The sequence below is a fragment of the Tabrizicola sp. genome (assembly GCF_016792905.1).
GTDB lineage: Bacteria > Pseudomonadota > Alphaproteobacteria > Rhodobacterales > Rhodobacteraceae > Tabrizicola.
Genome location: NZ_JAEULP010000068.1, coordinates 1 through 57671, shown reverse-complemented (window position 1 = coordinate 57671; position 57671 = coordinate 1). Strand labels below are relative to the sequence as shown.

The 57671-nt window shown below is 66.5% G+C and carries 54 protein-coding genes (1 of these 54 running past the window's edge); 43 read left to right on the top strand and 11 right to left on the bottom strand.

The genetic code is table 11. From position 1 onward, the window contains the following. The 6 genes from JNL31_RS14445 to JNL31_RS14420 all read left to right on the top strand — a co-directional run. Positions 1-1250: the 3' portion of an aldehyde dehydrogenase family protein gene (locus JNL31_RS14445; RefSeq protein ID WP_294974589.1), read on the top strand. 181 nt of this gene lie to the left of the window's left edge; only the last 1250 of its 1431 coding nucleotides appear in the window; its start codon lies off the left edge, out of view; the stop codon is at positions 1248-1250. Between the two features lie 140 nt (positions 1251-1390). Continuing rightward, a complete protein-coding gene (locus tag JNL31_RS14440; protein WP_294974558.1) occupies positions 1391-3058 on the top strand; it encodes a thiamine pyrophosphate-dependent enzyme in 1668 nt (555 codons plus the stop codon). After that, positions 3055-5133: a hydantoinase/oxoprolinase family protein gene (locus tag JNL31_RS14435; protein ID WP_294974555.1), complete on the top strand. Its 2079-nt coding sequence runs from the start codon at positions 3055-3057 to the stop codon at positions 5131-5133. The genes JNL31_RS14440 and JNL31_RS14435 overlap by 4 nt, the downstream gene beginning before the upstream one ends. Next, a complete protein-coding gene (locus JNL31_RS14430; RefSeq protein ID WP_294974553.1) occupies positions 5133-6767 on the top strand; it encodes a hydantoinase B/oxoprolinase family protein in 1635 nt (544 codons plus the stop codon). Before JNL31_RS14435 ends, JNL31_RS14430 begins: the two co-directional genes overlap by 1 nt. Next, entirely contained in the window at positions 6764-7975 is a 1212-nt protein-coding gene (locus JNL31_RS14425) for a pyridoxal phosphate-dependent aminotransferase (RefSeq protein WP_294974551.1), read from the top strand. The genes JNL31_RS14430 and JNL31_RS14425 overlap by 4 nt, the downstream gene beginning before the upstream one ends. Continuing rightward, on the top strand, positions 7972-8787 hold the full coding sequence (locus JNL31_RS14420; protein WP_294974548.1) for an NAD(P)-dependent oxidoreductase: 816 nt from the start codon (positions 7972-7974) through the stop codon (positions 8785-8787). The genes JNL31_RS14425 and JNL31_RS14420 overlap by 4 nt, the downstream gene beginning before the upstream one ends. A 55-nt stretch (positions 8788-8842) precedes the next feature. Here the strand turns inward: JNL31_RS14420 and JNL31_RS14415 are convergent, their stop codons facing one another. Next, positions 8843-10060 (bottom strand): FAD-binding oxidoreductase, encoded by a 1218-nt coding sequence (locus JNL31_RS14415; RefSeq protein ID WP_294974547.1) that lies wholly within the window; start codon positions 10058-10060, stop codon positions 8843-8845. A gap of 85 nt (positions 10061-10145) precedes the next feature. Here JNL31_RS14415 and JNL31_RS14410 point away from each other — a divergent pair, with 85 nt between their 5' ends. The 13 genes from JNL31_RS14410 (at position 10146) to JNL31_RS14350 (ending at position 21901) form a co-directional block, all read left to right on the top strand. Further along, on the top strand, positions 10146-10955 hold the full coding sequence (locus tag JNL31_RS14410; RefSeq protein WP_294974544.1) for a shikimate dehydrogenase: 810 nt from the start codon (positions 10146-10148) through the stop codon (positions 10953-10955). After that, positions 10948-11724: an SDR family oxidoreductase gene (locus JNL31_RS14405; RefSeq protein WP_294974541.1), complete on the top strand. Its 777-nt coding sequence runs from the start codon at positions 10948-10950 to the stop codon at positions 11722-11724. Before JNL31_RS14410 ends, JNL31_RS14405 begins: the two co-directional genes overlap by 8 nt. A gap of 1 nt (position 11725) precedes the next feature. After that, entirely contained in the window at positions 11726-12070 is a 345-nt protein-coding gene (locus JNL31_RS14400) for a RidA family protein (RefSeq protein ID WP_294974538.1), read from the top strand. A gap of 33 nt (positions 12071-12103) precedes the next feature. Further along, positions 12104-12829, top strand: a complete 726-nt coding sequence (locus tag JNL31_RS14395) for a FadR/GntR family transcriptional regulator (RefSeq protein ID WP_294974535.1) — start codon at positions 12104-12106, stop codon at positions 12827-12829. A gap of 178 nt (positions 12830-13007) precedes the next feature. Then, entirely contained in the window at positions 13008-13721 is a 714-nt protein-coding gene (locus tag JNL31_RS14390; protein WP_294974532.1) for an SDR family oxidoreductase, read from the top strand. 7 nt (positions 13722-13728) lie between these two features. Continuing rightward, positions 13729-14472, top strand: coding sequence for an SDR family oxidoreductase (locus JNL31_RS14385; RefSeq protein ID WP_294974530.1), 744 nt, complete (start codon positions 13729-13731; stop codon positions 14470-14472). A gap of 114 nt (positions 14473-14586) precedes the next feature. Further along, positions 14587-15618 (top strand): amino acid ABC transporter substrate-binding protein, encoded by a 1032-nt coding sequence (locus tag JNL31_RS14380; protein ID WP_294974529.1) that lies wholly within the window; start codon positions 14587-14589, stop codon positions 15616-15618. A gap of 63 nt (positions 15619-15681) precedes the next feature. Further along, positions 15682-16860, top strand: a complete 1179-nt coding sequence (locus JNL31_RS14375; RefSeq protein ID WP_294974526.1) for an ABC transporter permease subunit — start codon at positions 15682-15684, stop codon at positions 16858-16860. Beyond that, positions 16857-17930: an amino acid ABC transporter permease gene (locus JNL31_RS14370; RefSeq protein ID WP_294974524.1), complete on the top strand. Its 1074-nt coding sequence runs from the start codon at positions 16857-16859 to the stop codon at positions 17928-17930. Before JNL31_RS14375 ends, JNL31_RS14370 begins: the two co-directional genes overlap by 4 nt. A 4-nt stretch (positions 17931-17934) precedes the next feature. Next, positions 17935-18681 (top strand): amino acid ABC transporter ATP-binding protein, encoded by a 747-nt coding sequence (locus JNL31_RS14365; RefSeq protein WP_294974523.1) that lies wholly within the window; start codon positions 17935-17937, stop codon positions 18679-18681. A 54-nt stretch (positions 18682-18735) separates the two neighbouring features. Beyond that, positions 18736-19086, top strand: a complete 351-nt coding sequence (locus tag JNL31_RS14360; RefSeq protein WP_294974520.1) for an SDR family oxidoreductase — start codon at positions 18736-18738, stop codon at positions 19084-19086. Between the two features lie 20 nt (positions 19087-19106). Further along, positions 19107-20864, top strand: coding sequence for an aconitase X (locus JNL31_RS14355; protein ID WP_294974518.1), 1758 nt, complete (start codon positions 19107-19109; stop codon positions 20862-20864). 215 nt (positions 20865-21079) lie between these two features. Then, positions 21080-21901 (top strand): hypothetical protein, encoded by an 822-nt coding sequence (locus JNL31_RS14350; protein WP_294974515.1) that lies wholly within the window; start codon positions 21080-21082, stop codon positions 21899-21901. Between the two features lie 13 nt (positions 21902-21914). On the opposite strand, the gene JNL31_RS14345 is transcribed toward JNL31_RS14350, so the two are convergent. Beyond that, on the bottom strand, positions 21915-23945 hold the full coding sequence (locus JNL31_RS14345; RefSeq protein ID WP_294974513.1) for an NADH:flavin oxidoreductase: 2031 nt from the start codon (positions 23943-23945) through the stop codon (positions 21915-21917). A gap of 82 nt (positions 23946-24027) precedes the next feature. Here JNL31_RS14345 and JNL31_RS14340 point away from each other — a divergent pair, with 82 nt between their 5' ends. Then, positions 24028-24942 (top strand): LysR substrate-binding domain-containing protein, encoded by a 915-nt coding sequence (locus JNL31_RS14340; protein ID WP_294974510.1) that lies wholly within the window; start codon positions 24028-24030, stop codon positions 24940-24942. A 3-nt stretch (positions 24943-24945) separates the two neighbouring features. Here JNL31_RS14340 and JNL31_RS14335 read toward each other — a convergent pair whose 3' ends face one another. Then, the gene (locus tag JNL31_RS14335) at positions 24946-26484 is read right to left on the bottom strand and encodes a trimethylamine methyltransferase family protein (protein ID WP_294974507.1); all 1539 of its coding nucleotides are present in this window, start codon (positions 26482-26484) and stop codon (positions 24946-24948) included. A 136-nt stretch (positions 26485-26620) separates the two neighbouring features. Between JNL31_RS14335 and JNL31_RS14330 the strand changes: the two genes are divergently transcribed. Then, positions 26621-27541: a LysR substrate-binding domain-containing protein gene (locus JNL31_RS14330; RefSeq protein ID WP_294974505.1), complete on the top strand. Its 921-nt coding sequence runs from the start codon at positions 26621-26623 to the stop codon at positions 27539-27541. Positions 27542-27553: 12 nt separating this feature from the next. Here the strand turns inward: JNL31_RS14330 and JNL31_RS14325 are convergent, their stop codons facing one another. The 3 genes from JNL31_RS14325 to JNL31_RS14315 form a co-directional block, all read right to left on the bottom strand. Then, the gene (locus JNL31_RS14325; protein WP_294974502.1) at positions 27554-28567 is read right to left on the bottom strand and encodes a glycine betaine/L-proline ABC transporter ATP-binding protein; all 1014 of its coding nucleotides are present in this window, start codon (positions 28565-28567) and stop codon (positions 27554-27556) included. After that, entirely contained in the window at positions 28560-29447 is an 888-nt protein-coding gene (locus JNL31_RS14320; protein ID WP_294974499.1) for a proline/glycine betaine ABC transporter permease, read from the bottom strand. Before JNL31_RS14320 ends, JNL31_RS14325 begins: the two co-directional genes overlap by 8 nt. Positions 29448-29516: 69 nt before the next feature. Next, complete coding sequence (locus JNL31_RS14315) at positions 29517-30503, bottom strand: glycine betaine ABC transporter substrate-binding protein (RefSeq protein ID WP_294974496.1); 987 nt, start codon at positions 30501-30503, stop codon at positions 29517-29519. A 365-nt stretch (positions 30504-30868) separates the two neighbouring features. On the opposite strand from JNL31_RS14315, the gene JNL31_RS14310 reads away from it, so the two are divergent. The 4 genes from JNL31_RS14310 to JNL31_RS14295 all read left to right on the top strand — a co-directional run bounded on the left by JNL31_RS14310 (position 30869) and on the right by JNL31_RS14295 (position 34869). Beyond that, positions 30869-32470, top strand: a complete 1602-nt coding sequence (locus JNL31_RS14310) for a site-specific DNA-methyltransferase (RefSeq protein WP_294974493.1) — start codon at positions 30869-30871, stop codon at positions 32468-32470. A 341-nt stretch (positions 32471-32811) separates the two neighbouring features. Further along, positions 32812-32976, top strand: coding sequence for a hypothetical protein (locus tag JNL31_RS14305; protein ID WP_294974491.1), 165 nt, complete (start codon positions 32812-32814; stop codon positions 32974-32976). Between the two features lie 110 nt (positions 32977-33086). Then, entirely contained in the window at positions 33087-33623 is a 537-nt protein-coding gene (locus JNL31_RS14300; RefSeq protein WP_294974487.1) for a class I SAM-dependent methyltransferase, read from the top strand. A gap of 64 nt (positions 33624-33687) precedes the next feature. Beyond that, entirely contained in the window at positions 33688-34869 is a 1182-nt protein-coding gene (locus JNL31_RS14295) for a hypothetical protein (RefSeq protein WP_294974486.1), read from the top strand. A gap of 78 nt (positions 34870-34947) precedes the next feature. Here JNL31_RS14295 and JNL31_RS14290 read toward each other — a convergent pair whose 3' ends face one another. Next, positions 34948-36276, bottom strand: a complete 1329-nt coding sequence (locus tag JNL31_RS14290; RefSeq protein ID WP_294974484.1) for an aminotransferase class III-fold pyridoxal phosphate-dependent enzyme — start codon at positions 36274-36276, stop codon at positions 34948-34950. 274 nt (positions 36277-36550) lie between these two features. Here JNL31_RS14290 and sucC point away from each other — a divergent pair, with 274 nt between their 5' ends. The 13 genes from sucC (at position 36551) to lpdA (ending at position 50112) form a co-directional block, all read left to right on the top strand. Then, the gene (sucC, locus tag JNL31_RS14285) at positions 36551-37744 is read left to right on the top strand and encodes an ADP-forming succinate--CoA ligase subunit beta (protein WP_294974481.1); all 1194 of its coding nucleotides are present in this window, start codon (positions 36551-36553) and stop codon (positions 37742-37744) included. Positions 37745-37783: 39 nt separating this feature from the next. Next, positions 37784-38812, top strand: coding sequence for a hypothetical protein (locus JNL31_RS14280; RefSeq protein ID WP_294974479.1), 1029 nt, complete (start codon positions 37784-37786; stop codon positions 38810-38812). A gap of 21 nt (positions 38813-38833) precedes the next feature. Beyond that, the gene (gene sucD / locus JNL31_RS14275) at positions 38834-39718 is read left to right on the top strand and encodes a succinate--CoA ligase subunit alpha (RefSeq protein WP_294974476.1); all 885 of its coding nucleotides are present in this window, start codon (positions 38834-38836) and stop codon (positions 39716-39718) included. 55 nt (positions 39719-39773) lie between these two features. Next, positions 39774-40556: a hypothetical protein gene (locus JNL31_RS14270; protein WP_294974474.1), complete on the top strand. Its 783-nt coding sequence runs from the start codon at positions 39774-39776 to the stop codon at positions 40554-40556. 195 nt (positions 40557-40751) lie between these two features. Then, on the top strand, positions 40752-41909 hold the full coding sequence (locus tag JNL31_RS14265) for a glycosyltransferase family 2 protein (RefSeq protein WP_294974471.1): 1158 nt from the start codon (positions 40752-40754) through the stop codon (positions 41907-41909). Continuing rightward, the gene (locus tag JNL31_RS14260) at positions 41906-44875 is read left to right on the top strand and encodes a 2-oxoglutarate dehydrogenase E1 component (RefSeq protein ID WP_294974468.1); all 2970 of its coding nucleotides are present in this window, start codon (positions 41906-41908) and stop codon (positions 44873-44875) included. Before JNL31_RS14265 ends, JNL31_RS14260 begins: the two co-directional genes overlap by 4 nt. Before the next feature lie 20 nt (positions 44876-44895). After that, positions 44896-46155, top strand: coding sequence for a 2-oxoglutarate dehydrogenase complex dihydrolipoyllysine-residue succinyltransferase (gene odhB / locus JNL31_RS14255; protein WP_294974466.1), 1260 nt, complete (start codon positions 44896-44898; stop codon positions 46153-46155). Between the two features lie 66 nt (positions 46156-46221). Further along, entirely contained in the window at positions 46222-46410 is a 189-nt protein-coding gene (locus tag JNL31_RS14250; protein WP_294974463.1) for a hypothetical protein, read from the top strand. Between the two features lie 203 nt (positions 46411-46613). Then, a complete protein-coding gene (locus JNL31_RS14245) occupies positions 46614-46853 on the top strand; it encodes a hypothetical protein (protein ID WP_294974461.1) in 240 nt (79 codons plus the stop codon). Further along, positions 46850-47353 (top strand): hypothetical protein, encoded by a 504-nt coding sequence (locus JNL31_RS14240; RefSeq protein ID WP_294974458.1) that lies wholly within the window; start codon positions 46850-46852, stop codon positions 47351-47353. Before JNL31_RS14245 ends, JNL31_RS14240 begins: the two co-directional genes overlap by 4 nt. Next, positions 47350-48300, top strand: a complete 951-nt coding sequence (locus tag JNL31_RS14235; protein WP_294974455.1) for a glycosyltransferase family 2 protein — start codon at positions 47350-47352, stop codon at positions 48298-48300. The genes JNL31_RS14240 and JNL31_RS14235 overlap by 4 nt, the downstream gene beginning before the upstream one ends. Then, positions 48297-48692, top strand: a complete 396-nt coding sequence (locus JNL31_RS14230) for an MAPEG family protein (protein WP_294974452.1) — start codon at positions 48297-48299, stop codon at positions 48690-48692. The genes JNL31_RS14235 and JNL31_RS14230 overlap by 4 nt, the downstream gene beginning before the upstream one ends. A gap of 31 nt (positions 48693-48723) precedes the next feature. Then, positions 48724-50112 (top strand): dihydrolipoyl dehydrogenase, encoded by a 1389-nt coding sequence (gene lpdA, locus JNL31_RS14225; RefSeq protein WP_294974450.1) that lies wholly within the window; start codon positions 48724-48726, stop codon positions 50110-50112. Positions 50113-50187: 75 nt separating this feature from the next. On the opposite strand, the gene JNL31_RS14220 is transcribed toward lpdA, so the two are convergent. Next, positions 50188-50910 (bottom strand): serine/threonine protein phosphatase, encoded by a 723-nt coding sequence (locus JNL31_RS14220; RefSeq protein WP_294974447.1) that lies wholly within the window; start codon positions 50908-50910, stop codon positions 50188-50190. Between the two features lie 17 nt (positions 50911-50927). After that, positions 50928-51866, bottom strand: a complete 939-nt coding sequence (hemC, locus tag JNL31_RS14215; RefSeq protein ID WP_294974444.1) for a hydroxymethylbilane synthase — start codon at positions 51864-51866, stop codon at positions 50928-50930. Between the two features lie 93 nt (positions 51867-51959). On the opposite strand from hemC, the gene hemE reads away from it, so the two are divergent. From hemE to JNL31_RS14200, 3 genes are all read left to right on the top strand, one after another. Then, positions 51960-52988, top strand: a complete 1029-nt coding sequence (gene hemE, locus JNL31_RS14210) for a uroporphyrinogen decarboxylase (RefSeq protein ID WP_294974440.1) — start codon at positions 51960-51962, stop codon at positions 52986-52988. 79 nt (positions 52989-53067) lie between these two features. Then, entirely contained in the window at positions 53068-54360 is a 1293-nt protein-coding gene (locus tag JNL31_RS14205; protein ID WP_294974438.1) for a class I SAM-dependent methyltransferase, read from the top strand. Between the two features lie 144 nt (positions 54361-54504). Next, positions 54505-55404 (top strand): DMT family transporter, encoded by a 900-nt coding sequence (locus JNL31_RS14200; RefSeq protein WP_294974435.1) that lies wholly within the window; start codon positions 54505-54507, stop codon positions 55402-55404. 37 nt (positions 55405-55441) lie between these two features. Here the strand turns inward: JNL31_RS14200 and JNL31_RS14195 are convergent, their stop codons facing one another. Continuing rightward, positions 55442-56170, bottom strand: coding sequence for an acyl-CoA dehydrogenase family protein (locus JNL31_RS14195; RefSeq protein ID WP_294974432.1), 729 nt, complete (start codon positions 56168-56170; stop codon positions 55442-55444). Beyond that, positions 56064-56618 (bottom strand): acyl-CoA dehydrogenase family protein, encoded by a 555-nt coding sequence (locus JNL31_RS14190; protein ID WP_294974430.1) that lies wholly within the window; start codon positions 56616-56618, stop codon positions 56064-56066. Before JNL31_RS14190 ends, JNL31_RS14195 begins: the two co-directional genes overlap by 107 nt. Before the next feature lie 126 nt (positions 56619-56744). Between JNL31_RS14190 and JNL31_RS14185 the strand changes: the two genes are divergently transcribed. After that, positions 56745-57437, top strand: a complete 693-nt coding sequence (locus JNL31_RS14185; RefSeq protein WP_294974428.1) for a helix-turn-helix domain-containing protein — start codon at positions 56745-56747, stop codon at positions 57435-57437. An 86-nt stretch (positions 57438-57523) separates the two neighbouring features. After that, the coding region (locus JNL31_RS14180; RefSeq protein ID WP_294974586.1) for a helix-turn-helix domain-containing protein at positions 57524-57671 on the top strand (148 nt) is incomplete at its 3' end.

The following is a 57671-nucleotide window of genomic DNA, read 5'->3' as shown; positions in this document are numbered from 1 at the left end:
CGCAGATCAGGTCGGACGTGCTGCGTCGGGTGGGCGATCGTCTGCTTGACCGGGTCGAGGAGATGGGCCGCCTTCTGGCGCGGGAAGAGGGCAAGACCCTAGCCGAGGCGAGGGGCGAGGCCTTGCGCGCTGCGCAGCTTTTCCATTTCTACTCGGGTGAAGCGCTTCGCAATCCCGGGGAGAAACTGCCGTCGTTGCGCGATGGCGTCGAAGCCGAAGTGACGCGCGAACCGCTGGGCGTCGTCGGCCTGATCACGCCCTGGAACTTTCCGATCGCGATACCGGCATGGAAGACAGCTCCAGCTCTTGCCGCCGGCAACGCGGTCGTGCTGAAACCGGCAGACCTGACGCCCAGCTGCGCACATCTGCTGGCCCAGGTGCTGGAAGCTGCAGGCTGCCCGCCGGGGGTGTTCAACCTGGTCATGGGGCGCGGATCCGAGATCGGCGCGGCGCTGACCGGGCATCCCGATGTGGCGGCGATATCCTTTACCGGATCCGAACGGGTCGGGCGCGGCATTGCGCTGGACTGCGCGCGCGGCATGAAGAAGGTGCAGCTGGAAATGGGCGGCAAGAACCCGATGGTGGTGACGGCCAAGGCCGATCTGGACCTTGCGGTTGCCGCCTGCCTGAACGGCGCATTCTTTTCCACCGGCCAGCGTTGCACCGCCTCGTCGCGGCTGATCGTCGAGGCGCCGGTCCACGATGCCTTTGTCGAAAAGCTGACGGCGGCGATGACGGCGTTGCGAATCGGAGACCCGCTGGATGCGGCGACCCAGATCGGCCCCGTGGTGTCGGAAAGCCAACTGGCGGGCAATCTGGACTATGTGCGGCTTGCGGGCGACGAGGGTTGCGAGGTCATCGGCGGCCAGCGCCTGAACCGGCCCGGCACGTTCCAAAGCCCCGCGCTGTTTCTTGGCGCGGCGAACGACATGCGCGTTGCGCGCGAGGAAATCTTTGGCCCCTGCGCCGCCGTCATCAAGGCCGCCGACTTCGAGGAAGCGGTGGCCGTGGCCAATGACACCCAATTTGGGCTTTCCTCTGGCATCTGCACCGGGTCGCTGCGCGAAGCGACCGAGTTCCGCCGCCGGTCGAAAGCGGGAATGGTGATGGTGAACCTGCCGACCGCAGGGGTCGATTATCACGTTCCCTTTGGCGGGCGCGGCGCTTCCAGCCTGGGCGGGCGCGAACAGGGCCGCATGGCGATGGACTTTTACACCTCGGTCAAGACCGCCTATACCTATGCGGGCTGATCGGACCACCCCGGAAACAGGAAAGAAGAAATTTCTAATTACGGGTGGAAGTTTGTTTTCACCGAAGGCGCTGCTTGACAATATGACCGGCAAGGCTTCCTGCGCGCAGGCGCTGGGATGGGTCGAAAAAGGATGATCTGATGAAGCGGAACGGCGGGCAGATTCTGGTCGAAAGCCTGGTGGCGCTGGGGGCGACCAAGGCGTTTGGGGTGCCGGGCGAAAGCTATCTGGCCGTGCTGGATGCGCTGCACGACACCAAGGGCCGCCTTGATTTCATCAATTGCCGGAACGAAGGGGGCGCGGCCTTCATGGCCGCCGCCTGGGGCAAGCTGACCGCGCAGCCGGGGCTGTGCATGGTCACGCGCGGGCCGGGTGTGACCAATGCCTCGATCGGGGTGCATACCGCGATGCAGGACAGCGCGCCGATGATCCTGTTCGTGGGCCAGGTCGGCACCGACATGAAGGGCCGCGAGGCGTTTCAGGAGATCGACTATCGCGCCGTCTTTGGCACCATGGCGAAATGGGCGGTCGAGATCGACGACACCGACCGCATCCCCGAAATCCTCGCCCGCGCCTGGACGACGGCGATCACGGGCCGCCCCGGCCCGGTGGTGATTGCCCTGCCCGAGGACATGCTGACCCGACTGACCGAGGCCCTGCCGCTGACCGGGCCGACCCGCGTGGCCGAGCCCGCCCCCGATGCCGTCACGATGGCCGAGGTGCAGGCGATGCTGGGCGCGGCCGAGCGCCCGCTGATCCTGATGGGCGGCTGCAACTGGACCGAAGCCGGACAGGCGGCCTTGCAGGGCTTTGCCGAGGCCAGCGACATTCCGGTCATCGCCGCCTTCCGCTATCAGGACCAGTTCGACAATTTCTCGCCCGCCTATGCCGGCGAGGCCGGGGTCGGGATGCCCGCCCCCGTGCGCCGCCTGATCACCGAGGCGGATGTGATCATGGCGATCAACCTCCGCTTTGGCGAGATGACGACGGATGGTTACACTCTGCTGTCGGTGCCCGTGCCGGTGCAAAAGCTGATCCATGTCCATGCGTCAGACCGCGAGATCGGCAAGGTCTATCAGCCGACGCTTGGCATTCAGGCCGGGCCGAACGCCTTTGCCGCCGCGCTGTCGCCGGTCAGGGGCGGCTGGGCTGCATGGCGCGCCAGGGCGCGGGCCGATTGGGAGGCGGGGTTCGACCTGGCCCCCCTGCCCTCGCCCGTCGATATGGGCGTGGCCATGGCGCATCTGCGCGAAGTGCTGCCCGAGGATGCGATCCTGACCAACGGCGCGGGCAATTTCACCGTCTGGCCGAACAAGTTCTACAAGTTCGGGCCCAAGGCGCGGCTGCTGGCGCCGCAGTCGGGCGCCATGGGCTATGGCCTGCCCGCCGCTGTGGCCGCGAAGGTCGCCGATCCGGCCCGCACGGTCGTCTGCTTTGCGGGCGACGGCGATTTCCAGATGAACTGTCAGGAACTGGCCACCGCGCTGCAATATGGCGCGCAGCCGATCATCCTGCTGTTGAACAACGGCATCTACGGCACGATCCGCGCCCATCAGGAACGCACCTATCCCACCCGGGTTTCCGGCACCGACATGGTGAACCCCGATTTCGTGGCCCTGTCGCGCGCCTATGGCTTCCATTCGGAACGGGTGGAGCGGACCGAGGATTTCGCGGCGGCTTTCGCCCGCGCCATGGCTTCGGGCACTGGCGCGGTGCTGGACCTGAACATCTCTCCCGAGGCGCTGACCCCGCGCCAGACACTCAGCCAGATGCGCGAAGCCGCGCTGAAAGCAAAGGAAACCGCATGACCATTCGACTTGGCGCCGACATCGGCGGCACCTTCACCGATATTGCGCTGGACTGCCGGGGCCGGATGTTCTCGACCAAGGTGCTGACCAACTATGCCGCGCCGGAACAGGCCATTCTGGACGGCATGGATATGGTGCTGGACCAGGCCGGGATCGGCTATGGCGATCTGGAGATCGTCATCCACGGCACCACGCTGGCGACCAATGCGCTGATCGAGCGGCGCGGCGCAAAGACCGCCTTCATCACCACCGAAGGCTTCCGCGACGTGATCGAGATGCGGACCGAAAGCCGGTTCGATCAGTATGACCTGAACCTGACGCTGCCGACGCCCTTGGTGCCGCGCGAGGACCGTTTCACCGTCGCGGGCCGGATCGGCGCGCAGGGGCAGGAACTCGCGCCCTTGGACGAGGCCGCGCTGCACACGCTGGCCGACCGCATCGCGGCGGGCGGCTATGGCGCGGTCGCCATCGGCTTCATCCACTCTTACCTCAACCCCGCGCATGAACGCCGGGCGCGCGACATCATCGCGGCATCGGTCGATCTGCCGATCTCGATCTCGTCCGAAGTCTCGCCGCAGATGCGCGAGTTCGAGCGGTTCAACACCGTCTGCGCCAATGCCTATGTGCGGCCCCAGATGGCGAGCTATCTCGACCGGCTGCAAGTGCGGCTGAAGGAAAAGGGTGCGGGCTGCCCGGTGTTCATGATCCACTCGGGCGGGGGTCTGGTCTCGGTCGATACTGCCGCCGAGTTTCCGGTGCGGCTGGTGGAATCCGGCCCGGCGGGCGGGGCGATCTTTGCCGCCGACGTGGCGCGGAAGTTCGGCCTTGATAAGGTCGTCAGCTATGACATGGGCGGCACCACGGCCAAGATCTGCCTGATCGAGGATTTCGCCCCCAAGACCGCCCGCACCTTCGAAGTTGCCCGCACCACGCGCTTTGCCAAGGGATCGGGGATGCCAATCTCCATCCCGGTGATCGAGATGATCGAGATCGGCGCGGGCGGCGGCTCCATCGCCTGGGTCGATGCCATGGGCCGCATCCAGACCGGCCCGGAATCGGCGGGGTCGGAACCGGGGCCCGCCTGTTATCAGCGCGGCGGCAAGCGCCCGGCGATCACCGATGCCGATCTGGTTCTGGGCAAGCTTGACCCCGACAACTTCGCGGGGGGCGCGATCAAGCTGTCACTCGCCAATGCCGAGGCCGCGATTGACCGTGACGTGGGCAGCCGCCTTTCCCTGAACACCGAAGCCGCCGCCTTTGGCATTGGCGAGGTGGTGGATGAAAACATGGCCAACGCCGCCCGCGTTCATGCGGTGGAAAACGGCAAGGACATTTCCGACAACATGATGGTGGCCTTTGGCGGCGCCGCCCCCCTGCACGCCGCGCGGCTGTGCGAAAAGCTGGGCATCGACCGCTGCCTTGTGCCGCCCGGCGCGGGCGTGGGCTCGGCCATCGGGTTCCTCAAGGCGCCCTTCGGCTATGAATCCCTTGCCTCGCGCATCATCGGCCTGTCCAGCTTCGATGCCACTGCCGTCAACCTGCTGATCGCCGATCTGAAGGCCACCGCCGAGAGCTTCGTGCGCCAGGGCACCGACGGCGCGATCCATGCCGAGATCGTGGCCTTCATGCGCTATCGCGGGCAGGGCTGGGAAATTCCGGTGCCGCTGCCCGACCGCGCCTTTACCGATGCCGATGTGGCGCTGATCCGCGAGGGGTTCCTCACGGCCTATGCCCGCTTCTTCGGACGCGCCATCGACGGGCTGTCGGGGCTGGAGATCGAGATCGTCACAATTTCCGTCAAGGCGGCGGACAAGCGCCCCGCCCCGGAGCCGGCCACGCTGACCCATGGCTCCCGCAGCGTGGCCGCGCCCCAATTCCGCGCGGTGTTCGACCCGTCCTCGGCCCGCGCGCTGAAAACCGGCATCGTGGCCCGCGAAAGCCTTGCCGCTGGTGACCGGGTTTCCGGCCCCACCGTGGTGGTCGAACGTGAAACCTCGACCGTCGTCACCGCCCCCTTCGATGTCGTCATGCAATCCGACGGCTCGCTTCTGATGCTGAAGAAGGAGATCGTCTGATGTCCGCCGCAACCCGCGACCAGACCCGTGAAATCCACATGCAGGTCATGTGGAACCGCCTGATTTCCGTGGTGGAAGAACAGGCGATGACCCTGCTGCGCACCGCCTTTTCCACCTCTGTCCGCGAGGCGGGCGACCTGTCGGCCGGCGTCTTCGATCCCGAGGGCCGGATGCTGGCGCAGGCCGTCACCGGCACGCCGGGCCACGTCAACACCATGGCCGAGGCGGTGCTGCATTTCATCGACGAGATCGGCCGCCAGAACATGTTCCCCGGCGACACCTATGTGACGAATGACCCGTGGAAGGGCACCGGGCACCTGCATGACATCACCATGGTCTCGCCCAGCTTCAAGGGCCACGTGCTGGTCGGCTTTTTCGCCTGCACCGCCCATGTGGTCGACGTGGGCGGGCGCGGCTTCGGGGCCGATGGCAAGTCGGTCTATGAGGAAGGCATCCAGATCCCGATCATGAAATTTGCCGAGCGGGGCGTGGTGAACGCCTTCCTCGTGCAGATGCTGCGCGCCAACGTGCGCGAGGCCAATCAGGTGGTGGGCGATTTCTACTCGCTGGCCGCCTGCAACGATGTGGGCCACCGGCGGCTGATCGCGATGATGGAGGAGGTCGGCCTCGATACGCTGGACGATCTGGGCGCGTTCATCTTTGCCCGCACACGGGCGGCCACGCTGGAACGCATCGCTGCCCTGCCCAAGGGCACCTGGACCAACCGCCTGACGACCGACGGCTATGACAAGCCCGTCACGCTTCAAGCCACCGTGACGACGCATGAGGCCGAGGTGAACGTGGATTTCACCGGCACCGACGGCATCAGCCGCTGGGGCATCAACACCCCGATCATCTATACCAAGGCCTATGCCTGCTATGCGATGAAATGCGTGGTCGCGCCCGATATTCCGAACAACTGGGCCTCGCTGGAACCGTTCACCGTCTCCAGCCCCGAAAACATCCTGAACGCGCCGCGCCCCGCGCCCGTCTCGCTGCGCCATGTCTTTGGCCATATGGTGCCCGACCTCGTGCTGGGCGCGCTGGCGCAGGCGCTGCCGGGCAGGATTCTGGCCGAAGGGTCGGGCGCCTTGTGGAACATCCACATGTCGGTGCGCCCCGCCGCCGGGCAGCAGGGCCAACGCGCCGAGATCCTGATGTTCAACTCGGGCGGCATGGGGGCGCGGCCCGAACAGGACGGGCTGAACGCCACCGCCTTCCCCTCGGGCGTGATGACCATGCCGATCGAGGCGACGGAACATGCCGGGCCGGTGGTGATCTGGCGCAAGGAGTTGCGCCCCGACTCGGCAGGCGATGGCCAGTATCGCGGCGGCCTTGGCCAGATCATCGAGATCGAACCGGCCAAGGGCCATGAGTTCGAGTTTTCGGCCATGTTCGACCGCACCCTGAACGCCCCGCGCGGCCGCAATGGTGGCAAGGAGGGCAAGAAGGGCACCGTTGCCCTGGACGATGGCACCCCCCTGAACCCCAAGGGCTGGCAGCATGTGCCTGCGGGCCGCAAGCTGGTGCTGCACCTGCCGGGCGGCGGCGGTTATGGCGACCCGGCCTTGCGCGATCCGGCGGCACGCGCCAATGACATCTCGAAGGGCTATATCAGCGGAGATCGCAAATGAGCTATGTCGCAGGCCGTCTGGCGGCGGTGAAACCCTCGGCCTCGATGGCGGCTTCGATGGCGGCCAAGGCGCTGCGGGCGACCGGGGTGGACGTGATCGACCTTGGCCTTGGGGAACCCGATTTCCCGACGCCCCCGCATATCGCCGAGGCGGCCCATGCCGCCGCCCTGCGGGGCGAGACGCTCTACACCGCCTCGCCCGGCACGCCCGCCCTGCGCGCGGCGGTGGCGGAAAAGTTCCGCCGCGAGAATGGGCTGGACTATGGCCCCGATGACATCGTGGTGGCCAATGGCGCCAAGCAGATCATCTTCAACGCGCTGATGGCGACGCTGAACGACGGGGACGAGGTGATCACCCCCGCGCCCTATTTCGTCAGCTATCCCGAGATGACCAAGCTGCTGGGCGGTGTGCCGGTCACGGCGGTCTGTTCCGCCGAAGCGGGCTTTCGCCTGACGCCGGAGATTCTGGAAGCCGCGATCACGCCAAAAACCAAATGGCTGTTCCTGAATGCGCCGGGCAACCCCTCGGGCGCGGTCTATTCCCTGGCCGAGATGCAGGCGCTGGGGGCGGTTCTGGCGCGGCACCCGCAGGTGCTGATCCTGTCGGATGAAATCTACGAACATATCCTGTTCGACGGGCGGGCGTTCGTCAGCTTCGGCAAGGCCTGCCCCGAGTTGAAGGACCGCACGCTGATCGTGAACGGGGTCGCCAAGGCCTATGCCATGACCGGCTGGCGCGTGGGCTATGCCGCGGGTCCGGCGCCGCTGATCAAGGCGATGGCCACGGTGCAAAGCCAAAGCTGCACCTCGGTTGCCGCGCCCATGCAGGCCGCCGCGCTGGCGGCGCTGACCGGGCCGCAGGACTGCATCGCCACCTTCAAGGCGGCTTTCGAACGTCGCCGCGATCTGGTCGTGGCGGGCATTGCCAAGATTCCGGGCCTGACCCTGCCGCCGCCGGAAGGGGCGTTCTACGCCTTCATCGGCTGCGGTGGCCTGATCGGTAAGCGCACGCCCAAGGGCACGATCCTGTCGGACGAAGCCGCCGTCGTCGCCTATCTTCTGGCCGAGGGGCATGTCTCCTCGGTTCCGGGCGCCGCCTTTGGCCTGTCGCCGTTCTTCCGCATCTCCACCGCCACGTCCGACGCCGTGCTGACCGAGGCCATCGCCCGCATTGCCCGCGCCGTCGCCGCCCTTTCGGAGGCCAAATGACCCCTCGTTACGATACGATCCTGATCACCGGCGCCGCCGGCCGCCTTGGAACCGAGCTGCGCCGGGGCCTTGCGCCCCTGGCGCGCAAGCTGCGTCTGGCCGCCCGCGCCCCGATCGCCAACCTTGCCGCCAACGAAGAATCGGTGGTGTTCGACCTGTCCGATGAGGCGGCGGTGATGGCCGCCTGCGAGGGCGTCGATGCCATCGTCCATTTCGGCGGCGCGCCGATGGAGCGGCCCTGGCAGGAAATCCTCGATAGCAATATCCGCGGCAGCTATCACATCTATGAGGCGGCACGGAAACATCGCGTCAAGCGCGTCGTCTATGCGTCGTCCGTCCATGCCATCGGCTTTCACAAGCTTGAAGACCATATCGACACCACCGCCCCGCACCGCCCCGACGGGCTTTACGGCCTGTCGAAATGCTTCGTCGAAGACCTTGGGCGGCTTTACTGGGACAAGTTCGGCATCGAAAGCGTGGCTTTGCGGATCTTCTCATCCTTCCCCGAACCGGCCGACCGGCGGCACCTGTGGTCGTGGCTGTCGTTCGAGGATTGCAACCGCCTGACCGCCGCCGCCCTGACCGCGCCGCGCGTGGGCTTCACCGTGTCCTTCGGGATTTCCGACAACAACGAAAAGCCGGTCGACAACCGCCTTGCCGGGCATCTGGGCTATATCCCGCAGGACAACACCGAACGCTTCCGCGCCGCTATGGAGGCGAAAACCCCGGTTCCCGACCCCAAGGCCCCCGCCGTTCAGTGCCTGGGCGGGTTCTTCGTGGAAACCGGCCACCCCGACGATCCGCAGGGCTGATCAAACGCCCGTTCAAAGCGAAAGGCCCCGGATTTTCTCCGGGGCCTTTTTGCGTTCAGATCACCGCATCTTCCATGAAGGGCCGGTTCGCCGGCACGCGCTCATAGGCCATCGGCGACAGGTCCAGCGTGCGGAAGCCGCCATGGACGATCAGTTCCATCACGCCGCGCCCCGTGGCAGGCGACTGTTGCAGCCCGTGGCCGGAGAAGCCGTTGCAGAACATGAAGTTTGTCACATCCGGCGACCAGCCGACGATGCCGTTGTGGTCCATCATGTTCATCTCATAATGGCCGGTCCAGCGGGTCTGCACCTTCAGCGCATCGAAATCGGGGATACGATGCCAGAGAGAGGGCCAGATCGCCTCCTCGAACTCCTCGTCACGGGGCCCGAAGTCATCATAATCGGCGGGGCCATCGTCGCCCGGCGTGTTGCCGGTCAGGAACAGCGGGCCTTCGGGGCGAACGAAGGTGCCGGACAGGTCGATCACGTTGGGCATCCGCCCGGGGATCGGGTTCGCGCTGGCAAAGACAAAGCTGTAACGCTTGTAAGGCGCGACCGGAATCGACAGCCCTGCCATCGCCGCCACCTGCTGCGCACGCGGGCCAGCGGCGTTGACGAGGATGCCGCAGGACACCACCTCGCCCGTCGCCAGCCGCACCGAGCTGACGCGGCCACCCTCAAGGTCCAGCCCGGTCACGGCGTTGTCGATATATTCCGCCCCCAGCGCCCGCGCGCCGCGCTTGAAGCCCATGAGCAGGCCCATCGAGTCGAACCAGCCCTCGGCTTGGGTGCCCCATGACCCGCCGCCAAGGTCATCGACGTTCAGCCAGGGAAACTGCGCCTTCAGCGCGCCCGGCTCCAGAAACACGGTATGGGCGCCATGGGCCTGCTGCATCTCGACCCGGGCCTTGGCGGCATCGACCCCTTCCGGCGAACAACAGTACAGGTAGCCATATTCCTTGAACCCCAGGTCCGGTGCCGGTTCGCCGGGGAAATATGGCGCCATCCGCTCCTGAAAGCTGCGGATGACCTCCACCCCGAACTGGCTGATCTTGACGTTGATCGGGTTGGAATACTGCTGCCGGATCGCGCTGGTCGAGAGTGCGGTCGAGGAGAACTCATAGGTCGAATCCCGCTCGACCACCAGGATCGACAGCTTGCCCCGCATCTCCTCGCCCAGCCAGTAGGCGACCGAGGAACCCACGGCGGCCCCCCCCACGATCACCACGTCATAGGACTGCTGTTTCGGAGCGGCGTAGGACGGAATCGGCATCGTGGATCTCATTAATAGTTGTCATTTGTATGATGACTGATAACATGGAAATTGCAAGACTCGAATCTGCATTGGAGACTGACGGATGCGTGGAACTGGAAAAGCGGATGTATTCGCCATGCTGGCCCATCCGGTGGGCCACGCGAAAAGTCCGGGAGCCTGCAATGCATTCTTCGAAGAGCGAGGTCTCGACAGCCTGATGGTGCCCGTGACCTGCACGCCGGATCGGCTGGAGGATCTCTGGACCGGCCTCGACGCGATGTCGAACCTGCGCGGGATCATCGTCTCCATTCCCTACAAGGGGAAGCTTCTGGAGAAGGCAGCGAAGGCCCATCCGCGAGCGTCGCGGGTCGGGGCAGTGAACGTGATGCGCCGCCTGCCCGAGGGTGGCTGGGAGGCCGACAATTTCGACGGCTACGGCTTCATCATGGCGATGAAGAATGCCGGGCATGTGATGGCGGGCAAGAAGGCCCTGCTGGTCGGCGGCGGTGGCGGAGGATCCTCCATCGCGCATTGTCTGGCCGAGGAAGGCGTGGCCGACCTGACCATCGCCGACACGGACGTCGAAAAGGTCCAGGCTCTGGCGGCGGCGGTGCAGGCGAACTTCCCGTCCTGCAAGATCAAGGTCGGCCCCGCGGATCCGACCGGCATGGACATTGCGGTCAACGCGACCCCGGTGGGAATGAAACCCGCCGATCCTTTCCCGATGGCCGTCGAAGGACTGCGCCCCGGCATGGTGGTTTATGACATCATCATGGAACCCGCCGAGACCCGCCTGATGGCCGAGGCGAGGGCGCGCGGCTGCCATTCCCATGGCGGGAGACCGATGATGGACGCGCAGATGCAGGCCTGGGTGGACTTCTTCGACATGGACCGGACGCACCGCAATGGCTGACACTCTCGCCCTGATCATCGGTGGCACGTCCGGCATCGGCCGCGCCATCGCGCTGCGCCTTGCCGCCGAAGGCATGCGCGTCACCGTCGCCGGGCGCGATGCGACGCGCGGCAAGGCTGTGGCCGAGGACTGCCGGGCGGCGGGCGCGCCGGACGCCAACTTCCTGCCGGTCGACGTCGCCGACCCGGCCAGCGTCGAAGCCCTGTCGCAGGCCATGCCGGAGGCGCCCCATATCCTCGTCAACTGCGCGGGCATCCTGCAAAGCGGCAAGCGGGTGCTGGATCAGCCGCTGGACGAAGACGAACGGCTCTGGCGCATCAACTATCGCGGCACGCTGGTCGGCGCACAGGTCTTTGGCCGTCGCATGGGCCCGGGGGATGCGATCCTGAACGTCGGCTCCCTCGCCTCCTTCGCGCCGCTGTCGCTGCCCGCCTATACGCCCGGCAAGCAGGCCGTGAAGGCGCTCACCGAAATCCTCGCCTGCGAGCTTGGCCCCAAGGGCATCCGCGTCAATGCCGTCGCCCCCGGCTTCACGCTCTCCGACGGGTTGAAGGCGAAGATCGCGGCGGGGGAACGCAACCCCGAAGCCATCCTCGACACGACCGCGCTGAAGAAGTTCGTCCAGCCCGAGGATGTGGCCGAAGCCGCGCTTTTCCTCTGCTCCCCCCGCGCCGCCAGCATCACCGGCGTCACCCTGCCCGTCGACGCCGGTTGGCTCGTCCAGGCACCTTTCGCGCATTACCAGCGCGGCAACCCGATCAGAGGCTGACATGACCATCACGCGCTTCGACTTCGACACCCGCATCCACCATGGGGTGGTCCACAACGGCACGGTCTATCTGACCGGCCAGGTCGGCACCCCCGGCACCAGCGCCGAAGCGCAGATGCAGGAGGTGCTGGACAAGATCGACCGTCTGCTCGCAAAGGCGGGCACCAGCCGCGACAGGATCCTGCACGTCCAGATGTGGCTGGACGACATCCGTGATTTCGACGCGGTCAACCGGGTCTGGGATCGCTGGATCACCCCCGAACACGCCCCCGCCCGCTCCAGCGGCGAGGGACGGATGGCGAAGCCCGGCATGCTGGTAGAGTTGATCGTCACCGCCGCCGTCTGATAGGTCTGAAGCAGCCGAGCCGACAGGGTGCCGATGAAGCGCAAATCCTTATCCACCGTTGTCTTCGAAGGCCTGCTGGATCAGATCCGCTCCGGCAGGCTTGGCCCCGGCGCCCAACTGCCGACCGAAGCCGACCTGTGCGACAGCTTTGCCGTCAGTCGGACCGTGGTGCGCGAGGCCGTGGCACGCCTGCGGTCCGAAGGGCTGGTGATCCCGCGTCAGGGCAAAGGCGTCTTTGTCAGTGAGGCCCCACTCGGCAGCTTTTCCATTCCCGACCAAGACCTTGACGCCCTGCCGCAAACCCTGGCCCTGCTCGAGCTTCGGCTGGGCGTCGAGGTGGAATCGGCCGGCCTCTGTGCCCTGCGCTGCACAAGGGATGAGGCTCAGGCCATCCGGGCCGAGATGGAGCGCGTGGATGCCACCCACCCCGACCCCACCTCGACCCGGGTGCATTACGACCATGAGTTTCACTTGCTGATCGCCCGGGGGTCGCACAATCCTCAGATCATCGACTTTCTTTCCTATCTGGGTCAGCAGATCGGACCCCGGTTGCGCCTGGGCTATATCCTGTTGCCCGCGCTGAAGGACGAATATTTCGACCGCATCCATGGCGAACATCGCGCCGTGGTCGAGGCGATCGAACAGCGCAATCCCGATCTCGCGCGCGAGGCGATGCGGAACCACCTGTCAAACAGCCTTGAAAGGCTGCGCGCCCTGGCCAAAGTGGCGGGCACGAGACCCCTGCCCGGCGCGGCCTGATACCTGAAGCTGCCAGCCCGCCCCGGTCGCCCGCTGTCGTGTTCGACAGCTCGCTTGCATTTGCGCAGGCGATGAATCGCCCCGTGAGGCCAAAGCTGAGCTTTGCTTTTTACGCCATTTCTTCCTTTTGTCGTGACGATCAAGGCGACATCCTGCCGCAATCATCCTTGGGGGTTTCATGAACCAGGTCCTCGTCACCGGAGCAACCAGCGGCATCGGCCGCGCAATTGCCGTGACCCTGCACAAGGCCGGTTTCCCGGTAGCCGCGACCGGGCGCAACCAGACCGCCCTGGCCGAACTGGCCTCCGAGGCGCCCGGGATCGAAACGCTGTGTCTGGACCTGTCCGACCGTCCTGCAGTCGAGGCGGCACTTCAAGGTCGCCGGGTTGACATCCTGATCAACAACGCCGGCGTGATGCCCAGGCCGGGCGCCTTCGACGCCATGGCAATCGAAGCCATCGACCAGACGGTCGAGGTCAACCTGTCCGCCGTCCTTTCGCTGACCCATCTCCTGATCCCCCAGATGCGGGCGCGGAAGTCGGGTCATGTCATCTTCACCGGCTCCTCCGCCGCCCATGCGCCGGGCGCGAACTTCGCGGTCTACGCGGCAACCAAGGCCGCCATTGCCGCCTTCGCCACTGCGCTGCGCGCCGAGGTGTCTGCCGACGGCATCCGCGTCACCGAGCTTGTCCCCGGCCGGGTGGAGACCGCGCTCTATCAGGGCGTGATCAGCGACGACGCCCGCGCCGCGATGTATGCGGGCGGCGGGTCGCTGCAACCCTCCGACATTGCCGACGTCGTCCTGGCCGTGCTGCGCTTGCCGCCCCATGCCGATGTCACGCGCCTCGACATCATGCCGACGCGCCCGGTTCCCCCTATCTCTCTGAAATGAGGACGAAATGAAGGATCTCAACATTGTCATCGTCGGCGGGGCCATGGGCTTTGGCGCGCTGATTGCCGAAATGGCCGTCGAGGCCGGGGCCAAGGGCATCGGGATCATCGACCTTGCCGACGCGGCGGAGGTTCTTGCGCCGCTGGCCGCCAAGGGCGTGAAGACTGCCTCTGCCAAGGCCGACATCCGCACTGCCGCCGCCTGCCAGGCCGCCTTCGACGCCGTGGCCGAAAAGCTGGGCCGCGTCGACACGCTGGTCAACTGCGCCGCGATCTATCCCCGCAAGCCGACGCTGGGCGTGACCGACGAGGAATGGGACCTTTCGAATGCGATCAACATCAAGGGCACCTACCACATGATGGTCTCGGCCATCGCCCACATGAAGACGCAGGACCCCGTCGCCCATGTCCGCGGCCGGATCGTCAACATCACCTCCGTCGATGCCTTCAAGGCGCATCCGAAGAACATCCACTACGCCGCCACCAAGGCCGCCGTGGTCAGCCTGACCAAGTCGGTCGCCGACTATGTGGCCCCCGACGGCATCCTGGTGAACTCGGTTGCTCCCGCCGGGATGGCTACCGAAAAGGCCCGGGCTTCGGGGTTCCTCGATGAACTCGCCAAGGCCTCGCCCCTTGGCCGTGGCGCCCTACCCCGCGAAATCGCCGAGTGGGTCGTCATGGCCGGCAGCCCGAAGAATACCTACATGACCGGGGAAAACATCATCGTGTCAGGCGGTTACATCTACGCCTGACGGCCTGACCCGGCCCATCCTCCACAGCAACACGATCAGACACCGGAGGTTCCGCAGGCGGTTCCGGTGACTGGGAAAGCATGTCTGCACCAACCATCAACCAGGGAAGTCCATATGAAAAAGACCATGCAACTGACCCTCGCCGCCGCGACAGTCGCCCTGTCGGCCGGGCTGGCCCATGCCGAGAACGGCGATACGCTGAAAGCCGTCCAGGCCCGCGGCACGCTGAATTGCCCCGGCGACATCGGCTCTTACCTCGGCTTTGCCGAAGTCGATGACAAGGGCGTCTGGAAGGGACTCGACATCGAGCTTTGCCACGCAATGGCCGCCGCGATCTTCGGCGATCCGGCCAAGTCGAACATCGTCCCGATCGATTGGGCGCAGCGCTGGCCCGCCCTGCAATCGGGCGACATCGACATCGTCATCAAGGCCTCGGGCGGCACCCGCTCGCGCGACACCGAGCTGGGCCTGCAATTCTCGAACTCCTACTACCTCGGCACCACCAAGGTGATGGCCCACAAGGAGCTGAACCTGGCCTCGCTGAAGGATGCCGACGGCGGTTCGATCTGTGTCCCCGCCTCGACCTCGACCGAACGTCAGGTGGCGTCCTACCTTGAAGCCAAGGGCATCAAGATGGAAATCGTCGCCATCGAGAAGAACGAGGAAGTCGAGGCCGCCTATTTCTCGGGCCGCTGCGACACCTACGCCCAGTGGGGGCCGGTCCTGGCCATCGCCGCCTCGCAATCGGATGATCCGACGGCCCATGTCCTCCTCCCCGACGTGCTGGCGCTCGAGCCGGAAGTGATGATCGTCCGCCAGGGCGACGACAACTGGGTCGATGTCGCCAACTGGACGCTTTCGGCGCTTCTGTTCGCCGAGCAGGAAGGCATCACCTCGGCCAACGTCGACGAGATCAAGGCCAACCCGCCCTCGGCAGAGATCGGCAAGTTCCTTGGCGCCACCCCGGGCGTCGGCGCCAACCTCGGGCTGTCGGACGACTGGGGCTACAACGTGATCAAGAAGGTCGGCAATTTCTCGGAAATCTTCGAGCGCAGCCTCGGCCAGGGTTCGCCCTACAAGATGCCGCGCGAGATGACGGCGCTCTGGAAAGACGGCGGCGTCCTCTTCCCGCTGGTCTTCGACTGATCCCGAACATCGCCCGTGGCGGACCTGCCGCCACGGGCTTTCCCATCTGCTGAGGGCAGTCCCATGGCCGCACCGTCCATCTGGCGCAGCAAGAGATTTCGCGGCGCCGCGATCCAGGCCGGCTTCGTCGCCGTCCTGGTCGCGCTGATCATCGGCGCCACCCTGACCGCGCGCGCCAACCTGTCGGCACAGGGCCTGACCTCGGGCTTCGGCTTCCTGTGGAAGTCGACGGGCTGGGAAATAAACTTCACCCTGATGGAGACCACGACGACCGATCCCTATTGGTGGTATCTGCTGATGGGATTGCTGAACACATTGTTCATGGGCGTGATCGGCCTTGCGGGGGCCTCGATCCTTGGCCTGATCGTCGGCCTGATGCGGTCCGGCAGGAACCCTGCCGCGCGGCTGCTCGGCACGATCTACATCGAGCTGTTCCGCAACCTGCCGCTGATCCTGCAACTGTTCTTCTGGTACGCGCTGGCGAACGCCCTGCCGAACCCGCGCAACTCTCTCGCCTTCGCGGGCGCGCTGCTCAACGCGCGCGGCATCTACCTGCCGGGCCTGGTCATCGGGCGCGGAACCGTTGCGCTGGCCGTGCTGGCGATCCTGGTCAGCGCCGCCCTCGCCGTCTGGATCCTCGCCTCCCGCCGCTTCCGGCAGATCGAGCCCACCCGCCAGCGCCGCCTCGCACTTTGCAGCACCGCCGCCGGACTGGCGCTTGCCGCCCTGGCGGTGGTTCTGGGCCATGACCCCTCGCAACCCTGGATCACCATGCCTAAGCTTGCCGGCCTGAAGATCGACGGCGGCTTCCGCATCCAGCCCGAATTCTACGCCCTTGCCATCGCCATCATGACCTACGGCGCGGCCTATGTCGGCGAGATCGTCCGCGGCGGCTTCAAGGCCGTGGGTCGCGGCCAGATGGAGGCTGCGAATGCCCTCGGCCTGTCGCCCTGGCAGGTGTTTTCCCGCGTCCGGTTTCCGCTGGCCTTCCGCGCCATGCTGCCGATCCTGATCAACCAGTATGTCTGGCTCATCAAGGCGACGACCCTTGGCATCGCCGTCGGCTTCTCCGACTTCTTCATGGTCATCGCCTCGTCGATCACCCATTCGGGGCAGACGCTGGAGTTCATCGCCATCCTGATGGGCGGCTTCCTCCTGATCAACTTCAGCCTTGCCGCCGTGCTGAACCGCCTGAACCGCGCCATCGCTCTCAAGGGCCACCAGACCACGGGGGCGACATGACCGCTCCTGCCGGTTCCGCGCGCCTGAGACGCCTGCGCAAGGCCTATTTCGGTTCGCCCCTGTCGGCGCTGATGACCCTTCTCAGCGCCGCGATCCTCGGCTTCATCCTGTGGAAGCTCCTGGACTGGGGCCTGATCCACGCCACCTTCGACGCCAGCGGCACGCAGGAAACCTGCGCGGCCAAGGGCGGCGCCTGCTGGTCGGTCATCGCGACGCGCTGGCGGGTGATCCTGTTCGGCATCTACCCTTACGAGGAACAATGGCGCCCCGCCTTGGCCTGCCTTGTGGTCGCCGGGGTGATCGTGCTGTCCTGCCTGCCCAGGATGTGGAGCTTCGGCAAGCTGGCCCTGACCTGGACCATCGGCACCATCGTCTTCTACACGCTGATGCGTGGCGGTATCCTCGGACTGGCCTCCGTCAACGAACAGCAGTGGGGCGGCCTGCCGCTGACGCTTTTCGTCTTCGTCGCGACCGGCATCATCGGCATGCCGCTCGCCATCGGCCTCGCCCTCCTCCGCCGCTCGGACTACCCGGTCATCGCGCGCGTCTCGGGCTGGATCATCGACACGATCCGCTCGCTGCCCTTGCTCTCGATCCTCTTCACCTGCGCCATCGTGCTGCCCTTCATGCTGCCCGGCTTCCTGATCGGCGAAAAGCTCTACCGTGTCGTCTTCGGCGCCGCGCTCTTCTTCGCCGCCTACCAGGCCGAGATCATCCGCGGCGGGTTCCAGGGCATCCCCAAGGGCCAGGAAGAGGCTGCCAAGGCCCTGGGCCTTTCCTACTGGCAGCGCATGGGCCGCATCGTCCTGCCGCAGGCCTTCCGCCTCGCGCTGCCCGCCACGATCAACCAGTTCGTCATCGCCTTCATGGAAACCTCGCTGATCGTCGTCGTCGGCTTCATGGAGCTTCTGGCCGCCGGAAACACCGCCTTCAAGACCGGCGAGTGGAAGTTCGCCTATGCCGAAGTCTACGTCTTCATCGCCGCCATCTACTTCGCCTTCGTCTTCGGCCTCTCGCGCTACGGCGCCTATCTGGAAGCCCGGATGAACGTCGGCCACCGCAAGGACTGACCGCATGGACCTGACCGCCCCCGCCATCGAATTGACCGATCTCGACAAGTTCTACGGCACCTTCCACGCGTTGAAAGGCATCAGCCTGACCGTGGCCAAGGGTGAAAAGGTCGTGGTCTGCGGCCCCTCCGGTTCCGGCAAGTCCACCATGATCCGCTGCATCAACCAGCTGGAGGAACATGACGGCGGCACGATCCGCGTCTTCGGCACGACGCTTGACGACAACGTCGGCTTGATCGACGAAATCCGGCGCGAGGTCGGCATGGTCTTCCAGCAGTTCAACCTCTTCCCGCACATGACCGTGCTGGAGAACTGCACCCTCGCGCCCATGCTGGTCCGCAAGACCTCGCGCGCCGATGCCGAGGCGACCGCCATGCGCTACCTGGAAAAGGTTCGCATCCCGGATCAGGCGCAGAAGTATCCCGGCCAGCTCTCCGGCGGCCAGCAGCAGCGCGTCGCCATCGCCCGGGCGCTCTGCATGCAGCCGGAAATCCTGCTCTTTGACGAACCGACCAGCGCGCTTGACCCCGAGATGATCGCCGAGGTGCTGGATGTCATGGTCACGCTCGCCCAGGAAGGCATGACCATGATCTGCGTGACGCACGAGATGGGCTTTGCCCGCAAGGTGGCCGACCGGGTGGTCTTCATGGACAAGGGCGAGATCATCGAGGAAGCTCCGCCGGAGGACTTCTTCGGCAACCCGAAAAGCGACCGGACCCGCCTGTTCCTGTCGCAGGTGCTCGGGCACTGACCGGCGGGACCGACCGGATTTCTCCACTCGATAGCCCATGCAAGGAAGCGACCCATGTCTGGAAAGGTTGCCACATCTCCCGGGGCGTCGTCCGGGATCGGGGCGGTCGTCGCGCCGGAGATCGCCTCGAAGGCCGCAATCGAGTCCGGGATGAAAAGCCTTGCCATGCATTTCGCGCCGCATGGCGTGACGTTGAACTGCGTCGTGCCCGGGCTGATCGCAAAGGATGCAGGTACCGCCGATGCCATCCCCGATACCGAGAGGCTCGCCGCAAACAGCCGGATCCCGCTTGGCCGCCCGGGTCGCCCGGCAGAGGTAGCGGCGGCCGTGGCCTTCCTCCCGTCCGGCCCGGCGGGCTACATTGCCGGCCAGTCGCTGCATGTGAACAACGGCCTCGTGATCTGACCCGACCGGAAGGAAACCCCATGGCACATGTCCTCAACGGCAAGGCGCTGATCGCGGGCCAGGCGGCAGGCGCTCTCCTGCACGCCGACGTCGGGCTCAGCTTCATGGGCGGGGTCGATCCGGCAACGGGGGTGGTGATCGACACGCACCATCCGCTGCAGGGCCAATCCGTTGCGGGCAAGGTCCTCGCCATCCCCAGCGGACGCGGCTCCTGCTCGGGCTCTCTGGTCATGTTCGAGCTTCTTATGAACGGCCACGCCCCGGCTGCACTGGTCTTCTGCCATCGCGAGACGATCCTGACCCTGGGAGTCCTGATCGGGCTGGAGCTTTTCCAGCGCGGCATTCCGGTCCTTCTCCTCGAAAAGGCCGATTTCGATGCGCTGGCCGGGATGCCCTTCGCCCGGATCGACGGCGACCGGATTGCCGCGGCACCGGCAGGTTCGCTCGCATCCGCCGCATACCTGCCCGACCTCGACCCCTCAGGCTTCAACCTGACCCCGCGCGACCTTGCCCTTCTGGACGCGGCCGAGGGCGAAGCGTCGCGCCTTGCCATGCGCCTGATCCTGCACGTCGCGCGCATCGAGGGCGCACGCGAACTGATCGACGTCGAGATGGCCCATATGGACGGCGTATTCTACCACGGCCCGGCGGGCCTGCGCTTTGCCCGTCGGCTGGTCGAACTTGGCGGCAGGGTCCGCATCCCCTCGACCATGAACGCGATCTGCATTGACCGGAAAACCTGGCGGGCGCAGGGCGTGCCCGAGGCGCTCGGGCTGGCGTCCGAAGACCTGGCCGAGGCCTATGTCGCGATGGGGGTCAAACCCACCTACACCTGCGCGCCCTACCTCCTCGACCCGGCGCCAAAGCCCGGCCAGCGCATCGCCTGGGGCGAATCCAATGCAGTGGTCTTTGCCAATTCAGTCCTTGGCGCGCGGACGCTGAAATACCCCGACTACCTCGACATCCTCGTGGCCCTGACCGGCCGCGCCCCGGCGCTCGACTGCTATCTGGATGAACACCGCAAACCCACCCTGCGCCTTGATTTGCCGCCACTGGCCGGGGTGGACGACGCCTTCTATCCCCTGCTCGGCTATCTGGTCGGCAAGCTCTCGCCCAACAACATCCCGGTGATCTGCGGGATGGAGCACCTGCCCGCAAGCCATGATGACCTCAAGGCCTTCGGCGCGGCATTCGCCACCACGTCTGCCGCCGCCATGTTCCACATCCGCGGCATCACGCCCGGGGCGATGGACCCCGACCTGACCGGATTGCCCCGCCATGCCATCAGCCACGCTGACCTCGCCGAAACCTGGGCCGAACTGAACAGCGCCACCAGCCCGGACGTCGACCTCGTCTCCCTCGGCAACCCGCATTTCTCGCTGACCGAGATCGCGGCACTGGCGCAGCTCTGCGACGGGCGGCTGAAGCATCCGGAGGTCGCTCTCATCATTGCGTGCGGGCGCGAGGTGTTTTCACAGGCCAAGGATGCAGGCCTGGTCGAACGGATACACGCTTTCGGCGGTCGCTTCCTGAACGACACCTGCTGGTGCCTGATCGGCGAGCCGATCGTGTCGGGCTCAATCCGCAACATCGCAACAAACTCCGGAAAATACGCCCACTACGGCCCGTCTCTCGTCGGAAAGGCATTTCACTTTGCCAGCCTTTCCACCTGCGTCGAAGCCGCCTGCGCGGGCCACATGACAAACGGTCTTCCCGCATGGTGCCAACAGACCGGGTTTCCCAGTGCAGACACAATCCATGGGCACGATGATCGATGAGGCCCATGTGCATTGCCGATGTCGATCCCGCACGAGAATCAACCGGCTTGATCGGAAGGGGAATTCCACCGGACAATCCAGGCGCCATCCGCTCCCGGCCATTGCCGCGGAGCATGGACGCGCCTAGAATCTTGCCGAAGCGCGGCGGGAAAGACTGAAAAGCCGTCCGCTATCAATCCCCTTCGGCACCATTTGAGACCACGGGAGCATCCCTCATGCACGTCGTATCACTGCTTCGCACCGAGATGTTCGAGATCCGGATCGGTGGCCAGCCTGCCGGACTGGACGCGCTTTTCCCCGGATGGACGGCGCTGGACCGTTTCGGGCTGGTGATAGATGAACCGCTTGGGGGCGTGGGCGCCACCCACCTGTTGCAATGCGCGATGATGGCCTATTACGACGCGAAGCCCGAGCGTCGCACGAGCCGGGCGGTCTATCCCGAGATCTATGCCTTCCACATCGGAAAAAGCCACGGCGCGCATGCGCCCTATGATTTCTGGCCTGCCCGGCGCGAGGTGATATTGCGCACCGAGGATCACCGGGAAATTCTCGACGCGATCAATGATCGTGGCATCACCCGGCTTGCCATTCCCGACCGTCCCTTGCGCGACGTCGTTCACCGCCCGAAGGAGGTGGAGGCCGCGCTTGACCGCATCGCCTCGGCCTTTGTCTACAGTGCGACCGGACGCCTGAGCGGGGGCGATCTGGAGATCTCCGGGACCGACAAGCGGACCGAGTTCAACCCTTCCCAAACGCTGCGCCCGGTGGCCGAACTGGTTGCCGCGCGCCGCGCCCCGGGGGCAGTGTCGTCAAGCGGCATCCCGATCAAGGAAGCCGACGACGATTATGCCCGCTGGCTGGTCGCCTGCGACGCCGACCTTGCCCCCGAAGGCCGTCAACGGGCGCAGCAATCCCGGCAGCGGTTGCGCTCGCCCGAGGGGCTGGCGACGGAAACCTACCGCCGGGTCGAGGTGTCCGAGGCGCTGAAACGCCTCGCTTCGGCGGGCAGGCCCGCAGCCGTCGCGGCGGCGGGATGACCCCGTTTTCCCCTCACGCCGCAATCATCAGGCGATAGGCATCCAGGATCGCGGCGTGGATGTTGCGGCTGGCCACGGCATCGCCGATACGGAACAGCCGGTACGATCCGTCCTGGACTTTCAAGGTCTGGGGCCGGGTTTTCAGCAGCGCCGCAATATCGACTTCGCCACGGTTCACCGAACCTTCCTTCAGCGCGAAGTAAAGGTCATCCAGGGGCGCGGTGCCATAGTCGACCACCACCTGATCGGCCTCTTTCACCCGCTCGACCCCGGCGAATTCATCGGTGAAGATCGCGGCGATCTTGTTTCCCCGCGTCTCAAGCCGGTCAATCCGCAGGTTCATGGTCATCGTGGCTTCGGCCTTGTGCAGGACACGCAGGTAGCCCGGATAGCTGGTCGATCCGATCTCGGGCGCAAGAATGCGGTCCGAGGTCACGAATTCCAGGGTGTCGGCGCGTTCCGACAGGTATTCGGCAATCGTCATGGCCGAATGGCTGCCGTTGTTGTCGATCACAAGGACCTGGCGCCCCGGCATGACCGACCCCGACAGGATGTCCCAGCTGGAGGTCGCGAGATCCTGACCGTGCGACAGAAGGTCAAAGCTCGGCAGGCCGCCGGTTGCCACCACCACATAGTCCGGGCTTTCGGCAAGCACGTCGCTCGCCTCGGCCCAGGTGTTGAAGTGGAACCGCACGCCGAGCCGCTCACACTCGGACACGCGCCAGTCGACGATGCCGAGGATTTCCCGCCGCCGCTTCAGGGCGGCGATCAACTGGATCTGTCCCCCGGCCTTGGAGGCCGCCTCGAAGACCACGACATCGTGGCCGCGTTCCGCTGCCACCCGGGCCGCTTCAAGCCCCCCGGGCCCCGCGCCGACGACGACCACCTTCTTGCGGGCAGCCGCCTTCGGCACGTCATGCGGCAGGACCGACTCACGCCCGGTCGCGGGATTGTGGACACAGGCCGCCTGGCCGCCATAGATCGAGTCGATGCAATAGCCCATGCCGACGCAGGGCCTGATCCGGTCCTCCTGCCCCGCCATGATCTTGCGGGTGATGTGGGGGTCGGCGATATGGGCGCGGGTCATCGCCACCATGTCCAGCTTGCCCGCCTCGATGGCATAGCGCGCGGTCGGCACATCCTGGATGCGGGCGGCGTGGAAGGTGGGAAACTTCACCTCCTGGCGCAGCTCTCCGGCGAACTCCAGATGCGGGGCCGAGCGCGACCCCATCGACGGGATGACCTTGGACAACGCCTCGTCCGTCGCAGCCCGGCCCCGGATCACGCTTAGGAAGTCGATCTGCCCGTCGTCTTTCAACAGACGCGCCATGGCCACGCCGTCGTCCTTGACCAGACCCCGCTGCCAGTCCTCGTCGCAGACCATGCGGACGCCAAGGATCATCCGCTCGCCGATCCGGTCGCGGATCGCGCCGATGACCTCGCGCAGGAACCGCAACCGGTTCTCGACCGAGCCACCATACTGGTCCGTCCGCTTGTTCGTCCCCGGCGACATGAACTGCGCCACCAGATGCGAGGCGCATTCCAGCTCGATCCCGTCCAGCCCCGCCGCCTGCACCTTTTCCGCCGCATCGGCATAGGCCTTCAGGACCCGGGTGAAATCCCAGTCCTCCATCGCCTTCGGGAAGGCGCGGTGGACGGGTTCGGGGATCGACGAGGGCGCGATCAGCGGCAGCCACTCCGCCGTGCTCCACCTCCCGCGCGCGCCCATGTGGGTCATCTGGATCATCACCGCCGCGCCGTGCGAATGCACGTCATCGGCCAGTTCCCCCAGCCAGCGCACGCATTCGTCCTTGTGCAGCTGGATCTGGCCAAAGGACTGCGGGCTGTCGAGGTCGATGACCGAAGACCCCCCGATCATGGTCAAGGCCATGCCACCCTTGGCTTTTTCCGAGTGGTAGAGGCGATAGCGCTCCTTCGGCAGGCCGTCGTCGGTATAGGCAGGCTCGTGCGCCGTCGACATCATGCGGTTGCGCAGGGCCAGGTGCTTCAGCCGGTAGGGCTGAAGCAGCGGATCGGATGACATGGTGTTGATTTCCTTGTAATCTGTGCGCCAAAGGGTGCCCCTGGTGGGGTGATCCGTAAAGGCCAATAAGATTCATGGACCCATGAACACGATCCGCCGCACCCTGCGCCAAAGCCTGCCCTCGCTGCACGGGCTGATGGTGTTCGAAGCTTCGGCCCGTCACCTGAACTTCTCGAAGGCGGCAGAGGAACTGTCGATCACGCAGTCGGCGGTCAGCCATGCCGTGAAGCAGCTGGAAGATACCCTCGGCCATCCGCTCTTCCTGCGCGAGAACCGGGCGCTGACCCTGACCACGCAGGGCCAAAGACTCTTCGCCTCGGTGGCGCGGGGCTTCGGATCGATTGCCGAGACGGTGGGCGACATCAGCGCCGCCGCGCAGAAGGACACGCTGGTGGTCAGTTGCTCGACCATCATGGCGACGGAATGGCTTCTGCCACGGTTGCCGCGCCTGCGGTCGTCCTTGCCCGACCTCAAGGTCGATGTGCGGTGTTTCGACCGCGATCCCGACATGATGGCGCATGGCATCGACGTGCAGTTGCGGCTCGGCGACGGGGTCTGGCCGGACTACGAGGCAATCCGGCTCTGGCGCGAGGAGATCTTCGCCGTGGCAAGCCCGGCCTATCTGGCCGACCATCCGTTGCGGGATCCGGCCGAGCTGCTGAACCACCGGCTGATCCTCTATGTCGACCCGCTGCGCTTTCGCATCGGTTGGGCCGAATGGCTGCGCGCCCTGGGTGTCGAGCTGTCGGGCAGGCTGCCTGTCACGATGCAGGTCAACGACTCGCTCGTCTCGTTGCAGGCCGCCGAAGCGGGGGAGGGGCTGGCCCTTGGCTGGCGGATCACTGCCGACCGCGCGCTGGAACAGGGCCGCATCGTCCAGGCCCTGCCGCAGGTGCTGCAAACCGACATGTATTTCCACATCCTGACGCCGAAAGCCGCCCGCCCTCGCAAGGCGGTGCGGCAGTTCGTCGACTGGCTGGCGGCCGAGGCGCGCTGACCGTCAGGCAATCGCCGGAGAGATTTCGGCCTGCCTCATTGTCACGAACTCGTCCAAGGCGGCGCGCAAGGCGGGGTCAATGGGCGGCGCCTCGAACTCCGCGAGGATCTCTGCCGCCTTCTCGCGGCAGCGCTGGTCCATGCTCTTCTCGCCCGCGGCCTTCCATTGCTCGTGGCTCAGGTAGTCCAGCATCTCCGGCGCGATGAAGGCCTCGCGGAAGTGCTTCAGCGTGAAGGCATCGCCGAGATAATGTCCGCCGGGACCGATGCGCGTGACGGCCTCCAGCGCCTCGTCGAACCGGTCGAAGCTGACGCCTTGGGCATATTTCGCGATCAGAAGGTTCTGTTCGGCATCGGCCACGATCTTGCCCATGCAGCAGACCAGGCCCGCCTCGTCCCAGCCGCCCGCGTGCAGCATCAGGTTCGCCCCCGCCGTCGCCCCCGACATCATCGCCGTGGCCGATTCATAACCGGATTGCGCGTCGAAAAGCTTGGACGATGCCTGCGACGCCGTTGTCCGCCAGGGCAGGCCGTAGCGTCGGGCCAGCTGGCCGATCATCACGTTCATCAGCGTCACCTCGGGCATGCCCGACATCGGCGCCCCGGACTTCATCGAGACGGAAACCGTGTATTGCCCGTAGATCACCCGCGTTCCCGCCCGCACCAACTGGGCATAGGCCAATCCGGCAAGCGCTTCTGCATTCAATTGCGCCACGGTCGCCGCCACGTCGGCCGGGGTGTTCGCGGCACCCAGCACAAAGGGCGACATCAGCACGACCTGCCCCGCCTCGGCATAGACCCGCAGGCCTTCCAGCATCGTGGAATCCCAGACCAGCGGCGAATTGCCCGAGATATGGCAGGCCATCACCGCGTGCTCGTCCATGAAGTCGCCATGCACCAGCCGCGCCATGGCGACGCAGTCCTCGGCCCGGGCCTGGCCGGTCGCCAGCCCGAAGAACGGCAGGTCCGTGTCGAGAAGCGCCGTCCGCACGATTTCCAGGTGGCGCCAGGGCACCGCGACGTCGGTCGGCTCGCAGGTGAAGCCGCCCGCGATGTGGAAGCCGGGCAGCGACTGGGTCAGCCGGTTGAAATTGCGCAGGTCCTCCAGCGTCGAGGCACGGCGCACGCCATCAAGGTCACGCACGCAGGGCGCGCCCTGCATCGTGGCGAAGACCATCGTGTCGGGGCCGATCTCGACCACATGGTCCGGGTTGCGGCCATGGATCGTGAAGCGGTCGGGCGCCCTGGCGATCAATTCCATGATCATTGCCTCGCTCAGCCGCACGCGGGTGCCCTGAACATCCGCCCCCGCCGCGCGCCACTGGACAACTGCGGTCTCGTCGCGGAACTCGATCCCGATGTCGCGCAGGATCGTCATCGAGGCGGCGTGGATGCGGTCAAGCTCCGCCTCGGTCAGGGCCGTAACGGGGTCGATACCGTAGCGGATGACCGACAGGCGCGGGATGCGTTCCGCCTGACGGGCGGCGGCCACGACCGCCCGGCCTCCGCGGCGACGGGCATGGGGTGGGGCGTGATCGTTCATGGGCATCTCCCGCAAGCTTCGCCAGAGACTAACGCAACGTCCTTTTCACTCAAGATCACCAATTCTATCGGTATCCATAACATGAAGTATCGTTGAGGCTGAAATTGATGCAGATTGCAGCAAGCAGGAGTTACCCATGCACTTCCGTCGCAAGCTGTCGTCCCTGACCGCCCTCGTCGCCCTGGAGGCCGTCGCCCGTCATCGCTCGATCTCCGCCGCCGCGCGCGAGATTGGCGTGACCCAGGCCGCCGTCAGCCGCCAGATCGCCGCGCTGGAAGAGGATTTCGGTCGCCCGCTCTTCGTCCGGGCGCATCGGGCGGTGCAGCCCACGGCGGAATGCCTGATGCTGGGCCGGGTGCTGGCCGACAACTTCTACGGCATGGCCGAAGCCATCGACGCGATGCGCACGACGTCGAAGGATGTGGTGACCATCGGGGCACCGGTCGCCTTTTCGCATCTCTGGCTCGTCCCGCGGCTCTTGCGGTTCCGCGCGGTGCATCCAACGGCGGCCTTCCGGGTCGTGTCCCGCGACGACAGGATCGACCTGGACGGCGGCGAGGCCGACATGGTGATCCGGTTCGGTCAGGGGTCTTTCCCGGATGGCGATGTGGTGGCGAAGGCACGGGACGTGATCCTGCCGGTCTGCGCCCCCGGCTATGCCGCGCGCCAGGACCTCTCCGCCTTTCCGGATTGCGCCTTCGACCTGATCGAACAGGATGTCCCGGATCGCAGCTGGTACCGCTGGGCCGACTGGTTCGCGCAAACCGGAACGCGGCCCCGGCAGGCCAGCGCCACGTTGCGGTTTACCTATTTCACCGACACGCTGGCGGCCGCACGGGCCGGGGCGGGGATCGCGATGGGTTGGCGGATGCTGCTGGGCGACGATCTGGCCTCAGGCGTCCTTGTCCGGGTCGGCGACCGGGAAATCATCTCGCCGGCGGCCTACAACCTCGTTGTGGCGACCGGTCGAAGGGCCTCTTCGCAGGTGGAACTGGTCAAATCCTGGCTGGCGGCGGAACTGATGGCGGAAGCAGGCCGTGCCGGGATTGACCCCTGAACGGGGGCCGCCCTATCCGGCAGACAGGGCCGACGTGATCTGCCGCAAGGTCAGCCGACCCAGCCGCCGCGCCCCGTCCATCACCAGGGCCGCATCCTGCCCCTCGCGGGTAAGCGCTGCTGCGGCAGCCTCCAGAACCGTGCCCGAGGCGATGGGCATGCCGTCGCCCGGGGTCTCCTCCATCACCGACTCCACGCGCAGGAAGCGCCCCCGGTTCACGTCGCGCACGAAGCGGCAGATGTAGTCGTCGGCGGGGCGCAGCAGGATCGACTGGCTGTCGCCGGCCTGCACCACCTCGCCATCGCGCAAGATGACGATCCCGTCGCCCAGGCGCAGGGCTTCGTCCAGATCGTGGGTGATGAAGACGATGGTCTTCTTCAGCTCGGCCTGCAGGTCGAGGAGCATGGTCTGCATGTCGGTGCGGATCAGGGGATCAAGCGCCGAATAGGCCTCGTCCATCAGAAGGATCGGCGCATCGCTGGCCAAGGCGCGCGCTAGGCCGACACGTTGCTGCATGCCCCCCGACAGCTCCTTCGGATACCGCGCCTCGAAACCGGAAAGCCCCACCCGGTCCAGCCAGCGCAGGCCCGTCTTCCGCGCCGTGTCCGGGCCAATCCCGCACACTTCCAGCCCGAAGGTCACGTTGTCGATGACGGTCCGGTGCGGCAGAAGGCCGAACTTCTGGAACACCATCGCCGTATGCGTCCGCCGGAAGTCCCGCAACTCGGACTCCGACATGCGCAGGACGTCCTGTCCGTTGACCAGCACCTGGCCGGAGGTCGGCTCGATCAGCCGGTTGATGTGGCGGATCAGGGTCGACTTGCCCGACCCCGAAAGCCCCATGACAACCTGTATCTTCCCCGCGGGCATGGAGATGTTGATGTCCCTCAGCCCCAGGATATGCCCATGCTTGCTGCCAAGGTCAGCCTTGGACATGCCCGCCCGCACCGCGCCCACATGCGCCGCCGGATTGCCGCCGAAGATCTTGTAGAGGTTGCGGATCTCGATGCTCTGCGCCTCAGTCATGTCCGGCCTCCCGATGTTTCTGCAGGCGGCGGCCGTAGGCCTGGCTGATGCGGTCGAAGATGATGGCGATCGCGACGATGGCGAAACCGTTGAAGATGCCCTGGGTGAAATACTGGTTCGCGATGGCCTGCAACACGTTCAACCCCAGCCCCTGCACCCCGATCATCGAGGCGATGACCACCATGCCAAGCGCCATCATGATGGTCTGGTTGATCCCTGCCATGATCGTCGGCAAGGCGAGCGGCAGTTGCACCTTCCACAGCTTCTGGTTCGGCGAACAGCCATAGGCCTCGGCCGCCTCCAGCACTTCCTTGTCGACCAGCCGGATGCCAAGGTCGGTCAGCCGGATGATCGGCGGCAGGGCGTAGATCACCACCGCGATGAAGCCCGGCACCCGCCCGATGCCCAGAAGCATCACCACCGGGATGAGGTAGACGAAGGGCGGCATCGTCTGCATCACGTCCAGCACCGTCGACATCACGCGACCGAGGCGGGGGTATCGGTTCATCACGATGCCCAGCGGCAGCCCGATCAGGATCGCGAAGATCGTCGATGTCAGGACCAGCGAGATGGTCAGCATCGCATCTTCCCACAGCCCCAGAAGGCCGACGGCGCACAAAAGCGCCACCGCCACCGCGACGATCCGCCACGACCGGGTGGACACCCAGGCAACCGCCCCAAGCGCCAGGATCACCAGGGGCCACGGCACTCCGGTCATCGCCCGCTCGAACAGGATCAGGATCACCTGCAGCGGATGGAAGAAATCCTCGATCCCCTGGCCCCAGGTCCGGGTCAGGGCCTTGAGCGACCCGTCGATGGCCCGTTTGACGGACAACAGCAGGTCGGGGTCGAGTTGCGGGAAGCTGATGAGCCAGTCCATGAGCGGCCTCTGAAGTCAGACAGGAAGAGGCCCCGATGGTCCGGGGCCCCGCCATTCCGGCACAACCGGTTACATCGCCGCAGCCTTGACCTTTTCCGCCACGTCGGCGGGAACCCATTTGGTCCAGACATCGGGCATGTTCTGGATGAACCACTTGGCGGCGTCTTCGCCGTTCGCCTGGTTTTCGGTCATCCAGATCATCAGCTTGCCGACCTCGGCCTGCGTCCAGCCACTGTTCGCCAGATAGTCCTTCACCTCCGGGATATCGGTGCGATCCATGAAGGCCTTGGTCGCGATCCGGAGCTCCGGCGAGGACTCCCAGTAGTTCGGCTTCGGATCGGGGCAGTCCTGGACCGTGGTGCAGCGCGTCCACTCGTCGGCGTCATGCGCCATGGTCAGGCGCAGCATCGGATACTGGGCCAGCAGCGAGGTCGGCGCCCAATAGGCGGCAATGAACCCCTGCTTCTGCTCATAGGCCTTGACGATGGCCCCGTCGAGCGCCGCCGCCGAGCCCGAGGGCACCAGCATGAAGCCCTTGTTGTCAAGGTCCAGCGCCTTGTACAGCTGCGCCGTGACCACCGTGTCGCCCCAGCCCTGCGGACCCTGGATCACCCCGCCCTTGCTGGCATCTTCCGGAGCCGGGAACAGTTCGGGATGGGCAACGGCGTCTTCCACCGTCTTGATGTCGGGATGCGCATCGGCGACGTATTGCGGGATGTACCAGCCGGACTCCGACCCCTCGATGATCCCCGGGCCAATCGGCCCGATGCGCCCTTCTGCCAGGCCGTCGGCATAGGTGGCGCCCATCGCACCCGGATTGCCTTCCGAAACAAGGTCCGGCTGACCCTTCTCGACCATGGACGCGACCGTCGGTACGGTGTCGCCAGCGACCATCTCGACGTTGCAGCCGTAGCCATGGGTCAGGATGAACTGGTCGACATAGGCATGCGCCTCGGCCGCCTGCCAGCTGAACACCGCCATCGAGATGTCGCCGCATTCGGCATTGGCTGCGGTGCCCAGAAGGACGGCCGCGGTGGAAATCAGGAACTTCTGCAAGTGACTTCTCCTTGTTGTGGGTGACGTTCGCGAGGCGGGCCCCTCCGCCTCATGCGAGGGGGGCCGGTTCCGCGCCCGGCGAAGCGTCGCGCGGCCCGACAGACCGACACGGTCCCGCCATTCATTGTTGCCAAGCCCCACGACCGAGGCGTCCGGAGCGCCTGTCGTCGTGAACCTGCAATGACGGTGCGGTTTGGACCGGATTCCGTAAAGGTCAAAAAGATTCATGCATCCATGAGCCTGCCGGATCGCCGAACCTCCCCTTTCCGCAGGCCCTGCAATCCGCCCACCGTCCCCACCCGTTCACTTGCGCTTAACCCTTCCCCCCGCATAGGATTCCCCATCCTGCGCGCGAAGGGGATCCGATGCCCAACCACCTGCACTACGGCGACAATCTCACCGTCCTGCGTGACAGCATCGCGAGCGAGTCCGTGGACCTCATCTACCTCGACCCGCCCTTCAACTCGAACGCGGGCTACAACGTCCTCTTCAAGGCCCCCGACGGTTCCGGCAGCGCCGCCCAGATCGAGGCCTTCGACGACACCTGGCACTGGAACGACAGCGCAGAAGCCGCCTTCGCCGATGTCCTCCGCTCGGGCAACAGCGCCGCCGCCGAGATGCTGCGCGCCATGCGCGGCTTTCTGGGCGAGAACGACATGATGGCCTACCTTGCCATGATGGCTGCCCGCCTGATCGAGCTGCACCGGGTGCTGAAGCCGACCGGCAGCCTCTACCTGCACTGCGACCCGACAGCGAGCCACTACCTGAAGATCCTGCTGGATGCGGTGTTCGGGAAGCACGCTTTTACGAACGAAATAGTCTGGCAACGCACCAACACAAAAGCGCATGCTTTCACGCGCTTCTCTTCGTCGCACGACGTAATTCTGTTCTATCGCAAGGGCGAACCCGCGATATGGAACGCGCAGTTTCTTCCCCACTCAGAAAGCTACATCAAGTCCCACTACGGCAATATCGAAGAGGGCACCGGACGCCAATACACTCTCGGCGACTGCACCAACCCAAACCCCGACCGACCGAACCTGAACTACGAATGGCAAGGAGTAACGAAGGTCTGGAGGTGGACTCGGGAACGCATGCAGCAGATGCATGACGAGGGCCGACTTGTTTACACAAAGTCCGGCGCGCCTCGTTTCAAGCGCTACCTCGATGAAATGAAGGGCACTCCAATTTCCTCGGTGTGGACCGACATCTTCCCAATCAACTCCCAAGCCCAGGAACGTCTCGGCTACCCCACCCAGAAGCCCGTCGCGCTCCTCGAACGCATCCTCAACGCCTCCTCCAACCCCGGCGATGTGGTGCTCGACCCGTTCTGCGGCTGCGGCACCACCGTCCATGCGGCGGAAAAGCTCGGGCGGCAATGGATCGGCATCGACGTCACCCACCTCGCCATCGGCCTGATCGAAAAGCGCCTGCGCGATGCCTTTCCGGCCGTCCAGTTCCAGACCCACGGCGTCCCGCAGGATATTCACGCCGCCCGCGACCTCGCCGCCCGTGGCAAATACCACGAGTTCGAAAAATGGGCGCTCTCCCTCATCGCCGCCCAGCCCGGCAACTTCGGGAAAAAGGGCGCGGACCGCGGCCTTGACGGGCGGCTCTACTTCGGGGCCAAGGGCACCACGCTCGGCATCGTCAGCGTCAAGGCGGGTGAGAACATCGGCGTCAGCATGATCCGTGACCTCAAGGGCGTGCTCGACCGCGAACGCGCCGGGGTCGGCGTGTTCCTGACCCTGACCGAGCCGACCAAGCCCATGATCGCCGAGGCCGCCTCTGCGGGCCTGCACGAGGAACCCGGCTTCGCCCCCGTCCCCCGCCTGCAAATCGTCACCGTCGAACAGGCGATGGCCTTGCGGGAACGCGCCGTCCACCTCCCCGCCCGCCGCGACGACACCTTCAAGCGCGCCGCGCGTGAGGAAGCCCCCCACCGCCAGGGCGCCCTCGACCTGTAGGTCGGGGCTCGCCCCGACTCTCCGCAGGGTGGGTGGCAACCCACCGCCGCCGCGTCATCGTTGGGTTGCCACCCACCCTACCCCGGTCTCCCCCGCCCCAAACCCCGCACCACGCTCACCGGCAAAGCGCCTCCCTCCCCCTCGTGGGGGAGGGATGGGGTGGGGGGGCCGGACCCGAACTCCCGGGTCACAAACCTTAACATTACCCTAACGTCCGCGACCAACCCCTTGAAATAGCTCACTCGAAAAAACTGTCCACCGTGGACACTCCCACACCCCCTTGCCCCCGCCCCCCGAATCCGGCATCCCCAAGGGCCACACCATCCCCCGGAGGCCTCCCGATGGACTACTCGAAATCCGGCAACCCCAAGGGCGCCCGCAGCACCCTTCGCGGCCCCGACCACGCCCAGAAGGGCGCCCCGAAGTCGGTCAAGCCCCCCCGCGAGTCCCAGGAAGACCTCCTCGCCCGCATGAAGGCCGCCGCCAAGAAGGACCCGAAGGCCTGACCCGCCTCGCCTCTCCCTACCTCGCCCCCGGCTTCTATGACGACGCCATCGCGAAGGGCCGCCACCGCGACATCGTCGGCGGCCGCTGGGACGAGACGGGCCGCGCCCAGATGGCCGCCCTGACAGCCGCCGGAATGACGCCCGAGGACCACGTCCTCGACATCGGCTGCGGCGCCCTCCGTCTCGGCCACAAGGCCGTCCCCTTTCTTCGCCCCGGCCACTACTGGGGCACCGACGCCTCCCTCGCCCTGATGCGGCACGGTCGCCTCACCGAACTCCCCGACCCCACCCAACTCCCCGAAGACCATCTGGTCGAGGACGCCACCTTCGCCTTCCCCGGCATTCCCGACACCATCACGCTGGCCATCGCCTTCGGCGTCTTCACCCACCTGCCCCATTCCGCCCTGCAAGCCGCCCTGACAAACCTCCGCCGCTTCCCGAGCCTCCGCGCCGCCCTCTTCACCACATTCCTCTCCGACGCCCCCGGCCCCACCCGCCAACCCGACGGCGTCGTCACCCACCCCGACCGCCCGCCCTACCATGTCCCGGAATCCCAGGTGGCGACCGCGATCGAAGCTGCAGGCTTCATCGCCACCCGCCTCCCCACACTCCTCCCCCGCGGTCAGGTCCTCTGGTCCGCCACCTGAGGCCTTCCCCACCTTGCGCAGTCACCCACGGCCCCCCACACTCTCCTGAACAAAGGAGACCCCCATGCGCACCCTCGCCCTCGCCCTTCTCCTCGCCACCCCCCTCTCGGCCGAAACCCTCTCCGAGGAAATCGCCCGCACCGGCCTCGCGCCCACCGAAGCCCGTCTCGCCGCCCTCCCCTCGCCCAGCAACGAAGACCTCTTCGCCCTTGCGGGCCTCCGCTTCCTCGGCGGCATCGAAGAGGCCCTGCAACTCCGCTGGCAGACAGGGGTCAAGGCCGACTGGTCCGAGCTTCCGATCCTCCGCCTCCCCATCCCGGAAAACCCGAACGCCATCCCCTTCCAGGCCGCCGATTTCACCGCCCTGATCAAGAACCTCGACGCCGATATGGACGCCTCGCGCGAGGCCCTCGCCCAACTCGGCGACAAGCCCTTCCAGCTCCCCATCCGCGTCGCCGACCTCTGGTTCGACATCAACGCGAACGGCAGCCGCGAGCCCGGCGAAGGCCTGGCCGAAGTCACCGGCATGGCCCTCGGTGGCGGTCGCAGATCCGGCGTTCAGGTCGAAGACCCGGTCATCACCTTCGACACCGCCGACGCCGCCTGGCTCTCCGCCTACACCCATTTCCTCTCCGGCTTCGCCTCGACCGCTCTGGCCTACGACCCGGAACCCGCGATCCAGCGCGTCCTCGACTCGTCCAAGGCGATCTACGCCCTCTGGGGCACGACGCCGCCCAACAACGCGATGGACATGATGTTCGGCCGTCAGGTCGACCGCGCAGCAATGGTCCTCCACGCCCTCTCGAACACCCCCGACAAGGCGCTGGCGCAGGACGCCTATGGCCATTTCCTGTCGATGATCGAGGAGAACCGCCGCTTCTGGACCCTAGTCGCGCTGGAGACCGACAACACCGGTGAATGGGTCCCGAACGATCATCAGGTCTCCGGCCTCGGGCTGACCATGCCGCCCGGCACCGGCGACCGCTGGCAGGCCGTGCTGGCCGATGCCGAGAAGCTCCTGAAAGGCGAAGTCCTGATCCCGCACTGGCGCTTCGGGGCCGAGGCCGGGATCAACCTGAAGAAGGCCTTCGACAACCCGCCGCCCGTCGATCTGATCACCTGGATCCAGGGCGAGGGCCTGTTGCCCTACGCCGAGAAGGGCCCCCAGATGAGCATGCAGTCCTGGCGCGACTTCGAGGATTTCGTCCAGGGCGACGCCATGCTCTTCGCCGTGTTCCTGAACTGACGGGCCATCGATTTCTTCGAAGAAATCGTTCCGGAGCCTTAAAAGGCTCCGGTCCGGAAACTTCCAAGTTTCCGGCGCTCAGCTCGGCAGCCCCGCCAGCACCGTCTCCAGCGTCGCGACCAATTTGTCGGCGATCTCGTCCAGCTCGGCGTCGCTTGCATTGAACGGCGGCGCGAGGATCACCGTATCCCCCGCCGCCCCGTCGACATGGCCGCCCGAGGGGTAACAGATCAGCCCGCGCCGCAGCGCCTCGGCCCGGATGCGCCCGTTCACCCCCAGCGACGCCGCGAACGGAGCCTTCGTCTCCGGGTCCGCCACCAGCTCCACCCCGATGAAGAACCCCCGGCCCCGCACGTCGCCGACCTGCGGCAGATGTGCCATCCGCGCCCGCAGGTCCGACCGCCAGCGCGGCCCCTTGTCCCGGATGCGCGCCAGCAAACCTTCTTCCTCCACGATCTTCTGCACCGCCACCCCGGCCGCCAGACAGGCCGTGTGTCCGGTATAGGTGTGCCCCGTCAGCGGTCCGCCATGGCCTGCCGCCATAACATCGGCGATGCCTTTCGTGTAGACCGCCGCCCCCAAAGGCAGATAGCCCCCCGACAAGGACTTCGCCACCGTGATGATATCCGCCGTGATCCCGTCCTCTTCCGAGGCCCGCCAGACCCCGGTCCGGCCCGAGCCGCACATCACCTCGTCGCAAATCACCAGCACCCCGTGACGGCGGCAGACCTCGGCCACGGCCTTGGCGTAGCCCTCCGGCGCAGGCAAAGCCCCGCCCGCCGCCCCGACGACCGGCTCGAAGAGGAAGCCCGCCACCGTCTCCGGCCCCAGCCGCAGGATCTCTGATTCCAGCTCCGCCGCCAGATGCGCGACGAGCTTCTCCCGCGTGACGCCCTCGGGCAGCCGGTAGGTATTCGCCGCGCTCACCCGGCCCACCACCGGCAGGGCCCCGGCGAACGCCCGCTGCCGGTCCTCGAACCCCGACAGCGCCGTTGCCATCAGCGTGTTGCCATGCCAGGACCGCTGCCGCGCGATGAACTTCACCCGCCCTGGCTCGCCCCGGTCAAAATGGTACTGCAAAGCGATCTTCACCGCGCTTTCCACCGCCTCGGAGCCGCTGGTCGTATAGACCATGTCCGCCAGCCCCGTGGCCTTGCAGATGATCGCACTCATCTCCTCCAGCGGATCGGTGGTGAACAGGTAACGGTAGCCATAGGCCACCTTCTCCATCTGCCGCGCCACCGCCGCGTTCACCCGTGGGTCGCCATGCCCGATGGAGAACACCGCAGGCCCGCCCGAGCCGTCGATGTATTGTCGCCCCGATACATCCCACAGGTAAACGCCGCGACCATGGCTGATCTTCGGCAGGGTTTCTTGCGTGATGTCGTTGGCGCTTGGGCGCGGCATGAGGGCCTCCTCTGTTTGCCGCCCAGCCTTCGCAAGCGCCCCGATCCTTGTCAATCTGGCCATGCCGCCGGTGATTCGCGCCCTGATCTGGCGTTACCGCCACCATGTGATCACGCTTTTCCATCGTGTGATCACACGTTTCAGAAATGTGATCACATCGTTCATTTTCCCGGCATTTCGCCCGCATTACAGGCATTTGCCGTTTGGATCGGAAACGAACCCATGCCAGAACGCCCCTGACCACTTCCCGACCGTGATACCCAAGGGGCGCCCCATGAACATCCACGAATACCAGGCGAAAGAGCTTCTGCGCAGCTACGGCATCCCGGTCAGTGACGGCCGCGTGGTCCTGAAGGCCGAGGACGCCAAGACCGCCGCGGGCGAGCTTGACGGCCCGCTCTGGGTGGTGAAGTCGCAGATCCACGCCGGGGGCCGCGGCAAGGGCCATTTCAAGGAACCCGAGGCCGGGGAAAAGGGCGGCGTCCGCCTTGCCCGCAGCGTGGGCGAGGCCGCCGAATTCGCCCGCCAGATGCTGGGCCGCACCCTTGTCACCATCCAGACCGGGCCGGCAGGCAAGCAGGTCAACCGCATCTACATCGAGGACGGCTCGGACATCGAGCGCGAGTTCTACCTCGCCTTCCTGATCGACCGGCAGACCAGCCGCATCTCCATCGTCGCCTCCACCGAAGGCGGGATGAGTATCGAGGACGTGGCGCATGACACGCCCGAGAAGATCCACACCTTCACCATCGACCCCGCCACCGGCCTGCAGGATTTCCACGGCCGCCGCGTCGCCTTCGCCCTCGGCCTCTCCGGCGGGCAGGTCAAGCAATGCGTGGGGATCGTGAAGAAGCTCTACCAGCTGTTCCTCGACAAGGACATGGACATGCTGGAGATCAACCCCTTCTGTCTGCTCAAGGACGGCACCCTCCGCCTTCTGGACGCCAAGATGGGCTTCGACGGCAACGCGATCTACCGCCACCCCGACATCGCCGCCCTCCGCGACGAGACCGAGGAAGACCCGAAGGAACTCGCCGCCTCGAAATTCGACCTGAACTACATCGCGCTGGATGGTGAGATCGGCTGCATGGTCAACGGCGCGGGCCTTGCGATGGCCACGATGGACATCATCAAGCTCTACGGCGCCGAACCGGCCAACTTCCTCGACGTGGGCGGCGGCGCGACGAAGGAGAAGGTTACGGAAGCCTTCAAGATCATCACCTCCGACCCGCAGGTGAAGGGCATCCTCGTCAACATCTTCGGCGGCATCATGCGCTGCGACATCATCGCCGAAGGCGTGATCGCCGCGGTGAAGGAAGTCGGCCTCAAGGTCCCGCTGGTGGTGCGGCTGGAAGGGACGAACGTCGAGCTTGGCAAGGACATCATCCGCAAGTCGGGCCTGAACGTCATCGCGGCCGACGACCTGAAGGACGGGGCCGAGAAGATCGTGAAGGCGGTGAAGGGGTAAGACCGACAGTCGGCTGACACGCAAAGGAGCCCGGTGCAGATGGACTTCCTCACCTTCGAGGATCGCGAGCAGGACCTGCCGGCACTGATACTGCTGGCCGTCAGCCTGGGGCGCAATTGCCCGGGGTCCCGCCTGCACCTGCCGGCGCGCAACCTTGGCTCGACAGCTCTCGATTGGCTGGGCCGACAACCGAACGTCGTCCTGCACCAAGACCTGTGGGCCGAGGACACGTTCTGGAACATCAAGCCGTACCTCCTTGAACAGATGCTTGCCCGCGACATCCGGCGCATCACCTGGCTGGACGCCGACCTGATGGTGACAGCCGATCTCTCGGGCTATTTCCGCTACCTTTCCGATGACACGATCCTTGTGGCTCAGGAAGGCTTTCGCAGCCGTCACGCCGGCACCGGCGGCCGCACCATCGCCATCGGCCAGCCCATCGCGCGCGAACTGGGCTACACCGTCAACTCTTGCGTCGTCAGCGTCACCGCGCGGCACCAGCCGCTCTTGGAGCGCTGGAAATCCCTGCTGCGCTCGGACCTCTACCAGACCGCTGACCCGCGCTTCATCACGGGGGACCAGGACGTCCTGGGCGGTCTTCTGGGCGGAACCGACTTCGCGCAGGTTCCGGTCACTCCGCTGCAAACTGGCCGTGACATCGCCCATGACATGCTGCCGGGCGACTTCGGCCTGTTCCAGCGCCTTGCCACGCTGCGCAACGGCGAACCGCGCTTCGTCCATGCGCAGGGCCGCAAGACCTGGCGCTACACCCCCGGCTCTCCCGAAGCGCTGTCGCTGCTAAGCCAGCTCAGCCTGCACCGGCAATGGGCCAAGGCGCACAGCGCCGACATGCCCCCTGGCCAGACGGCCTGGATTTCCAATGATGGTGCGCTGGCCCGCACGATGCTTCGCCTTCTGCCCCGCAACCCCAGCCTGCGCGGCCTGCCGATCGGAATGATCGGCAGCGCGCTGAACCTTGCCTACATTATCCGCAACAAACTGCGGCGGAACCCGACGTTCCACGTCGGGCAGATGCCGGACGGCGGCCCGCCCGCTTCCCCCACCTGAGATCGTCACAAGGAAAGCCCCATGTCCGTCCTCGTCAACAAATCAACGAAAGTCATCTGCCAAGGCTTCACCGGCTCGCAGGGCACCTTCCACTCCGAACAGGCCATCGCCTACGGCACGCAGATGGTCGGCGGCGTGACCCCCGGCAAGGGCGGGACCGAACACCTCGGCCTCCCCGTCTTCGACTCCGTCCACGAGGCCGTGGTCAGGACCGGCGCCGATGCGACCGCAATCTACGTCCCGCCGCCCTTCGCCGCCGACTCGATCCTTGAGGCCATCGACGCCGAAATCCCGCTGATCGTCTGCATCACCGAGGGCATCCCGGTCCTCGACATGATGAAGGTCAAGCGCGCGCTCATCAACTCGAAGTCCCGCCTCATCGGCCCGAACTGCCCCGGCGTCCTGACCCCCGGCGAATGCAAGATCGGCATCATGCCGGGGTCCATCTTCTCCAAGGGCTCGGTCGGCGTCGTCTCCCGCTCCGGCACGCTGACCTATGAGGCCGTGAAGCAGACCACCGATGTCGGCCTCGGCCAGACCACCGCCGTCGGCATCGGCGGCGACCCGATCAAGGGCACCGAACATATCGACGTGCTGGAGATGTTCCTCGCCGACCCGGCGACCCAGTCGATCATCATGATCGGCGAGATCGGCGGGGCCGCCGAAGAAGACGCCGCCCAGTTCCTCGCCGATGAAAAGAAGAAGGGCCGCTGGAAACCCACCGCCGGTTTCATCGCCGGCCGCACCGCCCCCCCGGGCCGCCGCATGGGCCATGCCGGAGCCATCGTCGCGGGCGGCAAGGGCGACGCGGGCTCGAAGATCGAGGCGATGAAACGCGCCGGGATCGTGGTGGCCGACAGCCCGGCGGGCTTGGGCGAGGCGGTGCTGAAGGCAATCAAGGGCTGATCATGCGACGGGGCGGAGGGCAGCAGGGGTTCCAAGGAAGGCGGGAGGTCTCCCCATGACCCGCCCGAAGAACATCATCCTGCTGACCGCCACCATCCGACCGATGGCGGACAACTTCAGCACCGCCAGGTGTGACCCCGGGGTCCGCCGCCGCGACTACGAACAGGCGCTGCGGTTCTATCTCGGGCTCGGGAAAGGTGTCGTGGACGGCATCCTCTTCCTTGAAAACTCCGACGCCGACCTCTCCAGCCTCGAAGCCATCGCGAAAACCGACAACCCCGACAAGATCCCGGCCCGCTTCATCCAGGCGCTCTCCGACTGCCCGCCTGACTACGGCAAGGGCCATGCCGAGCTGACCCTGATGGACAAGGGCTACGCGGAAGCCATCAAGGGCCAGCCGGAAACCACCCGGTACTGGAAGGTCACCGGGCGGCTGATCATCCAGAACATCGCCGCCCTCATCCGCACCGCCCCGCCTGCGTTCCAGCTCTACATCGACCTGCGCCTCGTGCCGCGCGCCCTGCGCGGCTTCGGCACGGACAAATGGGCCGACACCCGGATCATCGGCTTCACCCCCGAAGGCTACCGCAAGCATATCCTCGACAAGCGGCAGATCGTCGGAACGCCGGACCATGTCTTCGTCGTGGAAGAGGCGCTGTTTCCGGTCTACCTCGACGCCTGGAAAGCTGGCGCCGCGATCGAGCCCCGTTTCGCCGTGCAACCCGTCATGATCGGGGTGGGCGCGGACTCCAACAAGAATTACAACGACCTGCCCTCGCGACTGAAGAATTCCGTCCGCCGGATGACCCGGCGGTACGCCCCCTCGCTCTGGTTGTGATCCGATGACAGGCACGCACCAAGAGCTGACCTTCACCTCCCTGATCGGACCAGTGGCAATTGCGTCGCGGTCGTGCGGCATGAAGCCGACGCAAGCCATGCGGACCGGCCTTGCCAAGTCCGTGCAAGTCCCGGACCGGGCATCCCGGTCCGCTTCATGGCGGCCCACGCCCTTGTCTTGCTTGAGGGTCGCCCCATGACTCTCCCCACCTGGTCGCACTGCATCCCCACGCTGAACCGGATCGACATCCTGGAGCAGGCGGTAAGGCTGTCGCTTCTCCAGACCTGCCCGTCCCAGGAAATCATCATCGTCGACGCCAGCGACAACGTGGACCGGCACCGCGCCCGGATCGAGGCCATCTTCGCGGCCCACGAAGGCCCCAGACCCGCGCTCCACTACATCGCCAGCCCCCTCAGATCGCTGACCCATCAACGCAACATTGCCATTCGGCGCGCGGTGGGCGATGTCCTCTTTCTCTTCGACGACGACACCCTGATGTTCTCCGACTGCGCCGAAGCGATCCTCAAGATCTACGCCGGCGACACCGGCCACAAGATTGCCGCCGCATCTGCGGTCAACACCCCTGACCTCCCCGGTGCAGCCCGGGTCGCCGACGACGACCGGAAGGTCACCGGGTCCGCCGCCATCCGCTCTGGCCCGCGCGACCATCCCGCCTTGCGCTGGATCTGGGACCATGTCTTCATGATGAACGCCGCCAGCCACTTCATCGCCTACGACACGCCCCGGCGGCTGGAGAAGCCCGGGACGGTGACAGTCGGCGCCCTCCGTCTCCTTCGCCTGCCGCTCCTGCCCGGCTATGCCATGACCGTCCGTGCCGAGATCGCGCGGCGCGAGCCCTTCGACAGCGCGCTGCTTTCCTACTGTCCGGCGGAAGATCTGGACGCCACCTACCGCTTCTCTCGGCACGGCATGAACGTCCTCTGCGAGACCGCTCGCGTCCACCATTTCGAAGCCGCCTCCGGCCGGATCGAACGCCGCAAGGCCATCACGCTCGGGCTGATGAACCTCGCTTCCTTCGTTGCGCGCAAAAGCGCCCGCCCGGTACGCGACATCCCGGCCTATTACCTGCGCTACGGTCGCCGCCTCGTGGCCGAGCTTCTGAAGGACGGGCTCAGTCGCCGCTTCACCTTCCCGCAGTTCCTGGGCGCGCTTTCCGCCTTCTGGCCCACCGTGGCCATCTTCCGCCACGGCCGCACAGGCTTTGACGATTGGTATCAAGCGCAGCAGATGCGCGTCCTTGACTGGCCATCCGTTCGTCCGGCCCCGGTTCTTCCATCTGCCGGGCCGACCGCTTCCACGTCTCCGCACAACCACAAGGGATCAGGCAAATGACCGATCAATCCCCGAACGCCCAGTTCCACTCTTCCTCTTTCCTCGACGGGGCCAATGCCGATTACGTCGACCAGCTTCAGGCCCGCTACGCCACCGATCCCAACTCGGTCGACGCAGCCTGGGCCGAGTTCTTCCGCGCCCTTGGCGACAGCGAGGTCGACGCAAAGCGCGCCGCGTCCGGTCCGAGCTGGGCCCGCACCGACTGGCCTCCACATCCGGCCGACGACCTGACCGCCGCGCTGACCGGCGAATGGGCCGCTCCGCCCCCGGCGAAAGAAGCCCGGGCCGCGGGCGAGAAAATCGCCGCCAAGGCCGCCGAGGCAGGCGTCGCCCTCAGCCAGGAACAGATCCAGCGCGCCGTGCTCGACTCGATCCGCGCGCTCATGATCATCCGGGCCTACCGGATCCGTGGCCACCTCGCCGCCGACCTCGACCCCCTCGGCATGACCGAACGCGGCAACCACCCGGAGTTGGAGCCTGTCTCCTACGGCTTTGCCGAGTCGGATATGGACCGGCCGATCTTCATCGACAACGTGCTGGGGCTGACCCATGCCTCGATGCGCGAGATCATCGACATCGTGAAGCGCACCTATTGCGGCACCTTTGCGCTCCAGTACATGCACATCTCCGACCCCGAACAGGCGGCCTGGCTGAAGGAGCGGATCGAGGGCTATGGCAAGGAAATCGCCTTCACGCGCGAGGGCCGCAAGGCAATCCTGAACAAGCTGGTCGAGGCAGAGGGCTACGAGAAGTTCCTCCATGTCAAATACATGGGCACCAAGCGCTTCGGCCTCGACGGCGCGGAATCGGTGATCCCGGCGATGGAGCAGATCATCAAGCGCGGCGGAGCGCTTGGGGTGAAGGACATCATCATCGGCATGCCGCACCGGGGGCGGTTGAACATTCTTGCCAACGTGATGCTGAAACCCTACCGGGCGATCTTCCACGAATTCCAGGGCGGGTCCTACAAACCCGAGGACGTGGATGGCTCGGGCGACGTGAAATACCACCTCGGCGCCTCCTCGGACCGTGAGTTCGACGGCAACAAGGTTCACCTGTCGCTGACCGCCAACCCCTCGCATCTTGAAGCCGTGAACCCCGTCGTCCTTGGCAAGGTCCGCGCCAAGCAGGACCAGATGAACGACGCCATCGACCGCACCGCCTGCCTGCCGATCCTTCTGCACGGCGACGCGGCCTTTGCCGGTCAGGGCGTGGTCGCCGAATGTCTTCAGCTTTCCGGCATCAAGGGCCACCGCACCGGCGGCTGCATCCACATCATCGTCAACAACCAGATCGGTTTTACCACCGCGCCCGCCTTTAGCCGCTCCTCGCCCTATCCGACCGACATCGCCCTGATGGTCGAGGCACCGATCTTCCACGTCAACGGCGACGATCCGGAAGCCGTGGTCCATGCCGCCAAGGTCGCGACCGAGTTCCGCCAGAAGTTCCACAAGGACGTGGTCATCGACATCTTCTGCTACCGCCGCTTCGGTCACAACGAAGGCGACGAGCCGATGTTCACCAACCCGGCGATGTACAACCGCATCCGCAAGCAGAAGACCACGCTGCAACTTTACACCGACCGCCTCGTCGCCGACGGCCTGATCCCGGAAGGCGAGATCGAGCAGATGAAAGCGGCTTTCCAGGCCCGGCTGAACGAGGAGTTCGAGGCCGGCAAGTCCTTCCTGCCGAACAAGGCCGACTGGCTGGACGGCCGCTGGAAGAACCTTGTGACCAAGGACCTCAACAACTACCAGCGCGGCGAGACCTGGATCAAGGCCGAGACCCTTGCCGAAGTGGGAGCAGCCCTGACCCGCGTGCCCGACGGGTTCGATTTGCACAAGACGGTGGGCCGTCAGCTCGACGCAAAGCGGGAAATGTTTGCAAAAGGTCAAGGCTTCGACTGGGCGACGGCCGAGGCTCTGGCCTTCGGATCGCTGGAGCTGGAAGGCTTCCCGGTGCGCCTCTCGGGCCAGGACTGCACCCGCGGCACCTTCTCGCAGCGGCATTCCGGCTGGGTCGACCAGACGACCGAGGAACGCTACTATCCGCTGAACCACATCCGCCCCGGCCAGGCGCGGTACGAGGTCATCGACTCGATGCTCTCGGAATATGCCGTCCTTGGCTTCGAATACGGCTATTCGCTGTCGGAACCGAACGCGCTCACGCTCTGGGAAGCCCAGTTCGGCGATTTCGCCAACGGCGCGCAGATCATGATCGACCAGTTCATCAACTCGGGCGAATCGAAATGGCTGCGGATGTCGGGCCTCGTCATGCTTCTGCCGCACGGCTACGAGGGCCAGGGGCCGGAGCATTCCTCGGCCCGGCTGGAACGGTTCCTGCAACTCAGCGCCGAAGATAACTGGATCGTGGCCAACTGTTCGACGCCCGCCAACTACTTCCACATCCTGCGCCGCCAGTTGCACCGGACCTACCGGAAGCCGCTGATCCTGATGACGCCGAAGTCGCTCCTGCGGCATCCGATGGCGATCAGCCGGGCGGAAGACTTCACCGATGGCTCGACCTTCCACCGCGTCCTCTGGGACGATGCGCAGAAAGGCAATTCGACCCAGAAGCTGAAACCCGACGACAAGATCAAGCGGGTCGTCCTCTGCTCGGGCAAGGTCTACTACGACCTCCTCGCCGAACGTGACGCCCAGGGGCTGGAAGACACCTATCTCCTCCGCGTCGAGCAGCTCTACCCGGTGCCGTCCATCTCGCTCACCCAGGAACTCGGGCGTTTCCCGAAGGCTGAATTCGTCTGGTGCCAGGAAGAACCGAAGAACCAGGGCGCCTGGTCCTTCATCGAGCCCGAACTTGAGGCGATCCTCACCAAGCTGCGCGGCAAGCCCACGCGGATGAGCTTCGCCGGCCGCAAGGCCAGCGCCTCGCCCGCCACGGGCCTCGCCTCCCGCCACAAATTCGAACAGCAACAACTCGTCGCCCAGGCCCTTGGCCTGAACTGACCGAAGACCGGAGAACAGACATGACTGATGTAATGGTGCCCGCCCTCGGCGAATCCGTGTCCGAGGCCACCGTATCGACCTGGTTCAAGAAACCGGGCGATGCCGTGAAGCAGGACGAGATGCTCTGCGAACTGGAAACCGACAAGGTCTCGGTCGAGGTGCCCTCGCCCGTCGCCGGCGTCCTCGCCGAGATCCTGGCGCCGGAGGGCACGACCGTCGCCGCCAACGCCCGCCTCGCCATCGTGACCGAGGGTGCGACGGCGGCCCCGAAGGCCGAGGCCCCGGCTCCGGTGACGCCCGATCCGAAGATCAAGGCCGCCGCCGCCATCGGCTCGCCGGGTGCGGGGCATGAGGAAGTCACCCCGCGCGCCGACGTGGAAAACGCGCCCTCCGCGAAAAAGGCGCTGGCCGAGGCCGGTCTTTCCGCCGACGAGGTCAAGGGCACCGGCCGCGACGGTCGGGTGATGAAGGAAGACGTCGCCCGCACCGTCGCCGGTGCCGCAGGTGCCGCCGCCGCTGCCGCTGCCCCCGCACCCGCCCCCGCCGCCATCCCGCGCGCCCCGGTGCCAGCGGATGATGCCGCGCGCGAGGAACGGGTGAAGATGACGCGCCTGCGCCAGACCATCGCCCGCCGCCTGAAGGACGCGCAGAACACCGCCGCGATGCTGACGACCTACAACGAGGTCGACATGTCCGGCATCATGTCCTTGCGCAACGAATACAAGGACGCCTTCGAGAAGAAGCACGGCGTCAAGCTCGGCTTCATGTCCTTCTTCGTCAAAGCCTGCTGCCACGCGCTGAAGGAAGTCCCCGAGGTCAACGCCGAGATCGACGGCCAGGACGTGGTCTACAAGAACTACGTCCACATGGGCGTCGCCGTCGGCACCCCCTCCGGCCTCGTCGTCCCCGTGGTGCGCGACGCCGACCAGATGAGCTTCGCCGCCATCGAGAAGAAGATCGCCGAGCTTGGCCTCCGCGCCCGCGACGGCAAACTGTCGATGGCAGAGATGCAGGGCGGCTCCTTCACCATCTCCAACGGCGGCGTCTACGGCAGCCTGATGTCGTCGCCCATCCTGAACCCTCCGCAGTCCGGGATTCTGGGAATGCACAAGATCCAGGACCGCCCCGTCGTGGTAAACGGCCAGATCGTCATCCGCCCGATGATGTATCTCGCGCTGAGCTACGACCACCGGATCGTCGACGGCAAGGGCGCGGTGACGTTCCTGGTGCGGGTCAAGGAAGCGCTGGAGGACCCGAGGCGGCTGTTGATGGATTTGTGAAACAACGAGAACTCTGTTTTCGCTGATAAACCGTCAAACGCGAGGTCTACCTTGATGGCCAGAGTCTTGTGGTTGCTGATCCCAAACGCTGTCCTCGCATTGTGGATCGCGCACCTCTTTGGTTGGAGCAGCATGTGGGGAATAGGACTGCACATTCTTGTTTCGGTTGCATTGCTGTTCTTCGGCCTGCTGCTGCTTCTATCGGTTGGAGATCTGCTTGTTCATCTGAGACGGCTGTTCTCGCGTGAAGAGTGAGGCTCCATTTCGTAGGGTGCGCTATAGCGCACCATCCGCCGACGCGCTGTAGCGCACCCTACACTACTTCCAGCCGGCCACCCCCACCCCGGACCCCACATGACCCACCCCACCCCCACCGCCGCCCGCAAAGCGCCTCCCCTCCCCCTCGTGGGAAGGGGCCGGGGGGTGGGGGGCACCCCGCCCGCCCAAGGAGCCCACAAATGACCCAACTCCTGATCCAGACCTCCGCCCCCGACTACACCGCCTGGAAAGCCGCCTTCGACGCGGAAGCCGAGAACATAGCCGCAGCCAGCCTCAACACCCTGCAAATCTGGAAAGGCGACGGCAACGCGGTCCTCGTCCTCTTCGAGGTCGCCGACCGCAAGAACGCGCAAGCGTGGCTCGACAAGCAGGCCGCCTTCGGTCGCGGCTACCGGGCGGAATTCCTGGAAACCGCATGACCCGCCCCATCCACACCGCCGCGCCAAGCGCCTCCCCTCCCCCTCGTGGGCAGGGGCCGGGGGTAGAGTGCCGCCCGCATCCCACCCGTAGGGTGCGCTACAGCGCACCACTCCTCGCCCTCCTCCTCGCCGCCCCGCTGTCGGCCCAGGTCATCCCCACCGGCACCCCCGCCGCCGACATCCTCCTGTCGCAGGCCATCGCGGAACACCGCGTCTTCCTCACCTGCTCCGCCCTCGACCCGCTGACGCACCAGCAAATCCTGACGAACTGGCAGAAGGACACCGCCGCCGCAACCGCCATCCTGCAAGCCCACACCGTCCCGCAAGACGCCATCGCCGCCTTCACCACCGCCGCCGACCCCGCCGTCCTGATGCCCGCCGACGACACCCCCTGGGCCGAGGTCAAGGGCCTTTGCGACACCCACCCCGACTGGCAGAAGACCTACTACGAATTCAACCTGACGATCCTCGAGCTGAAACTGCCCGGGGCCTTCCAGTGACCGCCATCGCGCTCATGTCCTGCATGCGGAACGAAGGCATCCACATCCTGGAATGGCTGGCCTACCACCGGGTGATCGGCTTCGGCCCCATTGTCATATGCACCAACGACTGCGACGATGGCTCCGACCACCTGCTCGACGTTCTCGCCACCCATGGCGCCGTCGACCACCTGCCGAACCCGATGACCCCCGGCGTTCCGCCGCAAATCCGCGGCACGTCCCTTGTCATGGCGCAGCTGGAGCCCAGCCCCGCCAACTGGCTGGCCCATCTCGACAGCGACGAATTCCTGAACATCGCCCCCGGGGCGGCACCGGTGGGGGGGCTCGTCGCCCGGGCCGAGGATGCCCATGTGATCGCGCTGCCCTGGCGGCTCTTCGGCGACAACGGTCACAACGACTGGCCGGGCGAGACGCTGAATGCCTTCACCGCCTGCGAGGCAGCGATCGACCCCGCCACCGTCAAGTTCAAGTCGCTGTTCCGCTTCCGCGACTTCGCGGCGGCAAGCGACCACATGCCCACCGCGCCCCGGATCGAAACGCCCCTTGCCGTGAACGGCGCGGGCGAACCGCTGTCCTCCGCCGTGCTGCACGGCCCCCCGCGCGCCCGCTACGCTCCGGCCGAGATCGCGGTCCGGGGCGGGGCTGTGATCAATCACTACGCCATCCGCTCGACCGACGTCTTCCTGCTGAAGCACGACCGCGGCGGCGGCATGGGGCCCCTGTCGAACAAGTATCGCCTCGGCTCGAAATGGCACCGCCACGCCAACCGCAACGAGGTGCAGGACCGCTCGATCCTCCGCCGCTGGCCGGAGGTCGCGGCGGAACTCGCCCGCCTCCGCGCCCTGCCCGGCGTCAGCGCAGCCGAGGCCGCCTGCCGCGACTGGTTCACCGAAGCCCGGACCCAGCGCCCGACCCAACCCCACCGTCCCAAGGGAGCCGCCGCATGACCCCGGAACTGACCGCCCTCGCCCTCGCCGGGCTCCTGCAGGCCGTGCAGCTGAACCTCTTCGCCGTTCCCGCGAACCTGGAGCTTGGCACCGGCTACACCTCCAGCCCGCGCGACACCCCGCCGTCCCGGCCGCTCTCCGCCCTGACCGGGCGGCTGCAACGCGCGATGAACAACCATTTCGAGGGGCTGATCCTCTTCACCCTTGCCGTCACCGTCGTGACCCTCGGCAACCAGTCCACCGCCCTCACCCAATACGCCGCCTGGACCTATCTCGCCGCGCGCGTGCTCTACATACCCGCCTATGCCTTCGGCTGGCGCCCTTGGCGTTCGGCGATCTGGGGGATAGGCTTCCTCGCAACCCTGACGATGATCCTGGCCGCCCTTTTCTAGGCGTGGATCACCCCTACCCAAGGACCTGACCATGGCAGAATTCGACACCATCATCATCGGCGCCGGCCCCGGCGGCTATGTCGCCGCGATCCGCGCAGCCCAGCTTGGCCAGAAGGTCGCCTGTGTCGAGGGGCGCGAGACGCTCGGAGGCACCTGCCTCAACGTCGGCTGCATCCCCTCGAAGGCGCTTCTCCACGCCACGCACCTCCTGCACGAGACGCACGAGAACTTCGAGAAGATGGGCCTGATGGGCGCTCCTCCCACCGTCGACTGGGCGAAGATGCAGGCCTACAAGGCCGATGTCGTCACCGGCAACACCAAGGGGATCGAGTTCCTGTTCAAGAAGAACAAGGTGACATGGCTGAAAGGCTGGGCCAGCATTCCCGCCCCCGGCCAGGTGAAGGTCGGCGACGAGGTCCACTCGGCCAAGAACATCGTCATCGCCACCGGCTCCGAAGCCTCCAGCCTTCCCGGCGTGACGGTCGATGAGGAAACCATCGTCACCTCCACCGGCGCCCTGACTCTCGCCAAGCCTCCGAAGTCGATGGTCGTCATCGGCGCGGGCGTGATCGGGCTTGAGATGGGCTCGGTCTACGCCCGGCTCGGCACGCAAGTCACCGTGGTCGAATATCTCGACGCCATCACCCCCGGCATGGACGCCGAGGTCGCCAAGAGCTTCCAGCGCATCCTGTCGAAACAGGGCCTGAAATTCGTGCTCGGGGCCGCCGTCCAGTCCGTCACCAAGGGCAAGACCGGCGCGACCGTCACCTGGAAGCTGAAGAAGAACGACAGCGAGGCCAGCCTCGACGCTGACATCGTCCTCCTCGCCACCGGCCGCAAACCCTACACCAGCGGACTTGGCCTCGAAGTCCTGGGCGTCGAGACCGGCCCCCGCGGCACGATCAAGACCGACGACCACTTCCAGACCAATATCCCCGGCCTCTACGCCATCGGCGATGCCGTCGCCGGTCCGATGCTCGCCCACAAGGCGGAAGACGAAGGCATGGCGGTGGCCGAGATCCTGTCCGGCAAGCACGGCCATGTGAACTACAACGTCATCCCCGGCGTGATCTACACCACGCCCGAGGTCGCCTCGGTCGGCAAGACCGAGGAACAGCTGAAAGAAGACGGCCGCGCCTACAAGGTCGGCAAGTTCCCCTTCATGGGCAACGCGCGGGCCAAGGCGATCTTCCAGGCCGAAGGCTTCGTCAAGCTTCTCGCCGACAAGGAAACCGATCGCATCCTCGGCTGCCACATCATCGGCCCCGGCGCGGGCGACCTGATCCACGAAGTCTGCGTCGCGATGGAATTCGGCGCCTCTGCCCAGGACCTCGCGCTCACCTGCCACGCCCACCCGACCTATTCGGAAGCCGTGCGCGAAGCCGCCCTCGCCTGCGGCGACGGCGCGATCCACGCCTGACCGGGTCGCGCGCCCTTCAACGCGCCTCCCCCTCGCAAGAAACGGGCAGGGTGGGCAAAATGCCCACCTCTCGCCCTACCGCCGCAACCGCCCCAGGGTCAGCCCCGCCGCGCGCAGCTCCCGGCTCCCCGACCGCGACCGGGCCAGCCCCGCGGCCAGCCACCCCACCGGCGTCAGCCACCAGACCAGCCGCCGCACCGCCACCATCGCCCCTTCCGGCGCCGAAACCGCGTAAGCATCCAGCGCCGCATCCAGCCAGCGCGGATCACCGGGCCAGGCGGTGAACGCCGTCTGTGCGAACATCACCACATCCGCCGCCTGCCAGAACCCCGCCCGCCGCGCCCGCCGGAACCGCTCCAGGTCGATGAACCGCGCCTCCGCCCCGTCCCAGCAGACATCACGCACCGCCGGGCGGCCATGCGCCAACCCAGCCCGATGCAAACGGCCCAGTGCCTGCCCTGCCTCGGCAAAGGCCCGCAGCTTTTCCGCCTCGCCGCGACCGGTGTCTGCCACCACCGCCGTCAGAACCGGCCCCGCATCCGGCATCAGCATCCAGTCCGGCCCCTCCGCCGCGACGCCCGCCACCGGCACCCCCGCCGCCGCCAGCGCCCGCAGCCCCTCGCGTTCCGCCGCGAAGGCCCGCCCCGGATCGCCCTTCTGCAGCCGAAGCCGCCCCGACAGCCGCTCCACCCGCTTCAGCCAGAACCGCCGACCGTCCGGCAGCACGACTGCCCGCACCCGACGGGGTGGTTCGGCCAATGCCGCCTGCAGCGCTGTCTCCAGGTCAGGATCGATCAAGCGCGCACTCCCGGCCCTCAGCCGAAGAACCCCGGGCCCGCGCGCTCCAGCAGTTCCTCCGCCAGCACGCGACCGATCGTCGCCCCCTGATCCACCGGCCCTCGCCGCTCGCCGCTGACCGACGCCGACCCGTCCGGCCGCAGGATTTCCCCGCGCAGCCAGACTTCCCCGCCCTCGACCACCGCAAGCCCGGCAATCGGCGTCTGGCACGATCCGTCCAGCCGTAGCAGGAACGCCCGCTCCGCCGCCAGCCGCAAGCCGGTTTCCGCATCATGGACCCTGGCCAGCATTGCCGCCACCCCTGCGTCGTCCGCCCGCCGCTCCACCCCGATCGCCCCCTGCGCCACCGCAGGCAGCATCTCCTCCGGCGCGATCGCGCCGCGCGCCACATCCGCCATCCCCAGCCGCGTCAGCCCCGCCATGGCAAGGAACGTCGCCTCCGCCACCCCTTCCTCCAGCTTGCGCATCCTTGTCTGCACGTTGCCGCGGAACTCCACCAGCTTCAGATCCGGTCGCCGCAGCGCCAGTTGCGCCCGCCGCCGCAACGACGACGACCCGACCGTGGCCCCCAAAGGCAGCTCGGCAATCGACCCATGGCGCGGCGACACGAAGGCATCCCGCACATCCGCCCGCTTCAGGTAGCAGTCCAGCACCAGCCCCTCGGGCTGCAAGGTCGGCATGTCCTTCATCGAATGCACCGCGATGTCGATGCCCCGGTCCAAGAGCGCCTCCTCGATCTCGCGGGTGAAAAGCCCCTTGCCGCCGATCTCGCGCAGCGCCTTGTCCTGGACCTGGTCGCCCGTGACCTTGATCACCACCACCTCGAACGCCGCCTCGGGCAGGCTGAACGCCTCCATCAGGCAGCGCCGCACCTCATGCGCCTGCCACAGGGCCAGGGGCGAGCCACGGGTTCCGATCTTCAGAGGTTCAGCGGGGGTGGGCAGGTCATCGCGCATGGGCATGGCTTACCCCCGCCGGGCCAGGCTTACAACTCTTGACATCCCCCGCCTGTCAGCCGACCCAAGGGCGACCCGACAGGAAGCAGACCCATGACCAAGACCATCCTCCGCGCGCTCAAGGGCGAGGTGCTGCCCACCCCCCCGATCTGGATGATGCGCCAGGCCGGCCGCTACCTGCCGGAATACCGCGAGACGCGCGCCAAGGCGGGCGATTTCCTCACGCTCTGCTACACCCCCGACCTCGCCGCGGAAGTCACCCTGCAACCGATCCGCCGCTACGGGTTCGACGCGGCCATCCTCTTCGCCGACATCCTCCTCCTGCCCCAGGCGCTCGGCCCGAAACTCTGGTTCGAGACCGGCGAAGGCCCCCGGATGGAAACCACCGACACCGCCGCCCAGGTCGCCAACCTCAAGCCCACCGAAGCGATCCACGAGACCCTCGCGCCCATCTACCAAACCATCCGCATCCTGACCCGGGAACTCCCGACCGAGACAACGCTCATCGGTTTCGCCGGTGCCCCCTGGACCGTCGCCACCTACATGATTGCCGGGCGCGGCTCGAAGGACCAGGCCGCCGCCCATGCGCTCAAATCCCACGACCGCCCCACCTTCCAGGCCCTGATCGACCGCATCACCGAGGCGACCGTCGAATACCTCTCCGCCCAGATCGAGGCCGGGGCCGAGGTGGTGAAACTCTTCGACAGCTGGGCCGGAAGCCTGAAAGGCCAGGACTTCCGCGACTTCGCCGAAGCCCCCGCCGCCAGGATCATCGCCGCCCTGAAAGCCCGCCACCCCGGCGTGCCCGTCATCGCCTTCCCGCGCGAGGCCGGCCAGGGCTATATCGGCTTTGCCCACCGCACCGGCGCCGACTGCGTCGCCATCGACAATTCCGTCAGCCCGGAATGGGCCGCCGCCAACGTCCAGATCGACGGCTGCGTCCAGGGCAACCTCGCGCCCGAGCACATGGTCACCGGCGGCCAGGCCCTGATCGCCGCCACCCGGCATGTGGTGAAGGCCTTCTCCAAAGGGCCGCACATCTTCAATCTCGGCCACGGCATCACCCCCGAGGCGCATCCCGACAACGTCCAACTGATGATCGACACGATCCGCGGCACCTGACCCGCCGAACTGCCCTCCGATAGACATCCCGACGACCCACCTGTAATGACGGTCGCACATCCGCCACTGGAGAGAGCCGATGGCCAAGAAAATCGACGACGTCTACACCGGCTCTGTCGCCTCCAGGTATGACGAGGTCCGCAACCGCCTGCCGCGCTGGAAGCGCGAAGCCTCGGTGATCGAACCCGTCCTGCGCGGCATTCCCTCCCGCAGCAGCGTCCTTGATGTCGCCGCCGGCACCGCGCGCTGGCTTCCCGTCTACAAGGAGCTTGACCTGAAGGTCACGCTGACCGACGCCTCCGCCGACATGCTGGCCATAGCCGCCGAAAAGGCCCGTTCGCTCGGGGTCGAGGCCCGCGTCGAACAGATCAGCGCGATCGACGACACCCCCTTCCCCAAGGCCGACACGGTCGTCACCACCAACTTCCTCAACTGGATATCCCTCGCCGACGTCGAGATCTGCCTGCGCAAGATGCGCCAGACCGGGGCGGGCACCTATCTCCTGATGATCGCCTACATTCCGCAGCACTGGTCCGCCGCCCAGCGGCTGCGCGCCCGCCTGCGCATCTCGTGGAAGAACCTCCGCACCCGGCTCGGCATCCGCGAGAAAGGCATCTACCACCTGCACGAGGAACAGGACGTCCGCGCCATGTTCCGCCGCGTGGGCCTCGATGTCGTGCAAGAAGCGGTGATCGAGGAAAACGCCAAGAAGCGCGTCACCTTCATCACGGCGAAACCCGTGGGCGAGCTTCCGGTCGTCACCATCGACGAGGTCGTCGTCGCCAAGGAAAGCGCGGTGATCGACGGCAAGTCCTACGCGATCAAGGCCGGTACCTGGGCCTTCTATGTGCCCGAACTGCAAATGAAGATCCTGCGGGCGGCCGACGGCACCTGCGCCTACGACCACCCGCTTGCCCCCGATCCTGAGGTCGTCCGCGCCGCGCCGCCCGACCAGATGTTCCGGCGCTACACGGCCGCCGAATGGGCCGCCTCGATCGACAAGCCGGTGCTTGAACGCGCGGCCGAGAATTGCCTGATTGCCGAACGGCTGGCCCGGAACGGCTTTGGCGCGGCCCTGCGCGCGGCCGTCGTCGTCAGGTCCTACCGCCATGGCGAAGCCGGCAAGCCGACGCAGTCCGGCGGCATGATCCTCGACAATCTCCTGGCCTATGCCCGCCGCCCCGACGTGACCGAGGACGAATTCCGCAAGGCAGGCCTAGTGCCGGACCGGTTCAAGAGCTGCATTCGCCAGCAGATCCGCGGCTACGTCAGCGATTTCAACGCCGTCTTCGGCATCCAGCTTGTCGGCGCCGAGGCCCGGGTCGCCGCCCTTCGGGGCCGGATGGCCGACGCCATCGCCAGCCCGGGCTGAGCCACCGGCCAGCGCGCGACACGCCGCCAAGGCGCGGCAATTGCGATCCTCCCCGCCCTCGCCCCCCGTCTTCGCGCGCAGGGCGGATCAAGCCCGTCGACCCGCCCCCCCCCGGGACATCCCGCCACCGACAGCAGCCGACCCATGGACCACCTCTGGATCCCCGTAACCCTCGCCGCCGCCCTCGCCCAGACCGGGCGCAACGCCGCCCAGCGCGGGCTGACCGAACGGCTCGGCACGCTGGGCGCGACCAATGTCCGCTTCCTCTTCGGCCTGCCCTTCGCCTGCGCCTTCCTCGGCCTCGCCCTCTGGCTAAGCGGCACACCGCCGCTCCCCCTCACCCCCCGGGCCCTCGGCTTCACCGCGCTCGGGGCCGCCGCGCAGATCACCGCCACCGCGCTCATGCTGCAAGCCATGCGCCACCGGGGCTTCGGCATCGTCACCGCCTGGCTGAAGGTCGAGCCCGTCCTGGTTGCCCTCACCGGCTGGGCCGTGCTGGACGAGCCGCTGACGCTGCCGATGCTCGGCGCCATCGCCGTCTCCATCGGCGGAGTGCTGGTGATGACCCTGAAACCCGGCCAGGGCCGCGCCATGCTGTCCGGCCTCGGCCCCGCCGCGCTCGGCCTTGCGGCGGGCCTCTGCTTCGGCCTCTCCGCCATCGGCTTTCGCGGCGCGATCACCGCGCTCCCCGAGGGCACGTTCCTGATCCGCGCCCTCACCATCCTTGCCCTCTCGCTCGCCCTCCAGACCGCAGCGCTCGGCCTCTGGCTCGCCTTCCGCGACCGCCCTGCCCTTACCGGCAGCCTTCGCGCCTTCGGCCCCTCGCTGGCGGCAGGCTTCCTTGGCGCCCTCGCCTCGGCCTTCTGGTTCACCGGCTTTGCCCTGACCACGGCCGCCAATGTCCGCACGCTGGCGCTGGTCGAGGTGATCTTCGCCCTCCTCCTCGCCCGGATAGCCTTCGGCCAGCGCACCAGCCCGCGCGAACTGCTCGGGCTGGCGATCCTTCTTGCGGGCGTCGCCCTTCTGCTGCGCAGCCAGTCCTGACGGCAGCGGTCGGGCGGGCTATGCCCCACGCGCCGGATCAGAACACAGTCGCCACCGGCTCGCCCAGCGCCAGCGCGCCCGCATACTGCGCCTGCGCACCCTTCTGCATCGGGTGATAGCGCGCGCCCTGGATGTCGCGGAAGCAGCGTTCCAGCCCGGCGGCCCGATAGAACCCCGCCCCGCCCGCCAGTTCCATCGCCAGCTCCACCGCCCGGATCGCGTGATCCGCGACCAGGGTCTTCGCCATCATCACCTCGTTCACGCTGTCGGCTGACGGAGCATTCCTGTCCACCGCCGCCAGCATCGCGCCATGCGCGATCTCGGCGCCCCGCAGCTCGGTCTCCATCCGCCCGACCAGCGACCGCAGGTCCGGCGTCATCGCCCGCTTCTTCGCCAACTCCAGCGCAATCTCCCGCGCCCGGTCCGACACGCCCAGATAGGCCGCATAGACCAGCGGAAACGCCGTCGTCGCGATGATCTGGAACAGCGGGTGCCATTCCCCCGCCTTCCGCTTCAGGGCGACGCCCGCCTCCGGCACGAACAGCCCGTCGATCACCACGTCATGCGACCCGGTGCCCCGCATCCCGAGCGTATGCCAGGTGTCCTCCACCCGCACCTCCTTGGCCTTCATCGGCGCCCCGAAATGCAGCACGAAGCGTTCACCGCCCTCCTCGAGCACCGCGCCGGTCATCAGCAGATCGCCCGCCTCGGCGCCCGAGGTGAAGACCTTGCGCCCGCTGACCCTGTAGCCGCCCTCGACCCTCACCGCCGTGGTAGCCGCCCTCGACCCTCACCGCCGTGCCGGACCCGGCAATCCAGTCCGACCCGCCGCTCGACAGCAGCACGATCCGCTCGGCCGCCACCCGCCGCAGCAGCGGTTCCACCGCCGCAATCTTCTGGTGCCGCCAGCGCCAGGCCGGGATCGCCACCTGATGCGTATGCATCGAAAACGCCAGCGCCGTCGACCCGCAGGCCCGGCCCAGGACGCGCAGCATGCCCGCAAGCTCGCGCACCTCCGCGCCGCCGCCGCCCAGTTCCGCCGGAACCCCGGCCTCGACCAGCCCCGCGTCCTTCAGCAACCCGTAGTTCTCGGCGACAAACCGATCCTCGGCATCCGCCCGGGCAGCGCCCGCCCCAATCCTTTCCGACAAACCCTCGGCAATCGTCACTGCATCCCCGGTCTCCACGGCCCGTTTCTCTGCTGTCAAACTCATTGGTTCACTCCGTTTCAATGAATGCCCCAAGGATCGCGAAATCGCCGGTTTCCGGCCAGTCCACGATCTGTACTAGGTCGCACAGGGCGCCGGTGGTAGGATCGGGTCTCCAATCAGGAAAGCGCCATGCCCGAGTCATCCGGTTACGGCCAGTTCTGCCCCGTCTCCATGGCGTCAGAGATCCTCTGTTCGCGCTGGACCATCGTGCTCTTGCGCGAAATGCTCTGCGGCTCCACCCGCTTCAACGACCTGCGCCGCGGTCTCGCACGCATGTCGCCGACGCTGTTGTCGAAGCGCCTGAAGGAACTTGAACTGGCCGGGGTGATCCGCAGCGTTCCCACCCCCTCCGGCGCGTCCGAATACAAGCTGACCGAGGCAGGCGAAGACCTGCGCCCCATCATCCTCGGCATCGGCAACTGGGGCCAGCGCTGGGTGGAATCGCGCCTGTCGCTCCGCAACCTCGACCCGACGCTCCTGATGTGGGACATGCGCCGCAACCTCTCGACCGACCCCCTTCCGCCGCGCCGCTGCACGATACAGTTTCTGTATCCCGAACTGGCAACGACCCATCGCAACTACTGGCTGGTCGTCGAATCGGGCGGGGTCGACCTCTGCTACACCGACCCCGGCTTCGAGATCGATCTCCTCGTGACAAGCTCGCTCCGCACCATGACCTCGATCTGGATGGGCCTTGCCCGGCTGGACGCCGAGGTCCGGGCAGGCCATGTCCAGCTGGAGGGCGATCCCGCCATCCGCCGCGCGATGCAGCACTGGCTGAAGCTCAGCACCTTTGCCCCGGTCGAACGCCGGGTTGCGTGACGGCGGTCGAACCTGCCGGGCGAACTGTTAAGAAAGCATAGCCTCTAGAAAGGAACGCAACACCTGAGGTTTGGAGGGGGGTTGCGATGGAGAGGCGGGGGCGGCATCTGGACGCATGCGAGCGTGCGGTGATCTTTGCGGAGCATCGCCGGGGCACGAGCCAGCGGGAGATCGCGCGGCTTCTGGGCCGGTCCGCCAGCACGATCTGTCGCGAGCTGTCGCGGGGGCGGGTAT

Bases quoted from the DNA above. Each gene is read 5' to 3' on its own strand.
- JNL31_RS14440 (WP_294974558.1), top strand. From the start codon at position 1,391: ATGAAGCGGAACGGCGGGCAGATTCTGGTCGAAAGCCTGGTGGCGCTG.
- JNL31_RS14435 (WP_294974555.1), top strand. From the start codon at position 3,055: ATGACCATTCGACTTGGCGCCGACATCGGCGGCACCTTCACCGATATT.
- JNL31_RS14430 (WP_294974553.1), top strand. From the start codon at position 5,133: ATGTCCGCCGCAACCCGCGACCAGACCCGTGAAATCCACATGCAGGTC.
- JNL31_RS14425 (WP_294974551.1), top strand. From the start codon at position 6,764: ATGAGCTATGTCGCAGGCCGTCTGGCGGCGGTGAAACCCTCGGCCTCG.
- JNL31_RS14420 (WP_294974548.1), top strand. From the start codon at position 7,972: ATGACCCCTCGTTACGATACGATCCTGATCACCGGCGCCGCCGGCCGC.
- JNL31_RS14415 (WP_294974547.1), bottom strand. From the start codon at position 10,060: ATGCCGATTCCGTCCTACGCCGCTCCGAAACAGCAGTCCTATGACGTG.
- JNL31_RS14410 (WP_294974544.1), top strand. From the start codon at position 10,146: ATGCGTGGAACTGGAAAAGCGGATGTATTCGCCATGCTGGCCCATCCG.
- JNL31_RS14405 (WP_294974541.1), top strand. From the start codon at position 10,948: ATGGCTGACACTCTCGCCCTGATCATCGGTGGCACGTCCGGCATCGGC.
- JNL31_RS14400 (WP_294974538.1), top strand. From the start codon at position 11,726: ATGACCATCACGCGCTTCGACTTCGACACCCGCATCCACCATGGGGTG.
- JNL31_RS14395 (WP_294974535.1), top strand. From the start codon at position 12,104: ATGAAGCGCAAATCCTTATCCACCGTTGTCTTCGAAGGCCTGCTGGAT.
- JNL31_RS14390 (WP_294974532.1), top strand. From the start codon at position 13,008: ATGAACCAGGTCCTCGTCACCGGAGCAACCAGCGGCATCGGCCGCGCA.
- JNL31_RS14385 (WP_294974530.1), top strand. From the start codon at position 13,729: ATGAAGGATCTCAACATTGTCATCGTCGGCGGGGCCATGGGCTTTGGC.
- JNL31_RS14380 (WP_294974529.1), top strand. From the start codon at position 14,587: ATGAAAAAGACCATGCAACTGACCCTCGCCGCCGCGACAGTCGCCCTG.
- JNL31_RS14375 (WP_294974526.1), top strand. From the start codon at position 15,682: ATGGCCGCACCGTCCATCTGGCGCAGCAAGAGATTTCGCGGCGCCGCG.
- JNL31_RS14370 (WP_294974524.1), top strand. From the start codon at position 16,857: ATGACCGCTCCTGCCGGTTCCGCGCGCCTGAGACGCCTGCGCAAGGCC.
- JNL31_RS14365 (WP_294974523.1), top strand. From the start codon at position 17,935: ATGGACCTGACCGCCCCCGCCATCGAATTGACCGATCTCGACAAGTTC.
- JNL31_RS14360 (WP_294974520.1), top strand. From the start codon at position 18,736: ATGTCTGGAAAGGTTGCCACATCTCCCGGGGCGTCGTCCGGGATCGGG.
- JNL31_RS14355 (WP_294974518.1), top strand. From the start codon at position 19,107: ATGGCACATGTCCTCAACGGCAAGGCGCTGATCGCGGGCCAGGCGGCA.
- JNL31_RS14350 (WP_294974515.1), top strand. From the start codon at position 21,080: ATGCACGTCGTATCACTGCTTCGCACCGAGATGTTCGAGATCCGGATC.
- JNL31_RS14345 (WP_294974513.1), bottom strand. From the start codon at position 23,945: ATGTCATCCGATCCGCTGCTTCAGCCCTACCGGCTGAAGCACCTGGCC.
- JNL31_RS14340 (WP_294974510.1), top strand. From the start codon at position 24,028: ATGAACACGATCCGCCGCACCCTGCGCCAAAGCCTGCCCTCGCTGCAC.
- JNL31_RS14335 (WP_294974507.1), bottom strand. From the start codon at position 26,484: ATGAACGATCACGCCCCACCCCATGCCCGTCGCCGCGGAGGCCGGGCG.
- JNL31_RS14330 (WP_294974505.1), top strand. From the start codon at position 26,621: ATGCACTTCCGTCGCAAGCTGTCGTCCCTGACCGCCCTCGTCGCCCTG.
- JNL31_RS14325 (WP_294974502.1), bottom strand. From the start codon at position 28,567: ATGACTGAGGCGCAGAGCATCGAGATCCGCAACCTCTACAAGATCTTC.
- JNL31_RS14320 (WP_294974499.1), bottom strand. From the start codon at position 29,447: ATGGACTGGCTCATCAGCTTCCCGCAACTCGACCCCGACCTGCTGTTG.
- JNL31_RS14310 (WP_294974493.1), top strand. From the start codon at position 30,869: ATGCCCAACCACCTGCACTACGGCGACAATCTCACCGTCCTGCGTGAC.
- JNL31_RS14305 (WP_294974491.1), top strand. From the start codon at position 32,812: ATGGACTACTCGAAATCCGGCAACCCCAAGGGCGCCCGCAGCACCCTT.
- JNL31_RS14300 (WP_294974487.1), top strand. From the start codon at position 33,087: ATGGCCGCCCTGACAGCCGCCGGAATGACGCCCGAGGACCACGTCCTC.
- JNL31_RS14295 (WP_294974486.1), top strand. From the start codon at position 33,688: ATGCGCACCCTCGCCCTCGCCCTTCTCCTCGCCACCCCCCTCTCGGCC.
- JNL31_RS14290 (WP_294974484.1), bottom strand. From the start codon at position 36,276: ATGCCGCGCCCAAGCGCCAACGACATCACGCAAGAAACCCTGCCGAAG.
- sucC (WP_294974481.1), top strand. From the start codon at position 36,551: ATGAACATCCACGAATACCAGGCGAAAGAGCTTCTGCGCAGCTACGGC.
- JNL31_RS14280 (WP_294974479.1), top strand. From the start codon at position 37,784: ATGGACTTCCTCACCTTCGAGGATCGCGAGCAGGACCTGCCGGCACTG.
- sucD (WP_294974476.1), top strand. From the start codon at position 38,834: ATGTCCGTCCTCGTCAACAAATCAACGAAAGTCATCTGCCAAGGCTTC.
- JNL31_RS14270 (WP_294974474.1), top strand. From the start codon at position 39,774: ATGACCCGCCCGAAGAACATCATCCTGCTGACCGCCACCATCCGACCG.
- JNL31_RS14265 (WP_294974471.1), top strand. From the start codon at position 40,752: ATGACTCTCCCCACCTGGTCGCACTGCATCCCCACGCTGAACCGGATC.
- JNL31_RS14260 (WP_294974468.1), top strand. From the start codon at position 41,906: ATGACCGATCAATCCCCGAACGCCCAGTTCCACTCTTCCTCTTTCCTC.
- odhB (WP_294974466.1), top strand. From the start codon at position 44,896: ATGACTGATGTAATGGTGCCCGCCCTCGGCGAATCCGTGTCCGAGGCC.
- JNL31_RS14245 (WP_294974461.1), top strand. From the start codon at position 46,614: ATGACCCAACTCCTGATCCAGACCTCCGCCCCCGACTACACCGCCTGG.
- JNL31_RS14240 (WP_294974458.1), top strand. From the start codon at position 46,850: ATGACCCGCCCCATCCACACCGCCGCGCCAAGCGCCTCCCCTCCCCCT.
- JNL31_RS14230 (WP_294974452.1), top strand. From the start codon at position 48,297: ATGACCCCGGAACTGACCGCCCTCGCCCTCGCCGGGCTCCTGCAGGCC.
- lpdA (WP_294974450.1), top strand. From the start codon at position 48,724: ATGGCAGAATTCGACACCATCATCATCGGCGCCGGCCCCGGCGGCTAT.
- hemC (WP_294974444.1), bottom strand. From the start codon at position 51,866: ATGCGCGATGACCTGCCCACCCCCGCTGAACCTCTGAAGATCGGAACC.
- hemE (WP_294974440.1), top strand. From the start codon at position 51,960: ATGACCAAGACCATCCTCCGCGCGCTCAAGGGCGAGGTGCTGCCCACC.
- JNL31_RS14205 (WP_294974438.1), top strand. From the start codon at position 53,068: ATGGCCAAGAAAATCGACGACGTCTACACCGGCTCTGTCGCCTCCAGG.
- JNL31_RS14200 (WP_294974435.1), top strand. From the start codon at position 54,505: ATGGACCACCTCTGGATCCCCGTAACCCTCGCCGCCGCCCTCGCCCAG.
- JNL31_RS14190 (WP_294974430.1), bottom strand. From the start codon at position 56,618: ATGAGTTTGACAGCAGAGAAACGGGCCGTGGAGACCGGGGATGCAGTG.
- JNL31_RS14185 (WP_294974428.1), top strand. From the start codon at position 56,745: ATGCCCGAGTCATCCGGTTACGGCCAGTTCTGCCCCGTCTCCATGGCG.